The organism is Deltaproteobacteria bacterium, from assembly GCA_019309545.1.
Taxonomy (GTDB): domain Bacteria; phylum Desulfobacterota; class Desulfobaccia; order Desulfobaccales; family Desulfobaccaceae; genus Desulfobacca_B.
The window spans coordinates 1-57,018 of the sequence record JAFDGA010000004.1 but is presented as its reverse complement, the minus strand read 5'-3'; the positions used below and the strand labels follow the sequence as shown (position 1 = coordinate 57,018).

Annotated in this window: 59 protein-coding genes (1 of these 59 only partly in view); 26 read left to right on the top strand and 33 right to left on the bottom strand. The window is 53.2% G+C overall.

The window, feature by feature from the left end:
- The 4 genes from nagZ to JRG72_01930 all read left to right on the top strand — a co-directional run.
- Positions 1-744, top strand: partial view of a beta-N-acetylhexosaminidase gene (nagZ, locus tag JRG72_01945; protein MBW2133985.1) — the 3' portion only. The gene continues 306 nt to the left of window position 1, outside the view; the window shows 744 of its 1,050 coding nt (coding positions 307-1,050); the start codon falls outside the window, past its left edge; its stop codon occupies positions 742-744.
- Entirely contained in the window at positions 741-1,346 is a 606-nt protein-coding gene (locus tag JRG72_01940) for a hypothetical protein (protein MBW2133984.1), read from the top strand. The genes nagZ and JRG72_01940 overlap by 4 nt, the downstream gene beginning before the upstream one ends.
- The gene (gene hpt, locus JRG72_01935; protein ID MBW2133983.1) at positions 1,347-1,880 is read left to right on the top strand and encodes a hypoxanthine phosphoribosyltransferase; all 534 of its coding nucleotides are present in this window, start codon (positions 1,347-1,349) and stop codon (positions 1,878-1,880) included.
- A 449-nt stretch (positions 1,881-2,329) separates the two neighbouring features.
- Entirely contained in the window at positions 2,330-2,521 is a 192-nt protein-coding gene (locus JRG72_01930) for a hypothetical protein (GenBank protein ID MBW2133982.1), read from the top strand.
- Positions 2,522-2,550: 29 nt separating this feature from the next.
- Here JRG72_01930 and JRG72_01925 read toward each other — a convergent pair whose 3' ends face one another.
- Genes JRG72_01925 through JRG72_01915 form a run of 3 tightly spaced genes read right to left on the bottom strand, consistent with a single transcriptional unit; the run spans position 2,551 to position 5,119 of the window.
- Entirely contained in the window at positions 2,551-3,603 is a 1,053-nt protein-coding gene (locus JRG72_01925; GenBank protein MBW2133981.1) for a glycosyltransferase family 9 protein, read from the bottom strand.
- A gap of 48 nt (positions 3,604-3,651) precedes the next feature.
- The gene (locus JRG72_01920) at positions 3,652-3,933 is read right to left on the bottom strand and encodes a hypothetical protein (GenBank protein ID MBW2133980.1); all 282 of its coding nucleotides are present in this window, start codon (positions 3,931-3,933) and stop codon (positions 3,652-3,654) included.
- Positions 3,917-5,119 carry an ArsA family ATPase gene (locus tag JRG72_01915; GenBank protein ID MBW2133979.1) on the bottom strand — a complete coding sequence of 401 codons (1,203 nt, stop codon included), beginning with the start codon at positions 5,117-5,119 and terminating at the stop codon, positions 3,917-3,919. The genes JRG72_01920 and JRG72_01915 overlap by 17 nt, the downstream gene beginning before the upstream one ends.
- 424 nt (positions 5,120-5,543) lie before the next feature.
- On the opposite strand from JRG72_01915, the gene JRG72_01910 reads away from it, so the two are divergent.
- Positions 5,544-5,921 carry an SH3 domain-containing protein gene (locus JRG72_01910; protein MBW2133978.1) on the top strand — a complete coding sequence of 126 codons (378 nt, stop codon included), beginning with the start codon at positions 5,544-5,546 and terminating at the stop codon, positions 5,919-5,921.
- On the opposite strand, the gene tmk is transcribed toward JRG72_01910, so the two are convergent.
- On the bottom strand, positions 5,918-6,562 hold the full coding sequence (gene tmk, locus JRG72_01905; GenBank protein MBW2133977.1) for a dTMP kinase: 645 nt from the start codon (positions 6,560-6,562) through the stop codon (positions 5,918-5,920). The genes JRG72_01910 and tmk overlap by 4 nt on opposite strands.
- Before the next feature lie 240 nt (positions 6,563-6,802).
- Positions 6,803-7,249 (bottom strand): Hsp20/alpha crystallin family protein, encoded by a 447-nt coding sequence (locus JRG72_01900; protein ID MBW2133976.1) that lies wholly within the window; start codon positions 7,247-7,249, stop codon positions 6,803-6,805.
- A 316-nt stretch (positions 7,250-7,565) separates the two neighbouring features.
- Here JRG72_01900 and JRG72_01895 point away from each other — a divergent pair, with 316 nt between their 5' ends.
- The 4 genes from JRG72_01895 (at position 7,566) to JRG72_01880 (ending at position 11,472) form a co-directional block, all read left to right on the top strand.
- Positions 7,566-8,504, top strand: coding sequence for an aspartate carbamoyltransferase catalytic subunit (locus tag JRG72_01895; GenBank protein ID MBW2133975.1), 939 nt, complete (start codon positions 7,566-7,568; stop codon positions 8,502-8,504).
- Positions 8,488-9,774 (top strand): dihydroorotase, encoded by a 1,287-nt coding sequence (locus tag JRG72_01890; GenBank protein MBW2133974.1) that lies wholly within the window; start codon positions 8,488-8,490, stop codon positions 9,772-9,774. The genes JRG72_01895 and JRG72_01890 overlap by 17 nt, the downstream gene beginning before the upstream one ends.
- Positions 9,775-10,893: a DUF362 domain-containing protein gene (locus tag JRG72_01885; GenBank protein ID MBW2133973.1), complete on the top strand. Its 1,119-nt coding sequence runs from the start codon at positions 9,775-9,777 to the stop codon at positions 10,891-10,893. It abuts the gene before it with no gap.
- 189 nt (positions 10,894-11,082) lie between these two features.
- Positions 11,083-11,472: a DUF3192 domain-containing protein gene (locus tag JRG72_01880; protein ID MBW2133972.1), complete on the top strand. Its 390-nt coding sequence runs from the start codon at positions 11,083-11,085 to the stop codon at positions 11,470-11,472.
- Positions 11,473-11,541: 69 nt separating this feature from the next.
- Here the strand turns inward: JRG72_01880 and rlmN are convergent, their stop codons facing one another.
- The 12 genes from rlmN to JRG72_01820 all read right to left on the bottom strand — a co-directional run bounded on the left by rlmN (position 11,542) and on the right by JRG72_01820 (position 22,976).
- Positions 11,542-12,618: a 23S rRNA (adenine(2503)-C(2))-methyltransferase RlmN gene (gene rlmN / locus JRG72_01875; protein ID MBW2133971.1), complete on the bottom strand. Its 1,077-nt coding sequence runs from the start codon at positions 12,616-12,618 to the stop codon at positions 11,542-11,544.
- Between the two features lie 80 nt (positions 12,619-12,698).
- Positions 12,699-13,061: an RNA polymerase-binding protein DksA gene (gene dksA, locus JRG72_01870; protein ID MBW2133970.1), complete on the bottom strand. Its 363-nt coding sequence runs from the start codon at positions 13,059-13,061 to the stop codon at positions 12,699-12,701.
- A gap of 39 nt (positions 13,062-13,100) precedes the next feature.
- Positions 13,101-13,601 (bottom strand): cyclic pyranopterin monophosphate synthase MoaC, encoded by a 501-nt coding sequence (gene moaC / locus JRG72_01865; GenBank protein ID MBW2133969.1) that lies wholly within the window; start codon positions 13,599-13,601, stop codon positions 13,101-13,103.
- A complete protein-coding gene (locus JRG72_01860) occupies positions 13,598-14,671 on the bottom strand; it encodes a DnaJ domain-containing protein (protein MBW2133968.1) in 1,074 nt (357 codons plus the stop codon). The genes moaC and JRG72_01860 overlap by 4 nt, the downstream gene beginning before the upstream one ends.
- A gap of 327 nt (positions 14,672-14,998) precedes the next feature.
- On the bottom strand, positions 14,999-15,607 hold the full coding sequence (locus JRG72_01855; protein MBW2133967.1) for a YihA family ribosome biogenesis GTP-binding protein: 609 nt from the start codon (positions 15,605-15,607) through the stop codon (positions 14,999-15,001).
- A gap of 156 nt (positions 15,608-15,763) precedes the next feature.
- Positions 15,764-16,399, bottom strand: a complete 636-nt coding sequence (locus JRG72_01850) for a hypothetical protein (GenBank protein ID MBW2133966.1) — start codon at positions 16,397-16,399, stop codon at positions 15,764-15,766.
- A 133-nt stretch (positions 16,400-16,532) separates the two neighbouring features.
- Positions 16,533-16,781: a hypothetical protein gene (locus JRG72_01845; protein ID MBW2133965.1), complete on the bottom strand. Its 249-nt coding sequence runs from the start codon at positions 16,779-16,781 to the stop codon at positions 16,533-16,535.
- A 148-nt stretch (positions 16,782-16,929) separates the two neighbouring features.
- The gene (locus JRG72_01840; protein ID MBW2133964.1) at positions 16,930-18,165 is read right to left on the bottom strand and encodes a cation diffusion facilitator family transporter; all 1,236 of its coding nucleotides are present in this window, start codon (positions 18,163-18,165) and stop codon (positions 16,930-16,932) included.
- A 128-nt stretch (positions 18,166-18,293) separates the two neighbouring features.
- Positions 18,294-18,671 carry a MerR family transcriptional regulator gene (locus JRG72_01835; GenBank protein MBW2133963.1) on the bottom strand — a complete coding sequence of 126 codons (378 nt, stop codon included), beginning with the start codon at positions 18,669-18,671 and terminating at the stop codon, positions 18,294-18,296.
- Positions 18,672-18,693: 22 nt separating this feature from the next.
- Positions 18,694-21,096 (bottom strand): phenylalanine--tRNA ligase subunit beta, encoded by a 2,403-nt coding sequence (locus tag JRG72_01830; GenBank protein ID MBW2133962.1) that lies wholly within the window; start codon positions 21,094-21,096, stop codon positions 18,694-18,696.
- A gap of 151 nt (positions 21,097-21,247) precedes the next feature.
- On the bottom strand, positions 21,248-22,219 hold the full coding sequence (locus tag JRG72_01825) for a universal stress protein (protein ID MBW2133961.1): 972 nt from the start codon (positions 22,217-22,219) through the stop codon (positions 21,248-21,250).
- 313 nt (positions 22,220-22,532) lie between these two features.
- A complete protein-coding gene (locus JRG72_01820; GenBank protein ID MBW2133960.1) occupies positions 22,533-22,976 on the bottom strand; it encodes a MucR family transcriptional regulator in 444 nt (147 codons plus the stop codon).
- 842 nt (positions 22,977-23,818) lie between these two features.
- Here JRG72_01820 and cbiM point away from each other — a divergent pair.
- The 5 genes from cbiM to JRG72_01795 all read left to right on the top strand — a co-directional run bounded on the left by cbiM (position 23,819) and on the right by JRG72_01795 (position 27,451).
- Positions 23,819-24,424 (top strand): cobalt transporter CbiM, encoded by a 606-nt coding sequence (gene cbiM, locus JRG72_01815; protein MBW2133959.1) that lies wholly within the window; start codon positions 23,819-23,821, stop codon positions 24,422-24,424.
- Entirely contained in the window at positions 24,417-25,076 is a 660-nt protein-coding gene (locus tag JRG72_01810; GenBank protein ID MBW2133958.1) for a hypothetical protein, read from the top strand. Before cbiM ends, JRG72_01810 begins: the two co-directional genes overlap by 8 nt.
- Positions 25,073-25,837: a cobalt ECF transporter T component CbiQ gene (gene cbiQ, locus JRG72_01805; protein MBW2133957.1), complete on the top strand. Its 765-nt coding sequence runs from the start codon at positions 25,073-25,075 to the stop codon at positions 25,835-25,837. The genes JRG72_01810 and cbiQ overlap by 4 nt, the downstream gene beginning before the upstream one ends.
- Before the next feature lie 2 nt (positions 25,838-25,839).
- Positions 25,840-26,598 carry an ABC transporter ATP-binding protein gene (locus JRG72_01800; protein MBW2133956.1) on the top strand — a complete coding sequence of 253 codons (759 nt, stop codon included), beginning with the start codon at positions 25,840-25,842 and terminating at the stop codon, positions 26,596-26,598.
- Between the two features lie 73 nt (positions 26,599-26,671).
- Positions 26,672-27,451 carry a DUF4198 domain-containing protein gene (locus JRG72_01795; GenBank protein MBW2133955.1) on the top strand — a complete coding sequence of 260 codons (780 nt, stop codon included), beginning with the start codon at positions 26,672-26,674 and terminating at the stop codon, positions 27,449-27,451.
- A 90-nt stretch (positions 27,452-27,541) separates the two neighbouring features.
- Here the strand turns inward: JRG72_01795 and gpmA are convergent, their stop codons facing one another.
- On the bottom strand, positions 27,542-28,291 hold the full coding sequence (gene gpmA, locus JRG72_01790) for a 2,3-diphosphoglycerate-dependent phosphoglycerate mutase (protein ID MBW2133954.1): 750 nt from the start codon (positions 28,289-28,291) through the stop codon (positions 27,542-27,544).
- Positions 28,292-28,651: 360 nt separating this feature from the next.
- Between gpmA and JRG72_01785 the strand changes: the two genes are divergently transcribed.
- Complete coding sequence (locus JRG72_01785) at positions 28,652-29,380, top strand: (Fe-S)-binding protein (GenBank protein ID MBW2133953.1); 729 nt, start codon at positions 28,652-28,654, stop codon at positions 29,378-29,380.
- 224 nt (positions 29,381-29,604) lie between these two features.
- Here the strand turns inward: JRG72_01785 and JRG72_01780 are convergent, their stop codons facing one another.
- Entirely contained in the window at positions 29,605-29,877 is a 273-nt protein-coding gene (locus JRG72_01780) for a MerR family transcriptional regulator (protein MBW2133952.1), read from the bottom strand.
- Positions 29,878-30,575: 698 nt separating this feature from the next.
- Positions 30,576-30,767: an SUMF1/EgtB/PvdO family nonheme iron enzyme gene (locus JRG72_01775; protein ID MBW2133951.1), complete on the bottom strand. Its 192-nt coding sequence runs from the start codon at positions 30,765-30,767 to the stop codon at positions 30,576-30,578.
- Between the two features lie 515 nt (positions 30,768-31,282).
- Here JRG72_01775 and fusA point away from each other — a divergent pair.
- Genes fusA through JRG72_01760 form a run of 3 tightly spaced genes read left to right on the top strand, consistent with a single transcriptional unit; the run spans position 31,283 to position 34,329 of the window.
- Positions 31,283-33,361, top strand: a complete 2,079-nt coding sequence (fusA, locus tag JRG72_01770; GenBank protein ID MBW2133950.1) for an elongation factor G — start codon at positions 31,283-31,285, stop codon at positions 33,359-33,361.
- Between the two features lie 34 nt (positions 33,362-33,395).
- A complete protein-coding gene (locus JRG72_01765; protein MBW2133949.1) occupies positions 33,396-33,866 on the top strand; it encodes an MOSC domain-containing protein in 471 nt (156 codons plus the stop codon).
- Positions 33,838-34,329: a MogA/MoaB family molybdenum cofactor biosynthesis protein gene (locus JRG72_01760; GenBank protein ID MBW2133948.1), complete on the top strand. Its 492-nt coding sequence runs from the start codon at positions 33,838-33,840 to the stop codon at positions 34,327-34,329. The genes JRG72_01765 and JRG72_01760 overlap by 29 nt, the downstream gene beginning before the upstream one ends.
- A 3-nt stretch (positions 34,330-34,332) precedes the next feature.
- On the opposite strand, the gene JRG72_01755 is transcribed toward JRG72_01760, so the two are convergent.
- Positions 34,333-34,761: a tetratricopeptide repeat protein gene (locus JRG72_01755; GenBank protein ID MBW2133947.1), complete on the bottom strand. Its 429-nt coding sequence runs from the start codon at positions 34,759-34,761 to the stop codon at positions 34,333-34,335.
- Positions 34,762-35,139: 378 nt separating this feature from the next.
- Between JRG72_01755 and JRG72_01750 the strand changes: the two genes are divergently transcribed.
- Positions 35,140-35,643: a tetratricopeptide repeat protein gene (locus tag JRG72_01750; protein MBW2133946.1), complete on the top strand. Its 504-nt coding sequence runs from the start codon at positions 35,140-35,142 to the stop codon at positions 35,641-35,643.
- Positions 35,644-36,401: 758 nt separating this feature from the next.
- On the opposite strand, the gene JRG72_01745 is transcribed toward JRG72_01750, so the two are convergent.
- The gene (locus JRG72_01745; protein MBW2133945.1) at positions 36,402-36,716 is read right to left on the bottom strand and encodes a hypothetical protein; all 315 of its coding nucleotides are present in this window, start codon (positions 36,714-36,716) and stop codon (positions 36,402-36,404) included.
- 773 nt (positions 36,717-37,489) lie between these two features.
- Between JRG72_01745 and JRG72_01740 the strand changes: the two genes are divergently transcribed.
- The 4 genes from JRG72_01740 to JRG72_01725 all read left to right on the top strand — a co-directional run bounded on the left by JRG72_01740 (position 37,490) and on the right by JRG72_01725 (position 40,449).
- A complete protein-coding gene (locus JRG72_01740) occupies positions 37,490-37,984 on the top strand; it encodes an SH3 domain-containing protein (protein ID MBW2133944.1) in 495 nt (164 codons plus the stop codon).
- Complete coding sequence (locus tag JRG72_01735) at positions 37,981-38,883, top strand: M48 family metalloprotease (protein ID MBW2133943.1); 903 nt, start codon at positions 37,981-37,983, stop codon at positions 38,881-38,883. The genes JRG72_01740 and JRG72_01735 overlap by 4 nt, the downstream gene beginning before the upstream one ends.
- 67 nt (positions 38,884-38,950) lie before the next feature.
- A complete protein-coding gene (locus JRG72_01730; GenBank protein ID MBW2133942.1) occupies positions 38,951-40,201 on the top strand; it encodes an AI-2E family transporter in 1,251 nt (416 codons plus the stop codon).
- A 77-nt stretch (positions 40,202-40,278) separates the two neighbouring features.
- On the top strand, positions 40,279-40,449 hold the full coding sequence (locus JRG72_01725) for a hypothetical protein (GenBank protein ID MBW2133941.1): 171 nt from the start codon (positions 40,279-40,281) through the stop codon (positions 40,447-40,449).
- A gap of 156 nt (positions 40,450-40,605) precedes the next feature.
- Here the strand turns inward: JRG72_01725 and JRG72_01720 are convergent, their stop codons facing one another.
- From JRG72_01720 to JRG72_01675, 10 genes are all read right to left on the bottom strand, one after another.
- Positions 40,606-41,196 (bottom strand): C40 family peptidase, encoded by a 591-nt coding sequence (locus JRG72_01720; GenBank protein ID MBW2133940.1) that lies wholly within the window; start codon positions 41,194-41,196, stop codon positions 40,606-40,608.
- Positions 41,138-43,048, bottom strand: a complete 1,911-nt coding sequence (gene metG, locus JRG72_01715; GenBank protein ID MBW2133939.1) for a methionine--tRNA ligase — start codon at positions 43,046-43,048, stop codon at positions 41,138-41,140. The genes JRG72_01720 and metG overlap by 59 nt, the downstream gene beginning before the upstream one ends.
- Before the next feature lie 117 nt (positions 43,049-43,165).
- Entirely contained in the window at positions 43,166-43,432 is a 267-nt protein-coding gene (locus JRG72_01710) for a type II toxin-antitoxin system RelE/ParE family toxin (protein ID MBW2133938.1), read from the bottom strand.
- Complete coding sequence (locus tag JRG72_01705) at positions 43,429-43,659, bottom strand: hypothetical protein (GenBank protein ID MBW2133937.1); 231 nt, start codon at positions 43,657-43,659, stop codon at positions 43,429-43,431. Before JRG72_01705 ends, JRG72_01710 begins: the two co-directional genes overlap by 4 nt.
- Positions 43,660-43,670: 11 nt before the next feature.
- Positions 43,671-44,120: a YkgJ family cysteine cluster protein gene (locus tag JRG72_01700; GenBank protein MBW2133936.1), complete on the bottom strand. Its 450-nt coding sequence runs from the start codon at positions 44,118-44,120 to the stop codon at positions 43,671-43,673.
- Positions 44,117-45,481, bottom strand: coding sequence for an ATP-dependent 6-phosphofructokinase (locus JRG72_01695; GenBank protein MBW2133935.1), 1,365 nt, complete (start codon positions 45,479-45,481; stop codon positions 44,117-44,119). Before JRG72_01695 ends, JRG72_01700 begins: the two co-directional genes overlap by 4 nt.
- Positions 45,482-45,707: 226 nt before the next feature.
- Positions 45,708-46,736 carry an NAD(P)-dependent glycerol-3-phosphate dehydrogenase gene (locus tag JRG72_01690; protein ID MBW2133934.1) on the bottom strand — a complete coding sequence of 343 codons (1,029 nt, stop codon included), beginning with the start codon at positions 46,734-46,736 and terminating at the stop codon, positions 45,708-45,710.
- Positions 46,720-49,170, bottom strand: coding sequence for a DNA gyrase subunit A (gene gyrA, locus JRG72_01685; protein ID MBW2133933.1), 2,451 nt, complete (start codon positions 49,168-49,170; stop codon positions 46,720-46,722). The genes JRG72_01690 and gyrA overlap by 17 nt, the downstream gene beginning before the upstream one ends.
- Before the next feature lie 141 nt (positions 49,171-49,311).
- Positions 49,312-50,439: an ABC transporter substrate-binding protein gene (locus tag JRG72_01680; GenBank protein ID MBW2133932.1), complete on the bottom strand. Its 1,128-nt coding sequence runs from the start codon at positions 50,437-50,439 to the stop codon at positions 49,312-49,314.
- Positions 50,440-50,868 (bottom strand): hypothetical protein, encoded by a 429-nt coding sequence (locus JRG72_01675; protein ID MBW2133931.1) that lies wholly within the window; start codon positions 50,866-50,868, stop codon positions 50,440-50,442.
- Positions 50,869-51,080: 212 nt separating this feature from the next.
- On the opposite strand from JRG72_01675, the gene JRG72_01670 reads away from it, so the two are divergent.
- From JRG72_01670 to JRG72_01660, 3 genes are read left to right on the top strand one after another with little or no spacing between them, the layout of a single operon-like run.
- A complete protein-coding gene (locus tag JRG72_01670) occupies positions 51,081-51,563 on the top strand; it encodes an adenosine-specific kinase (protein ID MBW2133930.1) in 483 nt (160 codons plus the stop codon).
- Positions 51,560-52,510, top strand: coding sequence for an NDP-sugar synthase (locus tag JRG72_01665; GenBank protein MBW2133929.1), 951 nt, complete (start codon positions 51,560-51,562; stop codon positions 52,508-52,510). The genes JRG72_01670 and JRG72_01665 overlap by 4 nt, the downstream gene beginning before the upstream one ends.
- Before the next feature lie 57 nt (positions 52,511-52,567).
- On the top strand, positions 52,568-53,590 hold the full coding sequence (locus JRG72_01660; GenBank protein MBW2133928.1) for a phosphotransferase: 1,023 nt from the start codon (positions 52,568-52,570) through the stop codon (positions 53,588-53,590).
- A 117-nt stretch (positions 53,591-53,707) separates the two neighbouring features.
- Here the strand turns inward: JRG72_01660 and JRG72_01655 are convergent.
- A partial coding sequence (locus JRG72_01655; protein MBW2133927.1) for a translocation/assembly module TamB domain-containing protein occupies positions 53,708-57,018 on the bottom strand: 3,311 nt, incomplete at its 5' end.

Below are 57,018 nucleotides of genomic sequence, written 5' to 3'. Positions count from 1 at the left end.
CAGCAGGATGACCCTTCGGTCGTTGAGAGCCTGGCCACCCGCCTGGCTGGCGAGCTGCGGCTGGTAGGCATCAATATGAACCTGGCCCCGGTGCTGGATGTAGCCCGCAGCCCCAACAGCCCGCTATGGGAACGTTCCTATGGGGCAGAGCCGGACAAGGTGGCCAGACTGGGTCTGGCCGCGGTACGTGGCTTTTTGGCCGGGGGAGTGATTCCGGTGGCCAAGCATTTCCCCGGTCTGGGTAACACCACCTTGGACTCGCATCATGATACGCCCACTGTCCCGGGTGAAGCCCGGGATCGGGAACAGGATCTTTTCCCCTTTCGCCAGGCAGTGGCGGCCGGCGTTCCGGCCATTATGAGCGCCCATGTGTTGGTTCCCGACTGGGATGAGCAACCGGCCACTTTATCGCAGAAAATTCTGATTGGGCAGTTGCGCCGGCAATTAGGTTTTCAAGGTCTGATTATCACTGACGACCTGGAGATGGGCGGAATTTCCCGGCATTACGCCATAGCCCAGGCAGCCCCGCAAGCATTAGCGGCGGGCGCAGACTTGCTTCTGATCTGTGAACATCAGGAGGCTATAGTTCAGGCCCATGAAGCGTTAGCATCGAGTATTGGCCTGGAATTTCGTCTCCGAGAATCTCTACAGCGGATCCAGCTTTTAAAGCAAAGCCTTCCATATGTTCCGATTGACCCGGCGAGAGTGCGGGCATATTTCGGTTCTTTCGGAGACCAGAATTGACTGATTCTGAAACTGAACTGATTCATCGCTTTGCGGTCAGCGAGCAACGGGAATTGCTGATCACTTTGCGTCGTCAGGATAAAACCTCCTGGGTGGAATTGCAATCCGTCAGCCAGGGAGGGCCTCTGCAGGAAGCCGTGCCGCTGGTCCGAATGCCGCTGGCCCAGTTACCGGAACTGAAACGGGCCTTGAACCGCCTTGAAGCCAAACTCTCGGCCGAGGGTTTGCTGGAGGATTATGAGAGTCAGGAAGATTATCAGCTGGCTCAGGCCCAGCGGTTTGCCAATGACAGTGAAGTCGAATTTGCCCGGCTACTCGATTTTTATCGGATTAAGTGGCTGTATGAACCCCATACCTTTCCCATCGCCTGGGATGAGGAGGGTAATGTGGTGGAAAGTTTCACCCCGGATTTCTATCTGGTGGACTATCATCTGTATATTGAGTTAACCACCATGAGGCAGAGCCTGGTCACCAAAAAGAATCGCAAGGTGCGGTTGTTTCGGGAGATTTATCCGCAGCACCCCATCCGTCTTTTTTATGGCAAAGATTACCAATGGCTGTTAGAAAAATATGGCCTGGCCCCGGCCGCTAACTCTGGATAAATGAAGCCGCCGGGGACCTTGTTACAAGTGTTGCTGCCGCCGGAGGCCATTCATGCCCGGGTGGTGGAATTGGGGACGGCTATCTCACAGGACTACCGCGATCAGGACCTGACCCTGGTTGGCATTCTGAAAGGGTCGGTGCTTTTTCTGGCTGATCTGCTGCGCTGTCTGACTATCCCGGTGACCGTGGATTTCCTGGCTATCACCAGCTATCAGGCCGGTGAACGCCAAAAAGGGGCAGTGCGCCTGGTTAAAGATCTGGATGAAGAGTTGACCGGCCGCCACCTGCTGATTGTTGAGGATATTGTTGATACTGGCCTCACCCTGGGTTATCTGGTCCGCACCCTGGCGGCCCGGGGCCCGGCCAGCGTCCGCATCTGCACCCTGCTAGACCGTCCCCAACGCCGGATTGTGCCCCTGCCCCTGGCTTATCGGGGCTTTGAGATCGCCGATGATTTTGTGGTGGGCTACGGCCTGGATTATCAACAATATTACCGCTACCTGACCGGAGTATATCTTTTCCGCCCCGATTGATCGGAGCCTAACTCTTTTTTGGGGGAAATAAAAAAGGTCGGGAGGGGGAAGCCCGACCTTAGGAGAAAGGAGAAAATGGTATATGAGCTTTGATTAAGGGGGAATCTCGCTCTTTTATTACTTTTTATGCAGTAATTGTGCCAACCTCCGGTTGGAAATCATAAATCTCTAAATCATAATCAGTTCAGCCGGGCCTTTTACCGGTTAGCGGTCGCCCACCGACCTCGATCGCCAGTTCAAATTTTTAAACCAGAAAAAGCGAAGAACCCTGTGATTATGTTTATCGTGTTAAAAAAACAGAGAATTTTATGATACAAAATCCTGGTCAGGCCGCAATAAAATTCAAATAATGAAACCCGACAGAAGCCCCGAAGTTGTCAAACCGCACACCAGGATCTAGAGCAGAATAGATTGGGTAAGGGCCAGATGTTATTATCGGAGAAAATATTATGACCGATTCCCGGCCCCGTCTGGGAGAGACTCAAAAAAGAATTTTTTGGTTTGTGCTGCTGGCTGCCCTGGTTTTTCTAGGGGTAGGCGTCTATCAAGGAAATATTACTTACTATGGTTTGGGTCTGTTGGGGATTGGCATAATCCTGGGCGGCCTGATCCGTTGGTGGCTAGAGCGGTTTCGCTCCTGAGGGGACAGCCTGATCGATCCCCTCTCGATTTACCCATGATTCAGGGCGGTGCGGGCCGCAGCCAAAACCTGGCCGATGGTTAGATCTCGGAGACAGAGGGCATCCGAACACAATATTTCCCGGCCCTTTGTACAGGGGGCGCAATCCCGCGATGAAGTTATAACTTTAACCTGGTTCCCGGGAGGGGCCCAAATTACGGGATCGGTAGGGCCAAACAGGGCCAGCACCGCTGGTCGCCGGACAGCTGTGGCCAGATGGGTGATGCCACTGTCGCCGCCGATATACAATTGGCAAAGGCTCAGGTAGGCGGCCAGGCTTGGCAAAGGCAGGTCGTTGAGCAGATAATGTCCGGCGGCCTGGGCCAGGGTCTTAATTTCGCCCAGAAATTCCGCCTCAGCCGCCCCGGTTATCCACAGCACCCGGGCCTTGAAAGTTGCTTGTAGTTGGCAGGCCAGTCCCCGATAATTTTCCAAAGGCCAGTTTTTCCGTCGATGGCCGCTGCCGGGGGCCAGGGCGACCCAGGGCGACAGACCCGGCCCTTGGCCACCCTGGGATTCATAATGAGCCTGGGCCACCAGTTGTTCCTTGGGAGAGATGAGCAATTGGAAAGGGCCGGAAGGGGGTTTTATCCCCCTTAATGCTAGGTGCCGGGCCTGCAAGCAGGGCACCGGGATGCGATCCTGAAGGGGAAAACTAGGAATCCAGAGGCTGTCTTTGATCCCCCCTTGCCCCAGGCGTTCGGTAATCTGGGGATGGGGTCGAGGGCTAAAAATCACCGCCAGGTCAAAGTCGGCCAGCAAGCCGCGCAGGCGCTCAGGCAGGGGCGTGTCCGGCAGGAACAGGTAGGCCCAATCCGCCCGCTGACTGTCCCAGATGGCGTCAACCGGTAAAGTAGCGGCCAACAGGGCCAGGCGGGCTGGCGAACCCAGGAGGGTGAAGCGGGCTTTAGGGTAATGGGCAGCCAACGCTTGGAGGGCAGGCCCGGACAGGAGAAGATCTCCCAGCGCGCCCTGGTGCCAGATCAGAATTTTTTCCAGGTGAGGAGGTCCAGCCATAGTGGCAGGAAAAGGACTGCCGGTCATGGCAGCGCCAAATGATAAAAATATTTATCGGGTCTCCCTGTGAGCGCTTTAATCCTCTTCCACCTTGATCTTTTGAAAGCCCTTTTTAGTCCCGGTCTGGGCCGTCTTTTCCAGCACCTCAAGCCGCTGATCGATCAGAGATCGAACGGCTTTGTACACCTCTACCCGGGCTTTCTGTAGATGACGGCAAAACTCACTCTGGGGACCGGCCAGACGCAGCAGGGCATTGTATAACTGACAGAGAGGACACCCCATTTCAGCCTCACGACCAGCCTCTGGCCCCGCGGTTTCCCGGCGGCCTTCTTGGTTTTCCTCAGGCGGGACGGTCATCACCAACACCTCCGAATCGGATGTTCAGATAATCCCCCTCAAATTTGGCCCCCTGGGGTTCCAAGGCGGCCATATTACGGGGTAACAGCACATGCCTTTTAAAGCCCCCCACCCGGATGACGAGTTCCTCTCCGGTCTTCCCCAGGGACACATCCTCAGCCCCGATAAACGGCAAGCGAATGGCAAGAGTGTAGACGCCGTCAGATTTCTCAAACCGGTAAGGACTTTCCCGATAGAGAATGTCCTCCGGTTGCCGATCGCCATAGATGGCCTGGGACAGGCGGGTCAGAGACTCCAACCCCACCACTTCCCGATCGAAAAATTCCACCGGAAAGATCGGCACTGGAGCAAAGCGGGTGTGGGCCAATTCCAAATATTCTTCCTGGTTCTGTTTCCAATAGTGGAAAAAATGATCGGCCAGGGCGGTTGGAAAAATGCGATTAATGATTACCCCGTCAACCACCATCTGGTAGAGGCAGAAATACATAAAGGCCCGTTGGGATTCTTTGAGCACCACTTTTTCCGGATTGGTGACCAACCGCACAGTAGTGACGTTCGGGTCCGCCAGCAGGCGGTCTACCCCTTCCAGACGGTCAAACAGACGCTGCAACGCGGCAAAATACTCGTCTTCGGGGAGCGGTATAGTAGTCATCCGCCGTGCTACCGGCCGCACCACCTTGAAAATCTGCCGTTCCAGGTGGAAGATCTTTTTAATATACCATTCCAGGGCAGTGGGAATCGAGATAAACCTGAGTGATTCACCGGTGGGAGCGCAGTCTAGGATGATTACCTGATAAGACTGTTCCCGGATGTATTTATTGATATAGAGGAGGGCGCTGACTTCATCCATTCCGGGCAGGATGGCCAATTCTTCCGCCAGGATTTCGTCAAACCCGGAAACGTTGAGCAGAATTGCCAGGTAACGATAGACCTCACCCCAGTTCTGCTTGATTTCCTCCTGCACATCCAGTTCCTGAATCCATAAATCGTTGTCTACGGCAACCGGCTTACCGCGGTTTTTATCCATCAGGCCGCGGTTTAGATCAAAAATGTCGGCCAGACTGTGGGCGGGATCGAGACTCATGACCAGGGTTTTTTGCCCCCGACGGGCTATATTGACGCCGGTGGCGGCGGCCATGGAGGTCTTGCCCACCCCGCCTTTCCCGGCAAAGAGGATGATGCGCATCGGCTTCCCTCCAATATTTTTATAATCTAATTACTTGAACAATTACCAGTCAACACTTTGTTATATTTTAACACAACCCGAGGTTACCGGCGACCGTTGAATGAGTTTGTGGTTACCGATTTGTCTTGACAAGCTCGCTGTGGTTTTTATAGGCTGATAAAAAATTAACCAGGGGGTGATTGTAGCCTCTCGATCATGATCGCCTGCATGGCCGGTTTTTGCAGATTATCTGCTTCACTCCCTGCCCCCCAAAAATTATAGCCATTAATTACCTAAGAAAATAGACCAGCCCGAAATCTGGCAAATAATTTGCCCGGCACCGGGGCAACGGGAAAATTCCTATAATAGGAGGGAGCCTATGAAAAAAATCGGATTTTTAGCGTTAATATCAGTTATTTGTTGGGTAGCGCCGGCGGGAGCTAAAATGATGAGCGTCGGCAAAGAAAAAGTCAACGTGCGATCCGGCCCCAGCCTCCAATCCGGAGTGCTTTATCAGGCACCCTTGGGATACCCCCTGCAGGTAGTAGAAAATCAGGGCAAATGGGCCCGATTCAAAGATTGGGAAGGCAATTCGGGCTGGGTTTACCGACCTCTGTTGTCCGAAATTCACACGGTAGTGGTCAGCGCCAACAACCCTAATATTCGTCAGGGACCGGGACTGCGGAATAAAGTGGTAATGCAAGCCAACCGGGGTGATATATTTAAGGTTCTGGGAAAACGGGGCAACTGGGTTAAGCTGGGCTATTATTATAGCGGCGATGTCGTGGGCTGGATTCGTAATGATCTGGTCTGGGGAGATTAATTGCTAAAGGTCGCTCCCGCTCCTTTCCTCTGCGGGAGCCGGGGCCAGACCAGGGACATAATGTTCTGATGAACCGTTTCGGGCGGGGCCTGGGTGTCAAGGCGCACGAGATGAGGACCGCTCATCCGGGCGTAAATTTCCGCAACTTTTACTAAATAATCGGCCTGTTCAAAGGCATCCCAGATCTGGGGACGGCGGCGGGCCAATCTTTCCAAAATCTGGGTCAGGGGTAGGGTGAGGATGATAACCAGGTCCGGGATCGGGGCGAAGGATTCATTCTGCTGCTGGATTTCAACTACCTCTAGACCCCTGGCCCCCTGATAAGCCATGGAAGAATAATAATAGCGGTCGGTGATCACTACCGCCCCCGAGGTCAGGGCCGGGAGAATGATGCCGGATACGTGTTCCCGCCGGTCAGCGGTAAACAGGTCTAATTCCCGGGCGGGAGACAGGACCCGATGCCCCTGGGCGAGTAATCTGCGTAGTTCTTGGCCATAACGGCCCTCGGTGGGTTCGTGGGTGAGCACCACCCTGCGGCCGCAATTTTTTAGGGCAGTAGTTAATAAGTGAGCCTGGGTAGTCTTCCCTGCGCCATCCAGGCCCTCCAGAGCAATTAGAAATCCCGGAAATTCTTGACCCATGCAGCTCTCTGGATCATTTGAGACTTTGCCCCGGCCATAGGAGCTACGGCTGATTTACCAAGGAAGGTTAACCAGGGGCCAGAGAATAACCTCGTCCCCCCTAAGGTTCCAGCCCCTGGTTTATAAAAAAGTAAGGTTCAGCCGTCAGTTGGCAGTTAAAAGGCTAATATTTGAGATCCTGCCAGACTTTTTATTAAACTTCGTGCCAACTGACGGCTGACTCCTAACCACCCAGATTAATTATTCGGCCTTAATCTGGATGGGTTTGGCCTTGACTTCCTCTTTTTTGGGACAGGTGATGGTCAGAACCCCTTGTTTATAAGAAGCCTCGATCTTATCGGCTTCCACCCCTACGGGTAACCGTAAGGTGCGACTGAAAGAGCCGTAACTGCGCTCAATCAGGTGGTAATTTTCTTCCTTTTCTTCCCGTTCGGACTTTTTCTCGCCTTTGATGGTCAACAAATCCCCCGACAGGGAGATGTCGATGTCTTTGGGCTCCATGCCCGGAATTTCGGCCTTGACCGTCACCTTGTCAGCGCTCTCGGAAACATCTACCGACGGGGCCCATTCGGCCTCTAAGGGTCTTAAGGCCCTGCGGCTGGGACCGAAATATTCTTCCCACAAACGATCCATCTCTTGACGTAAGCGAGATACTTCGCGAAAGGGTTTCCATTCTGTGAGTTCCATATAAAGTACCTCCCTCATAATTCTAACATTTTTGCAAATAAGATAAGTCTGGTTCCTTCTCTTGTCAACGGGGTTATTGAACTGGCCCATCTTATCCCGTAATCTAAACTTTCCGGCCAGGAAAAAGTCCTTGAATTAGATCAGCAAGGATGATAAAAAAGGAGCGAAAAGCATTAACCGTTCTGAAGCAATGGCTGAGATAATTAACCTATGAGTGTAAGCCAACCATTCCATAATCCGCTCAACCTCCTTTGTTCGCAAAGGAGGTTTTTTTTTGCCCCGGCCGGCAACCCTGGCAGTCAAGAGGATTATATCAATGAGGTTTAGGCTTAAGGATCTTTTAGGAATCGCCGATCTTGCCCCGGAAGAAATTCAGCTCATTTTGGATACCGCGGTTTCCTTCAAAGAGGTGTCTACTCGGGAGATCAAAAAGGTTCCAACTTTGCGCGGCAAGACGGTGGTTACCCTGTTCTATGAGCCCAGCACCCGGACGCGCACTTCTTTTGAAATTGCCGCCAAGCGTCTCAGCGCCGATACCGTTAATCTGACCATTGGGGCCAGTAGTGTGGTGAAAGGGGAGACCCTGGCGGATACCGCCGACAATCTGGAAGCTATGCGGCCGGATATCATTATCATTCGCCACTCGGCCAGCGGTGCTCCCCATTTCCTGGCCAAGCGACTCAAAAGCAGCATCATTAACGCCGGCGACGGACTTCACGAGCATCCCACCCAGGCCCTGCTCGATCTATTGACCGTGCGGGAAGCAAAAGGGCGGCTGGATGGCCTCAAGATTGCCATCATTGGCGATATTGCCCATTCCCGGGTAGCGCGCTCAAATATTCAGGCTTTTACCAAGATGGGCTCCCAGGTGACGGTATGCGGGCCGGTGACCATGCTGCCGCCTTACCTGGAGGAGTTGGGGGTTGAAGTCAGTCATTCCTTGCCAGCAGCGGTACGCGGGGCCGATGTGGTGATGATGCTGCGCCTGCAGTTAGAACGCCAGGAGCAGATGTATCTCTCTACCTTAAGAGAATATGCCCGGTTTTTTGGGTTAAGCATGCAGCACCTGGAGCTGGCGCAGAAAGATGCCCTGGTCATGCATCCGGGGCCGCTAAATCGGGGAGTGGAAATCGCCCCCGAGGTGGCCGACAGCGCACAATCTGTTATCCTGGAACAGGTCACCAACGGGGTGGCGGTCAGGATGGCAATTCTTTATCTGTTAACCGGAGGAGAACCGAGTGGGACTGGTAATTAAAGGCGGGCTGGTAGTCGATCCCTCCCAGAACCTGGAGGCCCCCCGAGACCTATTAATCGATGCCGGTAAGGTGGCGGCTCTGGAACTTCCTGGGGTTATCCCCGCCGAGGGCCACCAGCTAATCGAGGCCCAAAATCTGGTGGTCAGCCCCGGTTTAATTGATATGCACGTCCATTTCCGGGAGCCGGGGGAAGAATACAAGGAAACTATTGCCAGCGGGGGGCAGGCCGCGGCCCGTGGCGGCTTTACCGCGGTGGCGACCATGCCCAATACCCAACCGGTGAATGATTGTTCTGCGGTAACCAGTTATATCCTGGCCCAAGCCCGACGGGCGGCGGGCCCTCGGGTCTATCCAGTGGCTGCCATCTCCCAGGGTTCCCGGGGTGAGAAGCTGGCCGAGTATGGCGACTTGCAAGAGGCCGGGGCTGTGGCTCTCTCCGATGACGGGCGGCCGGTGATGAACCCCCAGCTCATGCGCCGGGCCTTGGAATACGCTCGCACCTTTGGGATGTTGATTATTGCTCACTGCGAGGATTTGCATCTGAGTGGCTCAGGAGTGATGCATGAAGGTCTGGTCTCCCTGCAGATGGGATTACTGGGTATCCCGGCGGCCGCTGAGGAGGTCATGGTGTTTCGGGACCTGACCCTGGCCCGGCTCACCGGCGGGCGCTTGCATGTTGCCCATGTCAGCACGGCTGGCTCCGTAGCCCTGATTCGCCAGGCCAAGAAACAGGGCCTGGCAGTTACCGCCGAGACCGCGCCGCACTATTTTTCCCTGACCGATGAGGCGGTGCGGGGGTTTAACACCAACGCCAAGATGTACCCCCCCTTGCGCCAGGCCGAGGATGTCGCGGCGATCGTGGAAGGCCTGGCAGACGGCACCATTGATTGCATCGCCTCCGACCATGCTCCCCACAGCAGCCTGGAAAAGGAGGTAGAATTCGCCCTGGCCGCCAAAGGCATAATTGGATTGGAGACCAGCCTGGGGCTGACCCTGAGACTTGTACAGGAGGGCGCCATCAGCCTGATGACCGCCATCGAACGCCTCAGTACCGCCCCGGCCCGCATCCTGGGAATACCTGGTGGCAGTCTGGCGCCGGGAGGACCAGCTGATGTTACCCTGATTGACCCTAATCGGGCCTGGCTGGTGGATATCCATAAATTTAAATCCAAGAGCCGTAATTCCCCTTTCCACGGCTGGCAATTGCCCGGCCAGGCGGTGATGACCATGGTGGGTGGCAAGATCATCTATTCCGAAGGAGTGTGTTAAATGGCTAGCCAGGTATTCTATGAAGATTTACGGGGAACTCCCAAAGATCCAAACTTTAAAAGATTTGCCCGTCTGCTCGACGCCGTAGACCTGAAGAGCACCATCGCCCGCAAGAAAAAACGCCCCCTGGTGGCTATCAAGCTGCATTTTGGAGAACGCGGCAATACCGCTTATATCCGCCCGATTTACTTGCGGCAGGTGGTGGATAAGGTCTGGGATTATGGCGGCCGCCCTTTTCTTACCGACACCAATACCCTATATGTGGGGACTCGGGCCGAGGCGGTCAGCCATCTGACCACCGCCATCCAGAACGGCTTTGCCTATGCGGTGGTCAATGCTCCGCTGGTCATCGCCGATGGTCTGAAAGGGACGGCCGAGGTTGAGGTCCAGATCAACCAGGAGATGTTTATCTCCGTCTATCTGGGTGAGGCCGTGGTCTTGGCTGATACCTTCATCAGTCTGGCCCATTTCAAGGGTCACGAACTCTCCGGGTTCGGTGGCACTATCAAAAATGTCGGTATGGGAGGCGCCTCCCGCAAGGGCAAACTGGCGCAACATTCTAATATCTCCCCCAAGATCAATCAGAAAAAATGCACCGGCTGCGGCGACTGCGTGGCCCACTGTGCCCAAGAGGCCATCAAGATCAATCCCGAGACCGAGAAAGCGGAAATTGACCCCAAAAAATGCGTCGGCTGTGCCGAATGCATTCTGATCTGCCCCTACGGCAACATTGACATTCAGTGGAACGAATCCATTCCCATTTTCCTGAAGAAGATGGTGGAATACGCTTATGGGCTGTTAAAGGGCAAACAGGAGCGGGCCGTCTTTTTCAACTTCATTACCCAAGTGTCTCCGGCCTGCGACTGCTATCCCCACAATGACGCACCGATCGTGGCGGACTTGGGCATCCTGGCCTCCCGGGATCCGGTAGCTATTGATCAGGCGTCCGCGGATCTGGTCAATCAGAGTGCCGGCCTGGCCGGTTCTCGTCTGAAAGACCCCACTCCCGGGAGCGACAAATTCCGGGACCTCTATCCGAAAGTTGACTGGGAGATCCAGCTAGAGTACGCGGAACAGATAGGGCTAGGAACGCGGCAGTATGAATTGGTTAAAATCTAAGTATCGGAACCGGCCGCTTTATTGTGTCATCAAGGTACAATTTCCCGGTAGCGGGGACGACGGTAATCTAAGCACCGGATGGCAATATTAATTTTTTTAGATTATTGACTATCATCGCCTGATAAAGATATAGTTACAGACAGCACCGAGTTCGGTATTGGTAAGAGACCTTTAATCCAGGAGAATTCTATGCCCCGGTGGCCGCTGTTGCTAGTCCTGTTGTGCCTGCTCCCGGCTTGTGAATCCATCCTTTACCCGCGGGTTGAGCGTCAGATGTGGTCCAACTATGTCCGACTACAAGATTTAAAGCGGGGCATGAACATTGATGAAGTCGTCGGCATCATGGGTAAACCAAAGGTGGTCGAAAAGGCCACCTATCGGGGTGGCGAATTTACTTTTTATTTTTATCAGACCCATTCCATGGACTACGAGGGCAGTGAAACCGTGCGGGGCGGCTATACTCCTTTAGTCTTTCAAGATGACCGCCTAATGGGTATCGGCAAACGGGCCTATTTACAAGCGGTGGAACGCCCCGCTCCGGACGGGGTGCCGATCTTTCCCTGGCAAAAGACGCAGTAAGATAGCCTCCGCCAGAAGACCACGCAAACGTCAAACCTGCTTTTGACCAGCCAGGAAATATTTCCGGTTTTAGAGGGTAGCTGGGTTTGCCCTCAGGGGGGATAAGTTTTGCTTCGAAACCGGTGCCGTCCCGGCCAATTGGCCGCAAGCCGCGACAATATCTAAACCGCGGGTTTTCCGGATCAGGGTGGTATAGTGGGCGGAGAGCAAAATTTCCTGAAAGGCCAGGATGGCAGCCTCGGATGGGCGCTCAAAAGGAAGACTGGGATGGGGATTGAAGGGAATCAGATTGATTTTCGCCCGCAGGCCCCGGAGGAGGCGGGCCAACTGCCGCGCTTGGGTGGGGGAGTCATTAATCCCCTTTAAGAGCACATAAGTAAAGGTAATGCGGCGATGCCCGGGAAGCGGAAAGGCCCGACAGGCATCCAGAAGTACGGCCAAGGGGTAGCAGCGGTTAACCGGCATCAGCCGACTGCGGGTCGGATCATCAGGGGCGTTGAGAGATACTGCCAGATTCACCCGGATGGCGTTGCCCAACTGAATTATTTGCGGTGCCAGGCCCACGGTCGACACCGTAACCCGGCGGGCCGAAAAATCCAGCCCCCAGGAAGCCGTAAGAATGGTTAAGGCCTTGAGAGTATTATTAAAATTGGCCAATGGTTCTCCCATCCCCATGAAGACCAAGTTACTGAGTTTCTGATCCTGGCGCAACCGGGCCCTCACTTCCAGGACCTGGTTGACGATCTCGGCGGCGGTCAGGTTTCGGGTCAAGCCCTGTTGCGCGGTGAGGCAGAAATGGCAGCCCTGGGCACAGCCGACCTGGGTGGAGAGACACAGGGTGAGATGATCGTCTTCCGGGATGAGCACACTTTCGATGCGACGGCCATCGGCCAGGGCGAAGCCAAATTTCTCGCTGCCGTCTTCAGAGTGCTGCTGATCGGCCAAGGTTAACCGGCTGATCATCGCTTTTCGGGCCAGTTGATGCCGGAAATCCTTGCTGAGGTCGGTCATCTGCTCGAAGTCAAAGATACCTTTATACAGCCATTTCTGCAACTGGCGGGCGCGATAAGGGGGCTGACCCCAGGAGGCCACCAGGCGTTCTAATTCATCCTGGGTAAATTCTTTCAGATCGACCAGGGAAGTCATGTCAGACCAGCAATTACGAACCTGTAAAATAACCGAATTTCTGTTGGGCCGGGCAGAGGAAACCGAGACTGCCGATCTTATTAAAGCCCCCGGAGTCTCTCCTGCTCTTCCTGTTTGGCCTTACACTTGATACACAGGGTAGTAACTGGGCGGGCGAGCAGGCGTTTTTCGGAGATCGGTTCCCCACAAGCCTCGCAGAACCCATAGCTCCCATCCTCAATGCGATCCAGGGCTTCCTTGATCTTGCTGATCAATTTGCGTTCCCGGTCCCGGATTCGCAAGGTAAAGTTGCGGTCCGTTTCCAGCGTCGCCCGGTCGGTGGGATCAGGGAACATATCTATGGGATTGGTCATCCCGCTGACCGTCTTTTCGGCCTCTTTCAGCAGTTCCTCGAGCCGACTATGCAGTAAATCTCGGAAGTATTCCAGACGTTCGGGTTCCATCACCAACGCGCCTCAATTTTAGTCTAATTCTAATGCAACCTACCTCAAAACGGGGCGATGATAAGCTCCACTTTTACCGCCACTCTTTTCAATTAGCATAATATGCTCGATGACCATGTTACGGTCAATAGCCTTGCACATGTCATAAATAGTTAAAGCCGCCACAGCTACTCCGACCAAGGCCTCCATTTCTACCCCGGTCTGGGCCTGGGTCCGGACCTGAGCCTTAATGGCAAGCGATTTCCGATCCGGATCGGGGGTAAAATCAATTGCAATGCCGGTAAGCGGCAGCGGATGACACAAAGGGATCAGCTCAGCGGTTTTTTTAACCGCCATAATACCGGCCAAGCGGGCGGCGGCGAACGCATCCCCCTTTTCCAGCTGGTCAGACATCAGCAGCGGATAGACCTTTTCCCCTAAATAAATCGATCCTATTGCCGTGGCCTGCCGCTGAGTCACCGGTTTACCGCCGACGTCAACCAGGCGCGCCTGGCCCCGATCATCCAGATGGGTAAAGTTGGACGGTTTCTCAGTCTTCATGGCGGATTGCCAGCCTGGTTGAATTCATCCAATCTGCAAAATTCGTGTAATAGTTCCCGTTGGCGATAATTGAGCTCAGTAGGGGTGGTAATAATCACCTCAATCAGTAGGTCCCCGGGTTCCTGGTCGCCGCGGCGGGGAACGCCACACCCTGGAAATCGGAAGATGCGGCCGGATTGCGTGCCCCGAGGCAGTTCCAGGAATTGGCTGCCTGACAGAGTGGGAACTTCGATCGTATCTCCCAACGCCGCTTGTGCAAATGAAACCTCGATGCGACAGCAAAGATCATTGCCGAAGCGGGTAAAAAAATTATCAGGTTGCACATGGATAACCACAAACAGGTGTCCGGGTGGACCATTTTGGAATCCGTCCCCGCCTTCCCAGGGGATTTGCAGCCGGGTTCCGTCCTCCACTCCGGGAGGGATTTTGATCCGATAGCGCTGCAGCTGTTCCATATTCCCGCTACCATGGCAGTGGGAACAGGGATGAGCAATGATGCAGCCCCGACCCTTGCAACGTTTACAAAGGGGACCGAAACGGAGGAGTCCCGGACTATGGAACAGCCGCCCCTGGCCCTGACAGTCAGGGCAGGTCTGGTAGTCGCTGCCCGGTTCCAGACCGGTAGCATTGCAGAAGATGCAGCTCCGGAGCCGGCGAATTTCGATATCGGTTTCCATGCCCATTATAGCGGCCATAAAGGGAATCTGCAGATCATAACGGAAATCCGGCCCAGACCGCTCTTTGAAAATGGACTTGCCGTTTTCGATTCCGAAAAATTCTGCCAGCCAGTCTTCCGTCTGGAAAAACAGATCATCAACTCTGTAAAAATTATCGTCGGAGGGATGCTTCCCCGAGGGGCTGTCATAATGGTCAAAAGGTGTGCAGCGATGCGCCTCACGGAGAGTGTTATAGGCCTCGGCCACTTCCCGAAAGCGAGCCGCGGCCCCGGGATCGCCAGGATTGCGGTCAGGATGATAGCGCAAAGCCAAATGGCGGTATTGGCGCCTGATCTCTTCAAAGCTGGCGCTGGGTGATACACCTAAGATGTGATAGCAATAAGTGATGGCCATCAGGGTCAAGATCTCAATATGGGCTTAAACGTGTAATATTGCCATTTTATCAAATTTTAAGGGATTATCCAGCTGCCGGTTTATTAACTGGTCTACCTGTTTTACAACTTTGGTATTTAACCTTGCTGATATCTTTTTCGAGCTAAAGCATTTTTAACTTTAACAGGGGCAGTGATTCAATCTGAAACAGTCTGGTTCAAATCATTCGCTCCACAGGCTAGATTTTTATAAATTTTTATAATAAACCAAGCATAGCTGATTGTAAATCACTTTTCAAAGTCAGAAACCGCAATGGATGGGGTTTGGGCAGAAATTGGTCAGGCCGGGCTAGCGGCCAGGGTTAATCAAGGTTAAGAGCCGGGTCCAGAGTTCTTGGCGTCCCTCCCGGGTGATGGCAGAGAACCAGATGAGTTCGGCTGGATCGATCTTTAGGCCTTGCAACCGTGCCACGTGGTTTCTCAATTGACGGGCCCGCTGGCTGGTCTTGAGTTTGTCGGCTTTGGTGAGGACCACAATTACAGGGCGCTGCAATCGTTCCAACTTTTGTAATAACTCCATTTCTTCAGCCCCAGGCAGACGGCGACAATCCATTAAAAACACCACCGCCACTAACTGACGGCGTTGCTCCAGATAGATCTGAACCAGTCGCAGCCACCTGGCCTTTACTGCTAATGGCACTTGGGCATAACCATAGCCGGGGAGATCAACAAAGGACCAGCAGCGATTGATCAGAAAAAAATTAATCGATTGAGTGCAACCCGGCCGAGAACTGGTCCGGACCAGACGTTTCCGGTGTAACAGGGTATTGAGGAGGGATGATTTGCCAACATTTGAGCGGCCCAGAAAGGCGACCTCAGGATAATCCTCGGCGGGAAATTGCCTTGGCGTATGGGCACTGAGGCGGAATTGGGCGGAGGTGATTTTGGGTATGGCCATGACCGGATGGATGACACCTTGTCAGGAGATGTTGGTCTATCTTACAAAAAAATACGCAATAGTGCCAGAAATGCCGAACAGGCCCAGAGGCCCACAATATATTACTCAGGTCGTAAAATAAATGAATTAGGGTTAGAAAAAAACAGCTCTCCCAACCTACTCCCCCAACCCCTTATACCAAGTTGCGATCAAAGGGCTAAAATGCCCCCTCACCCTCGCCCTCTCCCCCGCCAGCGAGGGAGAGGGGATAAAGGATAAAATTACTCGTTTGAAAGCTAATCGGTAATACGGGTGGTTGGGAGAGGAGCTGGAGGGGAGGGCGGGGGGCCAGCGGTCCCTCGGCTCTTCCCTAGCCGGGAGCCGGGCTCGCAGCAGAGCCAGCACGTCGCCGGTATAGAGTTGACGGTGGCGGCTAATAGGGTTAAGCCGGGTTTTAAGGGACTGCTGAGCCACGGCCAAGGCAGGTAGGACATGCACCGGCAAGACAAAGTAAGCGGCGGCAAAGTCCTTTAAGCTCTCCAGATCAGGGCTTTGGCCAGGAGGGAATTCACCCAGGGGTTGTAAGTAGATTTTGCCGCGCTTTGGGTCGGGCCGGTTACCGTGAGCCTGGACGAATTCCTCGTAGGTTTGACCGGCCTCGGGATGGACTGCTAGCCAGTCTGAAGGTCCCGGCCAGGGCAGGGGCTCGAAATCGTCGCCCGGATCCAAAGCCTTGGCCAATGCTTGGGGAAGTCCCTGGGTAGCGCCAATGGCTCGCAGTCGGTCTGATGGTCCGGGTATGGTAAATTGCATCTACACGGCTAACTGCGGTAGAATAGTGTAAGGCTCAGTCTCGGCCAGAAGCTTTTTCCCCTCCCCAATGGCCGGGGAGGGGAAATTCTGCTCTCGGAACCGCTATGGTTAAGCTTTGCTTCGCTGGCAGGTATTATTTTTCGAAATTTTTGACAAATTGTCCGATCTGCACCCCAAGATAAACACATTTATTACCTTCCATACACGCATCCGCATCCTTTTTTTCAAGATGCGTGGTTAGTTCATGTTGGTCCTTTTTTAACTTAATAATAAAAGCGTTTTTCTCCTCGTTGAACTCAAGGCTGAGGTCAATATTATGTTGCAGGATTTCGGGATACATCTCGGCAATCTTGGACTGCAGGGTTGCATTTGTATAAGCCATGGAGATTCCTCCTTTTTGGTAAGGCCAAGAACTGCCTGTCAACGCGGCCAGGGTGCCTTGGAGGGAAAGCCATCCCTTTTCAGCAAATGAGATATTTTTTTATTAAGCATCATTTTCCTATTGGTCAAGGTGGTCTATCCGGAATCTGCTAAGGGGTGGAAGAACCGGAGGGCGATGCTTCGATTACTTCGGCCTCCGTGGCCTGGCCATTTAAATTGGCCTTGATCTCTTCAACGGACCGGAGATGGGTCTGAATCATTTCCACATTAGCCCCCGAAAAGACATAAAACGGCCCCCTACCACTGAAACTTTTGGCGCTGATAACCTCATCCACCCCCAGGCTGAGCAACCATTCCGCCACTTTGATGCCCTTACCGGTAGGCACCTCGATAAAGGGGTTGGCCAGCAGCCGCTCCCGCAGGAGTCGGCGGTCCTGAGTCCGTCGGGTCAACAACAGAAAAAAAGGGGCCTCCCCGAAATGCTCGGAAAGATGATGATAATCTTCGGTAAGCGGCAGGGCCTGGACGATGGTCTCTTTTCTGATCGGCTCATAATGGATGATCACGTGGTCAACATTGGAAACTCTGGCCTTGATGCGGGCCTCGATCTGTTTGGCCAAGGCATGGGCTTTTTCTAAGTCCTTAACTTTCAATGATAAATCCACTTCAATGAATTTAAACCGGCCTGAATTCCTGCCGGTTAGGGAAATAATCTGTCCCACCTGAGGAGTCTCCATAATCAATTCGCGAATCGTATTCAGGGTGCCGAAATCTAAGGACGCGTCCAGTAACACCCGGATGGCGTCAATAGCGATCTTAAGCCCGGCCCAAACTATCAATCCAGCAATGATCAGGGCGGCCCATTTGTCTAAGGGATATTTTATCTGAAAATAGCCGCCGATTAATCCGATCAGAATAATTAGGGAGGAAAACAGGTCGGTAGTAATATGTTGGGCATCGGCCACCAGACTGGGGGAGCCCAACTCTTGGCCTTTTTTGAGTTCAAACCGGGAAAAGCCCCATAGAATGGCAATCACCAACCCTACCCCGCCTATGGCATAGGGTAGGCGATGAGGCTGGAGCTTTTCGGCTTCACCAAAGGCAGTCTGAACGATCTCATAGCCGGCCCAAAATATCAGCCCGGCGGTCAACAGGGCCACCAGATTTTCCACTTTGTACAGGCCATAGGGAAAATGCTTGCTTTTGCGGCGGGAAATCTTGATCCCGGCCCAGATTGAGGCCGAAGAAATCACATCCGCCGAGGAGTGAATGGCATCGGCCACCAGAGCCAGGCTGCCGGAAAACACCGCCAAGGCATACTTAAGACCAACCAGGAAAATATTTACTCCAGTGGAATAAACCGCCACTCGCTCACTGGCATCCATGCGCCACTCCTTATGAATCTGAAGGTTAACCGTTCGAGCCCTGCCGTTACTTTAACATAAATTCTGGAGGAATGGCATGGACAGAGGAGAAGACCTCGGTTTGGCCTTTCTACCACAGGCACCGGCGGCTAACGGAGAATCTCTTGAATAGCCTTGAGTTCAGCGCAAACCAGGCGTAAAAGTTCGGTCAGTTGGACTTCAGGGAAATCCGGTTTTAAATCTCGATAATGGCAGGCTGATGAGGCGCAGTTGGTCTGAGGAGGGCCTTGGCTCAGATATTGTTTAACCCCTGATAAGGTGTATTTCTCGTCGTGCAGCAGGCGCTTGATTTCCAGAATCAGATCAACATCCGATTGCCGATACCAGCGCTGCTTAGACAGTCGCCGGTTGGGTCGGAGAATGCCAAACACTGATTCCCAATAACGCAACACATGGGGTTCCACTCCGGTCAACTGGCTCACTTCGCCGATGCGATAGAGTTTTTTGTTACGGCGGTGTGGGGCCACCTCCATCTCCTCGTAACTCAATCTAGACGCGCAATCTGGCCTTTAGCTCCTGCTGAAGGTTCTGGATCAAAGCCTCGTGTTGCTGATTTACTTCGATGTCAGTGAGCGTGCGCTCCGGATCCAGATAACAGAGATGAAAGGCCAGACTGCGTTCACCCTCCGGGATGGGCGGGCCGCTATAGACATCAAAAAGGTTCGCCTCCACCACCCAGGGCTGCCCATAACGATAGATGGCAGACAATACTTGAGCTGTAGCAATAGAGTTGTCCACCACCAAGGCCAGATCGCGATAGACGGCCGGATAGCGGGGTAAGGGGGTGAAGGTGGCAAATTCCCGAGCCACTTCGGTTAAACGGTCGAATTGCAAATTAAAAATCCAGGCCGGGGCCTTCAGGTCAAACTGTCTCCCCACCTCGGGGTGGAGTTCGCCTAAAAACCCCAGTTCCAGATCAGCAGAAAAAACCCGCGCCCCCTCCTGAAGAAATGGCAGGCCGGGAACAGGCTGAAAGCTGACCTCAGGCACCAGCAGCCCGGAGAGCAAAGTTTCCACTGCGCCCTTCAAGTCGAAAAAGTCAAGTTCTTCCTCCGGGACGTTCCATCCCGGGGGCTGACGAACGCCGCTCATCAGCCCGGCTAGCATCGGCTTTTCTTCCGGCAACTGCTCTAGGGAGCGTGGAATAAAGACTTTGGAAAGTTCAAAGATCTTTAAGTCATAAATGGAATGAGCGGCGTTTTTCCGCATGGTCTCCAATAATCCCGGGATCAGATCGAGCCGCATAACTGCCTGCTCTTCGCTCAACGGGTTGGCCAGTTGCACAAACTGCGAGGGGTCAGAGCTCCCGGCCACCAGGAAGCTGGATAATCTTTCGGCCTGAAAGGCATAAGTGATAACCTCAAAAAAACCCATCCCCAACAGGATGGCCTTGGCCGCGCTCCTCATTACGGCCGCCTTCGGTGGACGATGGGCGGCCATAGCCACCTGCGGCAGGGACACCGGGATATGTTCGAAACCATGCAGTCGAGCTACCTCCTCAATAAGATCAACCTCCCGGGTAAGGTCCCCCCGATAGGGTGGCACCTGAACTTCCAGGGTATCGGCATCGAGTCTTTGGGGGGGCATATTTAACCGCCGCAGGAGTTCCGCTAGACGCTGCAGGGATAGATCGGTACCCAGGATAGCATTGGTCCGAGCCGCCCGCAGTTGAAGCTGTGGTCTAATTACCGGCTGAGGATAAACATCAATTCTCCCCTGGCATACCTGACCTTCCCCTAGGGCCGCCATTAGCTGGGTGGCCCGCTCCAAGGCGTTGATGACGCCTTCAGGGTCGACCCCTCGTTCAAAGCGGTAAGAAGCCTCGGTGGACAGCCCCAGACGTTTGGAGGTGCGGCGAATGGAGCGAGGGTTGAAATAAGCGCTTTCAATCAATACCTGACAGGTGGCCGGGGTTACCTCAGAGGCCAGGCCGCCCATCACCCCAGCCACTGCCACCGGGGCGCGGGCATCGCAGATCAACAGGGTTTCGGGGTGCAGATAGCGCGCTTGACCATCTAAAGTGGTAAAGCTCTTTTCCTGGGGCTGGGGCAAACGCACGACGATCCGCCCGCCCTCCAAGCGGTCAAAATCAAAGGCATGCAGCGGTTGGCCATATTCCAGCAGCACATAGTTGGTTACATCTACCAGATTGTTAATAGCCCGCAGACCGCAGGCCTGCAGCCGTTGCCGCATCCAGAAAGGCGAAGGTTTAACCACCAAATTTCGGATGAGGCGGGCGGCATAGCGGGGACAGTGGTCAGGAGCCTCGATGCTCACCCCCGCCCAGTCCTCGATGTTATCCAAGCCTTCCGGGACGCTGATATGGGGCAATTGCAGCGGCTGATCCAACAGGGCGGAGATTTCTCGGGCCAATCCCAAAATACTCAGGCAATCCGGGCGGTTAGGGGTAATGGCCACCTCTAATACCACATCCCGCAACGCCAAGGCTTCGCCCAGATCAGCCCCGACCTCCAGGTCTTGGGGGATTTCCATCAGTCCCAGATGATCTTCGGAGAGTCCGAGTTCATCCTCAGCCAATAACATGCCTTCCGAGACAACGCCTCGCAGTTTGGCGGCCTTGATATTTTGTCCGCCAGCGATCACGGCCCCGACTGGGGCAAAAGGGTAGAGCCGCCCGGACTGTAGATTAGGAGCACCGCAAACTACCTGATAGACATGGCAGCCATCGTCCACCCCGGCCACTTGCAGCCGATCAGCCCGGGGATGGGGCTCTACGGTTTTGACCCGGCCCACCACCACGCCGGAGAAAGCCGGCTGAAGGGTCTCAATAACCTCGACTTCCAGCCCCACCAGGGTTAGTCGGTCAGCCAGTTCGGCCGGAGATATGGTAAGATCAAGATAGTCTTTAAGCCAATTGATACTGAGTCGCATGGTGGTATAATTTCCTGGGAATACTTGTGGTTGTTAATCAACCTCCGGACAGACCTGGCTTTCCCGGTGCGGACGCCCAGGTATTTGCTCCGGACCTAGGGTAAAAGATTAACTCAAAAAACCAAATTTGGGAAGTCATCTAGACCAAATATCAGCGACAGACCAAGGCTACAGTGGGGCGGGAGACACGGTGCAAGACGCTGCTAGCCACACTGCCGATCAGCAGTGATTCCAGGGCGGAGCGGCCTTTTTTACCCATCATAATCATCGCATATTGACCAACTTCAGCTTCCTGAGCAATAACCTGGGGTGGATTGCCAGTAAGCAGTTTTTCTTCCCAGAGGCCATTTAATCCGCTCTGACGGAGAATTTTCCGGCCTTCCTCCAGAAATTCCTGCTCCTGTTTATCCAGGAGATCGGTAAGCTGGGCAGGAGTGGTTTCTCCAGAAATTCTTTGTCCTAAAACAGCCAAATCCACCACATGTAAAAGCGTCAAGTGCGGCTTATAGTTCTGGAAAGCCTGAGTCAGGGCTACCGCCTGGCGAACTGCCTCCAGACTGGGTTCCGAACCGTCAATGGGGACCAATAGTGGGGCAATCGGACAATTGGGGTCTGGACCCAGTTGTTGCCCCATTACATAGACGGTCATGCCCTGCGCGTAGGATAAAACCTTTTGGGTAGCACTGCCCAGAAGCAATTCTTTTATCGGGGAAAGCCCCCGCCGTCCCATAATGATGGTGGAAAATGCCTCTTCCGTCGCCAGGCGGATGATTTCGTCGCCGACCTTTCCCTCCCCCACCCGCTGGGTTATCGGTCTAGTCACCCCCAAATCCCGGAGAATCTGTTCGGCTTCGGCCAACAGCGGGTAGATCTCTTCATCCAGGTAATGCTTCTTAATGCGCTGCCATTCTTTCACCTGATCCATATGGGTAACGCGCAGATCAACATTCTGAATGTGTCGGCTCAGGTAACTACCCCCAATCACCCGCAGTAAAGTCAGATTTTCCACTGCTTCCCCACCGGCCCTAACCAAAGTGGCGGCCAACTCCAGGGCTAAGCGGGCTGCTGGACTACCGTCGAAAGGAATCAATATGCGGGTTAGAGGATAAGTGAGAATGGTCATTGTATTAGTCTTTCTCTAAAAATTTTAGTTTGAAATGGGCAAATATAGCAACCCAAATGCTGTCTAAAATAAGGCTTAGTCCTACGGTTGGCAAGGGCAAGAGCTGTCATCCCCTCCAAACATTGCACCATAGGCAATCAAAATCTGGCATATGGATATTAATGGCCTGGAGAAAAGAGATTAAACGATTTCCTTATAGAGACATTCTTACCCGCCTCTTGGTAACGATCAAGAGAATATGCCCGTTCTTAAGAACTAAAGGTCCAAACGACAATCCTGGGGTGGATGGTTCATCGGCAGCAAGCACGCGCGTTCAGGTTTTTTTGCGTCGGCGAAGTTCGCCCAGTCCCATTTTTTTAGCCAGGCTTTTGCGTTGTTCGGAATAATTTCGGGATACCAATGGGTATCTTTTCGGATCAAGCCCATAAGCCTTATAGTAATCTGCCGGGCTCAGCTGATGCGCTCGCCGTAAATGGGCCTTGAGGGTCCGAAAATTCTTGCCACAGACCAAACAAGTAATATGATCGTCCTTTACTGATTCTTCTATGGGGACGGCGGGTTCGAGAGGAGGAGCTTCCTTGGTTTCGGGAGCTTCTTCTGGGGCTGCGGCCTCGATCTGACCAGCCTCCAAGCCGGCAATGGTTTGATAGACCGCCTTGATTTCTTCCACTAACTCGGCGGAGGTTAGTTCGCTAATAGAGGCATGGGAAGACACCAATTGAACGGTTAATTTAACCAATTCTGAAGCCATAATCATCTTTCCTTTCCTTTAACCCATTCTGCCTTCTGGTAATTAAGGCCTAATGTTGCACAGCCAACTAAGCCAGACCAGGAAATTTTAGTTTTACCAGCGTAACCCCTTTGACCAGTTATTGTTATCCATATATAGAACTACTTATTTGCTGTCAAGCTAATTTTTTAAAAAAGCTAACAGCATTGTTAATTTAACTAGTATATTACCTTACCTCAAGTATTTCAAGGGACTGCGCTTCCTGTCATAAGTGATACCCAGTTGCCCGAAAGATGGAGTTGGGAAGGTTTTTAAGAGGTCGGCCTGACTATCGGCGGGCTACGATTTAAAGGAATAGGACTATAAACTAGTATCTTAACACTATAAAAGATCAAGGAAAGGAATAATAATTACTGAATTTTATAGATGATAAAAAAGCCGGAAGCAATAACTCGGGCGATAAATCCGGGTCGCCCCCGGCTAATTAATCATCACTTAAGGTGAGGAGGTCAGAGGCGGTTAAATATGGTAATTACAAGATTTATACTGGATGGGAGGGGTGGTCCAGACTAGCGAGGGTTAAGGCACGGGGGCATTTGATTCAGACATTTTTAGTAACCAAGCAGCGGCTTCTATTCGGAAAAAAACCTTGACAGTGGCCAGACAATAATTTATAAATTATTTTACCGTCGGGCAGAAGCCGCGGTATAAAAGAACAGGATAATTCTTTTAGCCAAGCCACGAAGGCCTGATTGGACCTGCTGGTCCCGAAAAAAGGCGCGTGGCTTTTTTTATCAGACTGTCGGCGCCAGGCGGCAGATCCGGGAATGTTCTCCGGGCCGAGGCCTTGGTTTAATTTTGGAGCTCTAATGCATATTTCGGAAGGGGTCCTGAGCCCCCCGGTATTGCTGGCGGGGGCCGGATTGGCAGTGTTGGGGACGGCCACCGGCCTCAAAAAAATGGATTATGAGAGCATTCCCCGGGTGGCCATCCTGTCTTCGGCCTTCTTTGTGGCTTCGCTGATCCATGTTCCCGTGGGGCCTTCCAGCGTCCATCTGGTGCTAAATGGCCTTTTAGGTCTGTTGCTTGGTTGGGCAGCGATACCGGCGATATTAGTTGCCCTCTTTTTGCAGGCCCTGCTGTTCCAGTTCGGGGGCCTAACGGTTCTGGGAGTTAACACCGTGATCATGGCCTTGCCGGCACTGATGAGCTATTATCTCTGTCGCCCTTTGGTGCGTCGGAAAGGGGTTGTAGCCCTTGTCGGGGCTTTTACGGCTGGGGCTTCGGCGGTATTGTTAGGCGCGCTGTTGGTGGGCGTGGCCCTGGTGACTACCGGCCAGGCATTCCTAAAGGCAGCTCAGTTGGTAGTCCTGGCCCATATTCCGATCATGATTATCGAAGGCCTGGTCACGGTCTTTATATTTGTCTTTTTACAAAAAGTAAAGCCGGAGGTCCTTAAGGGAATCTATGCATAAAGATCTAGTACTCAGGGGTTCCCCGATAATAATGTCCCGGGTGCTGGCCGGACTGACATTTCTTTTTTTTCTGTTCAACGCCACCCCTGGTTGGAGCCATCGGGTCCTCATCTATGCCTGGCCGGAAGGCAATACCATTCATACGGAAAGCAAGTTTGTGCCTGGCGGGGCCGTGCGTAACGGAGAGGTGAAGGTATTGGACAATAAAACCGATCAGCTTCTGGTAACCGGTAAAACCGATGCTCAGGGAAAATTTTCCTTCGCGATCCCGCCTCAGGCTTTGGCTCAAAAAATGGATTTGCGGATCGTGCTCGAGGCTGCCATGGGACATAAGGCCGAATGGCTGCTGAAAGCGCAAAACTACCTGCCCGGGACCGGGGATTCCAAGCCATCAGCGGCTCCCGCGGGGCCCTCGACCGATTCCCAAGTTGCGGCGCCTTCTGGGTCCTCCCCGGCACCCCTGGACCGGCAAACCCTGGAACAGATAGTGGATCAGGCCCTGGATCGGAAACTGGCCCCGATCATGGAGATGCTTGCCCAATCCCAGACTCATAAACCCTCTTTACCCGAGATTATTGGCGGCATCGGCTATATCTTGGGGATTTGGGGCGTCGCCGCCTACTTTAAAAGCAAAAGGAATAAAGTCAGTTGACTACCATCAAAGAAGATTTCTCTGAGGGAACTTCGGTAATCCACCGGTTGGATCCCCGGGTCAAGCTGGTAGTCGCCGGGCTTTTTTCTGCGGTAGTGGCTATGGCGCGCAGCCCGGTTGCGGTGTGGCTGTCACTTTTGCTGGCAGTCCTCTGGCTGGGCCTGGCCCATTTAAATCTGAAAAAAGTCGGGACCCGGTTGTTAATGGTAAACGGGTTCATCTTTTTCCTCTGGCTCATTTTACCCTTTACTTTTCCTGGCCAACCTGCCTTTATGGTAGGGCCTTTGACCGCCAGCCGTCAGGGATTAGAGCTGGCCGGCCTGCTTACCTTAAAATCGAATACCATTCTCCTGGCCCTGATTTCCTTGGTGACCACCATCTCTATCCCCACCCTGGGCCAGGCTCTGCATCACCTGCGCCTGCCCCATAAGCTCTGTTATCTGATGTTATTTACCTACCGCTACCTTTATGTGTTTGAGCAGGAATATCACCGTCTCCGGCAGGCCATCAAAGTCCGCGGCTTTCGGCCCCGCACCAATCTGCATACCTATCGGACCTATGCCTATCTGGTGGCCATGTTGCTGGTGCGCAGTCATGACCGGGCGGAACGGGTCTTCCAAGCCATGCGCTGTCGGGGTTTCAAAGGTAAATTTTACAGTCTTCACCAGTTTTCCTGGCACCGGCGTGATCTGGTTTTTCTGGTGAGCATGCTGCCCTGTATCATGACTTTGCTGTGGTTAGATTATTGTTTTCCGAGGTAGTCATGCGCCTGCCGCTGATCGAACTGCAAAATATCTCTTTTGCCTACCCCGGGCACCGGGAAGTCCTCCAGAATTGCAACTTTCAGCTCTTCCCGGGAGAACGGTTGGGCCTGGTCGGCGCCAATGGCAGCGGTAAGACCACTCTGCTGCATATTATCATGGGTCTGTTGCCTCCCCAGGAGGGCAAGGTGCTGATCTTCGGCCAGGAAGTTCGGCAGGAAAAGGACTTTGCTCGGGTCCGAAAAAATATTGGTCTGGTTTTTCAAAACGCCGACGACCAATTATTCTGTCCCACGGTCCTGGAAGACGTTGCCTTCGGCCCTCTGAATCAGGGTAAATCCCCCCAGGAAGCGATCCAAATCGCCTTGGCGACCTTGGACCAGCTGCACTTAAGCGGGTTTGAAAATCGAGTTACTTATAAGCTTTCCGGAGGAGAAAAGAAGTTGGTTTCGCTGGCCACGGTATTGGCCATGCGGCCCCAGGTGCTGTTGCTCGACGAACCCTCGAATGGCCTGGATGAAAGGACCAAAAATTGGATCGTTCATGTCCTGAGCGAGTTGGAGATGTCTTACGTGATAGTCTCGCACGACTCAGATTTTCTCCAGCGGACCACTGAGAAGCTTTATACTATGGCTCAGGGCCGGATATTGGCGGAGGGCGAAAGCCTCCCGACCGAAACCGGTCCGCCGGAAGAATTCCAACAGGGGCATACCCATGGGGGAGAAAAATCTATTGGTGGTAAAAGGCTCGCCAAGATCTAGTTTCAAGGCGAGCAGCTCGGCTTTTACTATTTTTTGGAAAATCCCTTTTTAGGACTTTATCGGGAGGTTAAAAATGCTTAAGCTTAGTAGTGTGCTCTTGGTCGTGGGTTTAGTTCTGGGGTGGACAATAATTTGCCAGGCCCATTTCGGCGTGGTGTTGCCGTCGCCAGCCTTGGTGGTCCAGGGAGACGGCCAAACCGTGAAAGTGCAACTCGGCTTTTGCCATCCCTTTGAACAAGAAGGCATGAATCTGGCCCGTCCGCAGGTTTTTGGAGTCATGATTGAGGGCAAAAAGACGGATTTGCTGAAGAGCCTGAAAGAGACCAAGATTTTTGATCACCAGGCCTGGAAAGCGTCCTACGCCCTCAAGAAGCCTGGAGTTTACACCTTTTATATGGAGCCCCAGCCGTACTGGGAACCGGCCGAGGACAAATATATCATCCACTACACCAAGGCCTATGTCGCCGCCTTTGGGGAAGAAGAGGGCTGGGACCAGGAAGTGGGCCTGAAAACCGAGATTCTCCCGCTGACCCGGCCTTTTGGCCTTTATGCCGGCAATGTCTTTCGGGGCCTAGTGAAGCTCAATGGCCAGCCTAGGCCCAATACAGAAGTGGAAATCACTTATTGGAATGCTGGCGGCCAAGCCGTGGCCCCCAATGAGTATTTCCCTATCCAGGTAGTTAAAACAGATCAAAATGGAGTTTTTTCCTTTGCCGCGCCTCATCCCGGATGGTGGGGTTTTGCCGCTTTGAGCACTGAAAAGCAAGCCATTAAGAATAAAAAGGGCCAGAAGAAAGATGCTGAACTAGGGGCCGTGCTTTGGGTCCAGTTCTCCGCGTGGCAAACCAAATAGGCCAGTGGATCTTACCCAGGGTATTAACCTGGGTCTGACCATTAATGGGGACTCCTGGCCCATTGGTAAAACCCGGCAACAAAAATTTTATCAGCTCTTTTTCCTGAGCTGGTCCGCCACCGATTGGATGGCGGCCTTAATTTTTTCCGGATCCCCCAGGTAATAATGGCGGATAGGCGTCAGGTCGTCATTGAGTTCATAGACCAACGGGATGCCGGTGGGGATGTTCAGCCCCACAATCTCCTGGTCTGAGACCTGGTCAAGATATTTCACTAGGGCCCGGAGGCTGTTGCCATGGGCGGCGATGATCACCCGTTGGCCGCTCTGGACGGCTGGGGCGATAATTTCGTGCCAGTAAGGGAGAAACCTGGCTACTACATCTTTCAGGCACTCAGTCAGGGGCAGCTCCTGGGGCGGGACGTTGGCATAGCGCGGGTCTTTACCAGGATAATAAGGATCCTCGGGAGTGAGAGGCGGCGGGGGGATGTCATAGCTGCGCCGCCAGATTTTCACCTGCTCCAGACCGTGCTGTTCGACAGTCTCGGTCTTGTTCAATCCTTGCAAGGCCCCGTAATGTCGTTCATTCAAACGCCAGCTATGGTGTATCGGAATCCACATCAGGTCCATCTCCTCCAGGGCCAGCCAGAGGGTCTTGATGGCCCGTTTGAGGACAGAGGTATAAGCAACATCGAAGACAAAACCTTCCTTAGCCAGAACCTGGCCAGACTCGACCGCCTCGGCCATACCCTTTTCGGAGAGCCCGACGTCGATCCAGCCGGTAAACCGATTTTCCTTATTCCAGAGACTTTCGCCATGGCGGAGCAGGACGAGCTTCTTCATGAGAATATTCCGTTTCTGATCGTTAAAAGTTTATAAATTTTGGGGGGCGAGGCCACCTGACGCAATCAACTTTATTATTACTCCGAGCATTTAACAGGTTAATTTGAGGGGAGGGCCGGGTGACCGCCGGCCTCCCGCCCTCCCCGCAAGCTCCCCTCCCCACTCCCCTTAAGGGGTTGGGGATAGCCGTTTTTTTCTAACTTCAAGTCATTTAGTTTATGACCTGAGTAATAATTGACATAAATCTACCAATATCGTCAAGGTTTAAAGTCCGCTGGAAAAGATGTCCGACCTAATCAATTATAGAAAATTATTATTTTTTTTGATAGATTAGACAAAATTCTTTAAAGGTCCTCGTCTTTGGCCGTTCAGCTCTTCATCCCCTGTTATATTGATCAGGGCGCTCCAGCCGTTGTCCAGGCCCTTACCCACTCCCTGGATGCCTTAGGAGTCGGCTGGGAGTATCCCATGGACCAAACTTGCTGCGGCCAGTTTGCTTTTAATGCCGGGGAATGGCCGGCGGCGCGCAAATTAATGCGCCATTTTCTCCGGGTCTTTGGAGCAGCAGAAACGATTCTCTGTCCCAGCGCTTCTTGTGTGCTGACCGTGCGGCAGCATTATCAGCAACTGGTCACGGGCTATCATGAGTCGGAACGCCTGGCCCAGGTGCAATATCACTTATGGGAATGGAGCGAATGGCTGATCCAGCAGTTGCCCTTACCTTGGTCCCTAAATTTTTCCGGAACTCTGCTGTTCCACCACTCCTGCGCGGCTCGCCAATTAGGTGTGACAGATTACCTGTCTACCCTGCTTAGCCAGGTAAGCGGTCTGACTCTGCGGGAAGTGTCCCCCTATTACTCCTGCTGTGGTTTTGGCGGTCTTTTTTCGGTAAAATGCCCTGAACTTTCTATAGCTATCGGAGAAACCTATTTACAGGCAGTGTTGGACACGGGAGTGGATGGTTTGGTATCCCATGATCTGAGCTGTCTGATGCATTTGGAAGGAATTATTCGGGCGCGCCGGTTTCCTCTAAAATTATATCACCTGGCCGAAATCCTGGCACCGGGAAACCGATCGGAACAGAGATGAGTTCTGCCGATCTTTCCGGGGCGTCACCCCGGTTTGGTTAGAAACCGAAACGACCTCTTGACCTATCTATTCGTTTCAGGCGTATAAGGCCGTTTCGGTCGATTGAGTCTGTTAGTTGGGATCATAAGATTGGTCACCTTTTTTCATTTGCCCTTAAGATCCCAAAGATGTCAGAAGCATGGTGGCATGCCTCTGCTTTTTCGGCCTGGCTGATTCTCGATTTATCAATTACCCTTAGTCTCGTCTGAGAATTGATCAAGCCGCAGCCGGACTCCCAAAGTGGTCAGGTGTTCTTCATCGATCAATCTTTTGATCGTATTTACCTTTTCCACATCCGACAGGCTATACTCCCGCCGATTGGATTCGGTCCGTTTAGGTTTTAAGAATTCCTCAAAGGTCTTTTCCCAATACCGCAGGGTAGATTTCCTAACCCCGGTTAATTTAGAAACCTGATCTATGTTCAGCTTAATTTTGGAATCAAAATCTATTGTTGGCATAACTTTTTCCTCCTTTGGGCTCGGCCTCTGATGATCTCAACCCCCAATTACTGCACGGCCAGAGATGGTGTGAATTAGGATTGACCACCTTGACCACCACCGAATTAACCGGGAGCTCTGATGATAGCCCTGGAACGGAGCAGGACAACCGGCCATAAGTCAAACTTAGGTTCCCAGGCCGCATTCATGCCCATAAGATGGCGGTTAATTAGCAATGACATGATCTTCACCTCCTTGTTGGACTTATTAACCTCCATGTCGGATTCATGATACCTTTGTTCTTATTATCGAACATTTTATTTAAGAACTTTAAACATTTTATAAAAAACGGGCAAAATTTCCGAAAAATTATACTTTATGTAAAGATAATTATACAACAAAAATTTAATTTTTTATCAAAAACGATTTATAACAATTTAATTATTTAAATATTTTAAAATACTTAAACATAATGGCAGCAAAGATCCGGTCTGAGGTGCTTCCCGAAGGTGATCCTGTTATGATAAAAGTTCTCAGTAGCTCTGGACTTGCCCCTTTTCCTGAGGCTTAGCCAAGGAATCCGTTGCAGAAAAGGCTGGACCTAAACTGTCTCACCGGACTGGACAGAGACAAGGAAGGTGGGGGGTGGTAGGGTTCTATCCCACAGGTTGCGGTTGCAGCGGGCTGAAACCGATCGGATTACTACCCTCTGGTTGAGGTCAGGCTATTTTCACCTGACAGAATCCTACTATGTGGGGTCGATTCCGGGAGATCGGCGGGACGTGAAAGCGGGCCGCGGCCCGGCAGGAGTAATCCCACTCGGCTTCGGTGGGCAAACGGTGAGTTGCTTCCGCTAAGGCCTGAAATTTCTTAATAAACTCCTGGCAGACCTGCCAGCTCACGCCTATCACCGGTAAATCCGCGCCAGGGAGTTAACCACCCTTCAATAACCGGCGGCGGAGATAATTCCTTGGCGGCTGCAGTTGTCTTAGCCGCGGCGATTTCCCCGGAGACGTAGCTTGAACTGAGCCGGGGTCTCCTGGAGATCCGATGGCGGTTTGGGTTTGGTTGCGAGTATAACTGAAATGGAATTTTCACGGACAGCCCGGTATTAATCGAGGTTGAAAAATTAAAAACCTTGTTGTCAGGGTCAGATCATCGGGAGGTAGTAGTGCATTTACCGTGTTCCATTAGATATAGACAAATTATAGCAGATTCTCTCTGGCCCGCCAGTATGCGATTAGGCAAGTTCCAAAAAATTAAGCCCTTAGGAGATAAACTACCTTGGCCGGCAGGCGAGATTTCCCTTACTAATGGATATTGAAAGATCATTATTAATCTGATAGATATTAAGATCTATTTATAAACTAGCAAGAATTCACCCGTCAGCTTTTGGGGAGGAATAAAACCGGGAAGGGAGATTTGCATGGCTGGCAAACTGGATAATTTCCGTGACTTAGCCCTGATTGGCCACAGTGGCTCGGGTAAGACTTCATTGGCCGAGGCCCTGTTGTTTATGGCTGGGGCCACCACCCGGCTGGGAAAAGTAGATGATGGCAGTTCCATCCTGGACTATGAGCCCGAAGAGATTAAACGTCAAATTTCCATTTCTTCGGCCAGTCACCATTACGAGTACAAGAAACATTCGGTTTACCTGATCGATACCCCTGGAGACGATAACTTTCTATCTGATACTCAGGCGGCGCTACAAGTCGTTGACGGGGCCTTGGTGATTGTCGATGCCGTTGATGGTGTCAAGGTAGGTACGGAAAAAGTCTGGAATTTTGCCAACCAGCACCATTTACCCCGATTAATCTTTATCAACAAGATGGACCGGGAATTGGCCGATTATCGCCGGGTGCTGGCAGATATCAAGGACATTTTGCAGGCCCAGCCCGTGCCGATTCAGCTCCCCATCGGTCAAGAAGCCGATTTTAGAGGGGTGGTGGATCTGATCGGACTCAAAGCCTATACCTTTAAGAGCGATGGCAGCGGGAAGCTGGACGAAGGGGAGATTCCGCCCGAGATGGCCGACGAAGTCGAGAGCCAGCGCCTGGACTTGCTCAACTTCGCTGCCGAAAGCGATGACGCCCTGATCGAAAAATTCCTGGAAGAAGAGCAGCTCAGCCCTGAAGAAATCTTTCAGGGCCTGAGGGCCGGAACTCTAACGGGTAATATTGTGCCGGTGCTTTTTGGCGCGGCGTTGAAGAATCAGGGCACCCGCCTGTTAATGGATGCGGTGAATTTATTTCTGCCCTCTCCGTCCGACCGCGGGGCAATAACCGGGCAGAACCCCAAAACCAAAGCCGAAATCAACCTAGCACCAGATGCCGACGGCCCCCTGGCTGCCTATGTTTTTAAGACCATAGCCGATCCTTATGCCGGCCGCTTATCAATTTTTCGGATCTACTCCGGCACCATGAAACCTGATTCGACGGTGTGGAATGCCAATAAAGAGGTTAGCGAACGTCTGGGCCAGCTTTTTCAATTGGAAGGCAAAGGTCAGAAGCCGGTGGAGAGCGCAGGGCCAGGATGCATTGCTGCCGTCGCCAAACTCAAAGAAACAGTTACCGGCGATACGCTTTGTGAAGAGAGCCAGCCGATTATCCTTCCGGCTTTTCAACTGCCCAAACCCGTGATCACCTTTGCGGTGGAACCTAAGAGCCGGGGCGATGAGGAAAAAGTTTTCTCCTCCATTGCCCGTCTGTTAGAGGAGGATCCCTCCCTGAAAGTCACTCGAAATCCAGAGACCAAAGAGATCCTGTTGTCAGGCATGGGTCAGGTCCATATCGAAGCTACGGTTGAAAAAATGAAACGCAAATTCGGGGTGGAGGTCAACCTCAAAACTCCCAAGGTGCCTTATCGAGAGACCATCAAAGGGACTACCAAGGTTCAGGGCAAATACAAACGACAATCCGGCGGCCGGGGACAATACGGAGATACCTGGTTGGAACTGCAACCCCTGCCTCGGGGCGGCGGATTTGAATTCGTGGATAAAATCGTCGGCGGGGTCATCCCCAAACAGTATATTCCAGCCGTAGAAAAAGGCATTGTTGAGGCCATGGCGGAGGGGGTGCTGGCCGGCTACCCGGTAGTTGATCTTAAGGTTACCCTCTATGATGGGTCCTTCCACGAAGTTGACTCCTCGGACATGGCTTTCAAGATCGCCGGCTCAATGGGTTTTAAAAAAGGAGTGGAAGCCGCCCATCCCATACTACTGGAACCGATCATGAAGATGACCATCACCGTCCCGGAGGAATACCTGGGTGATATTCTGGGGGATCTCAATGCTCGCCGAGGTCGGGTGCTGGGCATGGATAGCGAGGGCAACCTGCAGATCATCACTGCCCAGGTGCCGATGGCTGAGGTCCAGTTTTATGCCCTTGATCTTACTTCCAAAACTGGCGGACGGGGAACCTTTGAAATGGAATTTTCCCACTATGAAGAGATGCCCCAACCCCTGGCTGAAAAGGTGATCGCTGCGGCCAAAGCCGAAGCATCATAAAATTAAATCTACACTTATCAATGCCGTCAAACTGATGGATGAGCCATACCCCCGGATTGTGGCCGTTTCCCGCAGCCGCAGCAGAGGAGTTCAGAAAGAAAACCTTCCCCAGGCCCACCTGATCGCCGGCTATGGCTTGGAAGGGGATGCCCATGCCGGTGACTGGCCTCGACAGATCAGTCTTTTGGGTCAGGAGAGTATCGCTCGGCTCCGACAGCAAGGTCTGGATGTCGGCCCCGGGGATTTTGCCGAAAATCTTACCACCGCGGGGCTGGAGCTCACCTCCCTGCCGCTCGGTACCCGGCTGCGTATCGGCTCCCAGGTCGAACTGGAGGTTACCCAGATCGGCAAGGAAGACCACCCGGATTCTCCCATCCGAAAAATGGTAGGAGCATCCCTGATCCCCGATGAGGGGATCTTTGCCCGGGTAATAGTCGGGGGTGAAGTGCATCCCGGCGACTCTATCGAGGTAGTAGATGTTTCGGGTCGGAATCCTGACCGTTAGCGACAAAGGGGCCCAAGGGGTACGGCAGGACCTAAGCGCTGCGGAAATAAGACAACAGCTGCCGGCTACCCGTTATCGGGTAGAAGCCTATGCCCTAGTGCCCGATGAACTGGAGGCCATCGTCGTCCGGCTGGTAGAATGGAGCGATCAGCAGCATTTGGATCTGATCCTGACTACGGGCGGGACCGGGGTAAGCCCCCGGGATCTGACCCCGGAAGCGACCCAGGCGGTGGTTGACCGGTCGGTGCCGGGTTTGGCCGAGGCGATGCGGGCCGCCAGCCTGGACTTCACCCCCCATGCCATGCTCTCCCGGGCCCAAGCCGGGATACGCGGCCAGACCCTGATCATCAATCTGCCCGGCAGCCCCCGCGCGGTGCGGGAAAATCTGGCCGTGGTGTTGCCGGCCTTGCCGCATGCTTTGGAAAAGATTCAAGGCAGGGCCGCCGAATGCGGCAGTCCTTGAAATTTAGTACTTTTGCTTGCCGATTTTGATCTTGAGCAGATTGATATTGCCATGCACCAGAGGGGCGATGCTGCTTTCTCCGCCCGATAGCCTGGAGGGCTTTATGGCCATGCAGATGCCACCGATGTCGCAGATCTCATCAGGCTTTTGCAGATAGTCCCCGGCATGGGTTTCGGCCTGCAGCAGATAGGCCATGGCTTCCTTGAACTTTCCCTGCCGTTCCAGAATCACCGCCAGGTTGTTGAGGGCATAAGGGTTATCCGGGTCGCCTTTTAATACTTTTTCAAATTGATACTGGGCCACCTCAGTATTACCAGCTTTCAGTTCGTCGTACCCAAGGGACAGGGGGGTGACAATATCCTCCGTCAGCGGGCGGGGTTGGGCCATGGCCAGGGAGAAGATTGTCAAGACTAGGGCGGTCAGCCCCAGCATGGTCAATATCCGGATTCGTGGTTTACAGCTCATTAGCGTTAGCAATTTTTATCTCCTTTCAATCAGTTATCTGCGAAAACCGCTGTTACCTATTTTAACCATAAGAGTTTTTACTTATCAATGTCAATAAAACATTAAAATTGCAAGTAAGATTAAGCACTCGCACTCTAAAGCGGGTTGTTCCCTTAATACCTGTCTTGATTGTCGAAACAGGGGGGATAAGGGTAACTTGCCATGGGTAAGCAGCGAAAAAATGTAACCCGAGGTTATCACCCTTAGTTTGTTACTTGACATTATAAAAAATAACCTTTATTGTTTAACCGTGGGACGGGGCGGCTTTTTCCCAAGCTCTGAATAAGGAGGGAGAAAATGCGAAATATGCGTAAATGGGTGGGATTTTCAGTACTTGCAATTTTGGGAGCAATTTGCCTGTGTATGGCCCTGGCGGCACCCAGCATGGCGCAACCACGGCCGATGGCAGAGGATATTTTTACCCCCTTGATCAAAGGCTACGATTTCATGAAGGAAGGCAAATATGATGCTGCCCAGGAGCAATTCGAGAAGGTGATTAAAGCCGACGTCAACAATCCTTTTGCTAACAATAACTTGGCGGTAATCATGGAGCGTCAGGGCAAAATGCAGGAAGCCCTGTCATATCTGAAACAGGGGGCCACCCACGCTAAGGATTATTACGAGCAGCTTCAGCAGATCTGCTTCCCCGGCGGTCTTTGCTATGCGGTCCGGCCGGTGAAAAAGTTGGGCAAAGAGAGTGCCATCGCCCCGATCATTGCAGAAAACATTCAAAGACTGGAAGCCAAGATGGGTCCCAAGCCCAAAGACATCCCGGCCAAGATTCCTCCCATGGAAAAGAAGAGCAAATAATCCAAGGGAGAATATTGAGTTAAGCTAAACATTCGCTGGGCCTAAAACTATTAATCATCACCGCCCCGTAAAATTTTGAACCGAGCATCAGGCAACCAAACATTAATTCAAGATAAATAATTTTTTCTTGGCTAATGCGGGTAAGCTAAAGCTTATCCGCTTTAGCTTTTTAAACGACAATCAAATCTTTATACCAAACATTTATGCAGCTCTAGCCTATAGGTCAATGATATAAAAACCATTACCCAGTGTCATGTTCCGGAAATACCTTTATACAAAATATCTGCAACATAATACTTAGGATTAAGCAAAGCGCGATTTAGTCCATTAATTTCCAGCAGCCGTTGCAGGGAGAGTATGGAAATGCCGCTTTTCTGGCGCCCCCTCAGCCAGATCATCCCGAACCATTTTTAAGAGGGATCCTGGTCTGTGGAACACCGTTGATAGTAAATCAGCATTCTGCCAAGCCAGGACTTGCTCGTCAAACTAAATTTCCCCCTGGCACTACTTGGATTAAGGTTGCCTGGCTGCCAGTTTTTACTGGTGCCAGAGATCAGGATTTTATCGCGGTCCGTCTAACCGGCGGCCGACGCCCACCGAGGCGGGACTCTCTTGCCCAGGGGAAGGCGTGCTCCAGTACAACTTGGGTGCCAGAATAAGTTCAGGCGTGACCCAAGGCAACTGGAGCAGGAGGGTAAAAAAGGGCGACCATCTCTGATCGCCCTTTAAAACGTTTACGGAAGAACTGCGGCTGGATTTTATTCGTTGTATCCGCAACCGACAATCAGTCCGCTTTTGGTTTTCCGGGAATAGGTGCATTTGTTGGCGCCGCCCCATTCATACCTCACATAGGTGCCCTCCGGCGTTCCCTTGGCAACTTCCTCGTAGACCGGTCCAGCTTTTTCCTTCAGAGACTCTCCCACCAGGGTGGGGTGCACCAGCAGCTTGCCATCCGCTTCCATAATAAACACATAGGGATCTTTTTGGGCGGCATCGGCAAAATCTTCAGGTTTTTTCCCGGCATCCAGGGCCGCGACAATTTCATCTACCTGTTTTTTGACCACCTCTTTCATAAGACCTCCTTGTAATTGTTAAAACCGGTTAGAAAGTTTGGTTACCTTGCCTTACCTTAAGTCCGAGATTAGGCGGCCATTTGGGCCATTGGGGTTAAAAAAGTTGACACCTGCCACCGCGGGTTAGATTTTGAAAAAGTTCCTCCTCTTAAAAAATATTTTATATAAGTTAAAGAATATATCATAATTTTTCGCGGGTCAAAATGTTTTGGAGGGGTCACGGTTATTCATTAAACATATTGGCATTTCTGACCGATTGTGATATAGAATAACTAACCTAAGAAAGGGTTGGTGCATATTCAGGACTGAAGATGCCGTTCACCACCAACCAAGGAGGTGGTAAACTCCTGATTGGAAAGAGCGAGGATGAGGTTGCGCCTGAATCTGGTTTACCTGAGCGATGTTATCATTCCGCAGTAATCTGTCCCCGGTAGAAATAAAGGTTTTTTTAAAAACCATAGCTGACTACACGGATGATTTGCTCATCCTTTACTGTAATAAAAACTCGATCCCCTGCCCGAAATGCGGCCAGCCGCAGTTATGTCGCAGCGGCGCGGTCAGCTTATACAGCAGCAGTTTTGATAAGGTTACCCACGTTATTGTTGCCTGTTTGCATTGCGGGTATAAAAATATTTCAGTGGAATTAACCTGCGAAAGATTATAGGTTCCCCGCCCTCAGCTCCCTCTCTTTAGGGCTATGATAATATTACAGTTGTTGATAAATTTGCCGAACCTCTGTATAGTGGGACTATATGGATAAAGGAGGAACAGAGATGAGGAGCAGTATTCCTGGTTGGCGCTGGTTGCTGGGGCGAGCCGGGCTTTTGGCTCTGATGCTGGTGCTGTTACCAGCCCTGGCCTATGCCCAGACCCTTAAGGTGGTCAAGAACCAGGACTGTCTACGGGAGCAGGCTCAGTTCTTCGCCCGGCCAGTGGCGTCGGTAAAGCAGGGAGATCAGCTTAAGCAATTGGGTATTCAGGGGGACTGGTATCAGGTGGAGTTTAAGGGTAAACAGGGCTGGATTCACCAGAGCGCGGTCAGCACGCGCAGCGTGCGTTTTTCGACTTTTCTGGGTATGGGCCGGGCTCAGGCGGCCAGCGCCGAGGAAGTGGCCCTGGCTGGCAAGGGCTTCACCCCGGAGGTGGAGGCCGGTTACCGGGGAAAACATCCTGATATGAATTATGCTGCGGTCGACCGGGTGGAGAGTTTCCAGGTGCCGGACCAGGAATTTCAGAGGTTTCTGAAGGACGGAGGACTACGGCCATGACTCGACAACTAGCGGGCATCTTAGTCTTGTTGCTGGCCCTGGGTCTGGTCCTGTCCTGTGCCGAAGTAGTCAAGGTAGGCACCTCGATCGGCCAGGCCAGCGGTTATCTGAGCAGCACCGAGAAGGATTCGATTGATAAGGTGGCCGAAAAGACCGAAAAGGCAGCCCGCCCCATCACGGAATCCGAAGAATATTATATCGGTCGGGCCGTGGCCGCCCGGTTTTTGGGAAAATATCGGTTAAGGGATGACCCCCAGGCTACCTTGTATATCAATGAAATCGGGCAGACGGTAGCCCTGGCCTCGGATCGGCCCCAGACCTTCGGGGGCTACCATTTCGCCATTCTGGACACCGATGATATCAACGCCTTTGCCTGTCCGGGCGGGATTATTCTGGTGACCCGGGGCATGCTGAAGAAGGCCCAAAGTGAGGATGAAGTAGCGGCTATTCTGGCTCACGAAGTCGGCCACATCAATCATAAAGACGGCATTGCCTCGATCAGTCAGGCCCGCTGGGGCGAAGTTTTGGCTGCGGCCGGTACTGGCGCGGCGCAATCCTTTGCCGGGGTGAAGCTGGGCAGTCTGGTGTCCTTATTTGAAGATGCCGTCAACGATGTCTTCAAAACCCTGGTAGTAAAGGGCTACAGCCGGGTGCAGGAATCCAAAGCCGACCTAGCCGCCTTGAAATATACCCGGAGGGCTGGTTATAATCCCAGTGCTTTGGAGGCTTTTCTGGCCAGACTGGAGAAAACCGGCGCCAGCGGCGGATTCCGGACAACCCATCCAGGGATGGCCGAGCGACTCAAGAATGTTAAGGCGGAGCTGGCCAAATCAGGTCCGATGCCGGTGACCGCCGCCCAAAAGAAGCGTACCGCCAGATTTAAGTCCATTAAACTTTAGGGATACCGGCGTCCGGTCAGCGTTGAGCGGACGCCAGGCCAGAGGAAAAGGGAACTTTTAGTTAGAGGTGACCTCTCAGCATAAAGAACAGAAGCCGGAAGTCAAGAATTCTTCGGGTGACGCTGCCGGCCCGGAACTGCCGCCTTCGGGACCAAGCCTCAGGGCCTTCCCCACTCAATTTGCCAGGATCTTTTTTGGCGCCTTGACCCTACTGATCCTGTATTTCTCCTATCTGATCGTCAAGCCTTATCTTATCGAGATCTTCCTGGCCCTGGTGCTGTTTTTTACTACCAAGCCCATATATCTGGCCCTCAACCGACTTTTCCGAGGATGGCGCATGCTTAGTTCGGCAATCACCTGCCTGTTGCTGACTATCCTGATTATTTTACCCTTGCTCACCCTGACCGGAATCGTTGCCGGTCAGGCCTTGGAACTGTACAGCACGGTCAGTAAGGGCCTGCAGAGCGGCTATCTCTGGCAACAGCTCAGCGACAAGCTAGCATTTTTAGAAGAATATGTGGAGCATTTGAATCTGCCCATTCATCCTGATCAAATCAAGCCGGAAGAATTGGTCCGAGCTGCCCTGGCCAAGGCCAGCGGGTTTATCTACACCAACACGGTGGGACTGGTCAAAGGTTTTACCTCATTTTTCTTTAGCCTGACGATTATCATCTTCGTCACCTTCTTTTTATTTTTGGATGGCGATGTCTTTATTGAAGAAATCAAAAAATTATCCCCGCTCGATGCCGCCCACAATGAGGAAATTTTCGGAGACATCGAGGCTACCATTAAGGCTACCCTTAAAGGCACAGTGATTGTCGCCTTTATTCAGGGATTTTTAGGGGGATTCGGATTTTGGCTATTTGGGGTGCCCCAGTCCGCCTTCTGGGGAACGATAATGGTTCCGGCTTCAGTGATTCCGGTGGTGGGAACCGCGCTGATTTGGGTTCCGGCAAGTTTATATCTCTTTTTTTTGGGCCATCATAGCTCGGCTATAGGGCTAACGCTCTGGAGTGCTATTGTCATCGGCTCGGTCGACAATCTGGTTAGACCTTATTTTTCCAAGGGGGCTCGCCCCATCCCGACCGTACTTATTTTATTCAGCATCATGGGGGGGATCAGTTATTTCGGGATAGTGGGGTTTATCCTGGGGCCGCTGATTCTGTCCTTCCTGCTGTCGCTGTTGAGTATCTATCAGATTACCATCCTGAAGGTACCGCGGCAGTTAACCGAACCGCCTCCTCCAGCGCCGGAAGATTCCTCGCCCTCCGAAGCTTCAAAAGCAACCGAAAACCAGACCCCGGAATCCGAACTTTAGGCCCGAGCCAGCTAAAGCTTATACTGTTTTGGGTTCCCGGTTTCCTGTAAGATATTGTATCGGCCTGGGTCAAGACCGTGGAGGCGCCGGGGTTCCTGGACCTGGCCTTGCAGTATTTTTATCGCACCGTGGCTTTCCTGGCGGAGGTGCGGGAAGACCTGAAAAGCCAGCTCTTTCGCCGGGATCTGAACCTGTTCAACCAGACCCTGGACGGCAAGTTCGTCCTGGCTGCCAACACTACCTTCTAATAGAAAGTCGAGACGACTCACTCCGGAGGCCACCCTCGGCCTTTCGGAGTCAATGCTAACCACCGATTGTAATTTAATTTTGAAATTAATTTTTGCCCTGCCCTCTGCCACGCTAGTCCACCCCCCGTATATAGGTCAGGGGTCGGTGGCATTCTTTCAGTTGCTGGATGGCAGATAGCGGCGAGCGCCGATAAAAGATCGGCGCCAGGTCTCATGATTCAAGTTACTGATACAAACCCCACGGCTGGAAGAAGCGTGGATGAAGCGCCCGCCGCCGATGTAAATGCCGCTATGACAGGGACGGGACTTTTTCCGGGAAAAGAGGTCGGTAATGATGCTGGCCGAAAAATAGGAAGGCTGTTGCTGGCAATATTGATTGAAAAAGACCACGTCACCGTAACGCAAATCGTCGGTATCGACCTTTTCTCCGTTTTTGTACTGGTCCTTGGCCGTGCGGGGCACCCTGATGCCGGCCTGCTGATAGACTCCCATGACCAGCCCGGAACAATCGACTCCGGAGGGACTTGAGCCGCCATAACGATACGGGGCTCCCAGATAAGACCGGATGGCCTTTTTAATAGCCCTCTCAGAAGCCTTCCTTTTAACCGCGGGAGCCTGAACCCGCTTGCCGCCGCATCCGCCCAGCCCCAGGATCAGAACCAGGAGGATTACTCCCAGCCTCCGGTTCTTAAGACACCGGCCTCCCGGGGGGGACCTCCTTGTCAGTGGTGAGAAGATAGAGTCCATCGGCGCTCTCCGCGGCCAGCACCATCCCCTGGGATTCAACTCCCATGAGCCGGGCGGGCTTGAGATTGGCGACCAGGATGACGGTCCGGCCGATCAATTCCTCGGGCCGGTAGGACCGCCCGATACCGGCCACGACCTGACGCAGTTCGCCAATATCTACTTGTAATTTGAGGAGCTTATCCGATTTAGGAATCCTCTCCGCCGCAACGATCTGGCCCACCCGCAGATCCAATCGCTGGAACACGGACAAGTCGATCTCCTCTTTAAAGGGCGGAACCTGGGCCCGAGCCGGCTGAGCCGAAGCAGCAGGAGCGGGAATGGCCTCCAAACGGGGGAATAGGGGCGGCCCCTTTTGCAAAGTTCCCCCGGGCAATAGCTGCCCCCAGTCAATCAATTCCGTTGATGGCCGACTACACCAGGCCGGTCCCAATCCCAGTTGCTCGCTCATCTTTTCGGCGCTGCCGGGCATGATCGGTCTCAGCAACACGGTCACGAACCGCAGCACCTCCAGCAGGTGGTAGAGCACCGTATCCAGCCGCGGTTGCTGGTCGGGCTGTTTGAACAATTCCCAGGGTTCGCAGGTAACGATGTAGCGGTTGGTCAGACCGATCAATTCCCACAGCCGCATCAGGGCCTTGTGAAATTCCAGTCGGGGGATCAGTTCCAGGAAATCCCTGGCTACCTGGACGGCGTGATGTTGCAGTTCCAGTTCCGAAGGCTGAGCCGCGCCGGGTTGGGGGACTATCCCCTGGCGGTATTTAAAGGCCATGGCCAGGGTGCGGGCAAACAGGTTGCCCAGATCATTGGCCAGGTCGGCGTTGATCCGCCCCACCAGGGCCTCTTCGCTGAAGTGGGCGTCCAGGCCGAAGACCATCTCGCGCAGAAAGAAATAGCGCACCTGGTCCAGACCATAGCGGTTCACCAGGTCCAGGGGTTCCACCACGTTGCCCAGGCTCTTGGACATCTTGCCCTGGCCCATCTGCCAGTAGCCGTGGACGTGGAGATGTTGGTAGGGTTCAATTCCGGCGGCCTTGAGCATGGTCGGCCAGTAGATGCCATGGGGCTTCAAAATGTCCTTGGCAATCAGATGCTGACACCCCGGCCAAAATTTCCGGTATAAGGTGTCGTCCGGATAGCCCAGGCCGCTGACGTAGTTGATCAGGGCGTCAAACCAGACGTAGGTCACATAGCGATCATCAAAAGGCAGGGGAATACCCCAGTTCAGGCGGGCCTGGGGCCGCGAAATACACAGGTCTTCCAGCGGCTCCTTTAAAAAGGCCAGTACTTCATTGCGATAGCGTTCCGGGCGGATGAAATCCGGGTGCTGATCAATATAATTGACCAGCCAGTCCTGGTATTTGCTCATGCGGAAAAAGTAATTGGCCTCCTTGATAAAGGTGGGCGCGACTTTATGATCCGGGCATTTGCCCTCCACCAGCTCCCGTTCCAGGATAAAGCGTTCGCAGCCATAACAATACAAGCCGCTGTATTCACTGAAATAGATGTCCCCGGCGTCATTGACCCGCTTAAGAATTTCCTGGACTACCCGAATATGTTCGGGGGAGGTAGTGCGCAGGAAATGGTCATAACTGAGCTGCATCTGATCCCAGGTGTGGCGAAACATGTCGCTGATCCGATCCACAAAATCCCTAACCGACAGCCCCGCGGCCTTGGCAGCCTCTACCACCTTTTCGCCGTGTTCATCGGTGCCGGTCTGGAAGCGGGTGTCATGCCCCATCAGCCGGTGAAACCGGGCCAGGGTATCGGCGACAATGGTGGTATAGGCGTGGCCGATATGGGGTTCGGCATTGACATAATAGATCGGGGTGGTGATATAAAAAGAATCTGTCATCGTTGATTTTTATCCAATTTTTTGAATACCAGATACCGAATAATTCCTACCTTAATGATATTCCCCTGGAGTCTTGAAGTTGAAAATACTGGATGGGACCTGTCCTTTCTTAAATGCTCATATCTCCCCGGAAAGTCGGGTCCGGGGTTGGATGGTGGCGATCAATATGGTCAGATCGTCTTCGCGGACTTCATAGATAATGCGCCAGTCGCCCACCCAGGAGTAGCGTTGCTCGCGGTCATGGGCCAGCGGTTTGGAAATCAACGTCGAATAGGGGTTAAAGGCCAGTGCTTCGATCCGCTCCTGCATCAGCCGCAAGGGGACCGGGTCTAACCATTCTAATTGGGAGCCGGTTTTGACCGACAGCCGGATGGTGTATTTCATAGCTGGTGGTCCCGCTTAAAATCTTCCCAGTCCAGGTAATCGCCCTGTCTGATCTGATCAAAGCCCTCCTGAAAGTCGAGCAGGTCCTCCGGGGTAAAATATTCATCCCGCGGTCCGCCCCGCTGGTAGAAGGCCTCCAGAATCTGAATAAACAGGGGGCCATCCGGACCGGCCAATACCGCCCGGAATTTTTCGATCAAAAGCTCATCATCGTGGCTGAAGGACAAAACTTTCCTCCTCAGGTTAACGCCTTAGAAGATTTCTCCGAAAACTGCTCCCCCGAGACCAAGGATTCTGACCTAGCCACTCTTTCCTGCCACCACTGGACGAACTCCGCATGAGTGCAATAGGCGGCAATCCCGGGACAGGCCTCTTTAGCCAGTGCCAGTTCCTCGGGGTCGGCCAGAATGGCCGGCAGAAAGGGCCAATCCTGGCAGATCCGCGGCTTTACCGGATGCACACGGCAGCGTCCCTCCTGGTTCAGGATGCACATGCCATCGGCCTTGGTGCGCAGGGTAAGCCCCAGAGATGAAGACTCCAGGTAATGTTGGCGGAACTCTGCCTCCGAAAGACCTAAAAATTCCGCCAACTTGCCAATTTCTGCCTTGCTTACCAAGATCCCCCCTTTTCCCCGGCAGCATTCGCCGCATTGTTGACATTGGAACACTGGCCGCGGCGGCTCACTCATCGCGGCTCCACTAAATTGCTGGAGACCGAATTTTTCATCGGGGGCTGGCCGGTGGATTCGAGCACACTGCGCCACAATGGTTCATCCAGACGCACCTGTCGACGTTTGCCTACTGCGGCCTTGATTGGGATATGGACATAGCGATCATGCCAGAGACTGACCAGCATCCCGGTTTTGCCTGCCATCCCGGCATGGACAGCGTTCTGGGCCAGATAGCCGCAATAGATGCGGTCATTATAATTGGCCGGCATACTACGAATAATATAACTGGGATCAATGAATTTCAGGTTGATCTCGATATGCCGCTGTTTAAAGTAGTCATTAATCTTATCGACCAGGAAGCTGGCGATATCTCCCGGTTTAATGTTGCCAGAGGGATCCCGCGGCAGCTCCTCTTCTTTAAAGAATTTCTGTCCCGCACCTTCAGCCACAATAATCACTGCATGACGCCGGTCAGCCAGCCTTTTTTCCAGGGCGCTTAAAAACCCTTGCTCGCCTTCGAGATCAAAATCCGTTTCAGGAATCAGCACAAAATTGACCTCGCGCAGCGCCAGGGTGGCGTTAGCGGCGATAAACCCGGAATAGCGCCCCATCAATTTTACTAAGCCGATGCCATTGGGGGCGCCTAAAGCCTCAGTGTGAGCACTGCGAATGGCTTCGGTGGCCATTTCCACCGCGGTGTCAAAGCCAAAGGAGCGGGAAACCAGGGCGATATCATTATCAATGGTCTTGGGAATGGCAATCACACAGATGCGCAACTGCCGCCGGGTAATCTCGTCGCAGATAAGATCCGCCGCTTTTAAGGTGCCGTCTCCGCCGATGGCAAACAGGATGCTGACATTAAGACGTTCCAGGGCATCGACAATTTCTCCGATGTCCTGCGGCCCTCGGGAAGAAGAGAGAACCGTACCGCCAAAGTTATGGATATTGGCCACAAACTCCGGGGTCATCTGAACTATATCATGGCCATACTTGGGGATAAAGCCCTGCAGACCGTAACGGATACCGTAAATATGCCGGACCTTATATAAATAGTGGAGCTCCAGAACCAGGGCCCGAATGACATCATTGGTGCCCGGGCATAAGCCCCCACAAGTTACAATGGCGCAATGGATCTTATTAGGGTCAAAATAAATTTTGGCCCGGGGCCCGGCCATTTCGAAGGATAAGGGCTTTTCTTCACCGCAGTAATTTTCTAGATATTCTATTGTATCATATACGAGCAGCCGGTCCTGGTCACTGATAAATTTAGGGGCAACAATATCACCGCCCTGAGAGACAACATTCATATAATTAATCGGCGAATCTACTTTGGTAACTCCGATGCTCGGAATCGAGGTATCAAAATGTTCGTACTTCATAAGCCGCTTCCTTTTGGGGTTTCAAGTTCCAAGTTTTTGGTTTAGAAATTTATACCTTAGTGAGCATTAAGCTGTTGGATCATATGAAGATTAGGAACCTTGTGCCTTCCAACTGCCCAGCTCCCAGTTCAGCATGAATAATCTGTAATCGGCATCATCCGTCAACAAAAGCCTTCTGCTGCTCAGCAAAATTCAAAACCTGGAACTCGAAACTTAAAACGAAGGTTTACCAGGTCTGAGACATCGCATCAATTTCGTCTTTTAGTTCCCGGCTCATCAGTTTCTGAATGGCCTCCAGGGGCGAATGATCCTCGTAAAGGATACGATAAACCTGCTCAACGATGGGCATGTCGATCGACAGCTTCTGAGCCAGGTGATAAGCCGCCCGGGCGGTTTTAACGCCTTCGGCCACCATCTGCATGTCTCTTAAAATGTCGTCTAACTTTTTCCCCTGCCCCAGTTGCAGGCCGACCTGATAATTGCGACTCTGGCAGCTGGTGCAGGTTAACACCAGGTCTCCCAAACCGGCTAGCCCGGCCAGGGTCATAGGGTTGGCTCCAAGGCGAACACCCAATCGGGAAATTTCGGCCAGACCCCGGGTGATCAGTGCCGCCCGAGGGTTAGCTCCCAAACCCAGGCCTTCCAGGATCCCTGCTCCTAAGGCCATGACATTTTTCAAGGCTCCCCCCAGTTCCACGCCGGTAACATCATAGCTGGCATAGACCCGCAGATTAGGAGAAGAGAACAGCTGCTGGATGCGGGTGGCAATGGGCCGCTGACGGCTGGCCACAGTGACCGCGGTGGGCTGCCGGCGGGCCACTTCAGTGGCAAAACTGGGACCGGAGAGAACCGCGTAAGCGGTCTCCGGACCCATTATCTCCCGGACCAGACCTTCCATGGTCAGCAGGGTGTCGCCTTCGATGCCTTTGGTGGCACTGACCAGAATTACGCCGGGGAGCAGATGCGGACTCAATTGGGTTAACGTGTGGCGATACACATGGGAAGGGACCGCCATAATGACTATAGGCTGATCCTGAACCGCTTCTGCCAGGTCGCCGGCAAAGCTAATACGACGGGATAGTTTTATCCCTGGTAGGAAGACCGGGTTTTCGCGGCGGTCCTGGAGGATGGCCAACAATTCTGGCTCGAACACCCACAGACAGGTCAAGACTCCTTTGCCGCCCAGGTGATGGGCCAGAGCCGTCCCCCAACTGCCGGCGCCGATCATGGCGACCGTTTTATCCTTCCAGGTCATCGGAATTATCTTCCCCTTTATCCCCTTTTTCCGCCAACCGGGCCAGGCTTACCACCCGTTCCTCGGGCTCGGTATCGATCAACTTCACTCCCTGAGTGATCCGGCCGATCACCGAGATATCCTTGGCCGCCATTCTGATGATCTTGCCCCGGTCAGTGATCAGCATGATCTCATCTTCTTCGGTGACCTGGAGAATCCTGACCACCGGACCGTTGCGCTCGGTGATGCGCAGGGCCAACAGCCCCAGACCCCCTCGTTTCTGTGGGCGATACTCTTCAGTGTGAGTCCGCTTGCCATAGCCTTTTTCGGTTACGGTCAGGATAGTCCCTTCCTCTCTGAGAATTTCCATGCCCACTACTTCATCGTTTTCGGCCACCGTCATGCCTTTGACCCCGCGGGCGGTGCGCCCCATATCCCGGACTTCTTCTTCAGAGAATCGGATGATCTTTCCCTGACGGGTTCCCAGAATTATCTCGCGGCTGCCGTCAGTATAACCCACACTTACCAACTCATCGTCCGGGTCAACCGAGAGGGCGATCAGTCCACCGGGGCGCGGCCGGCTAAAGCTCATCAGATCGGTCTTTTTAACCAGGCCTTTTTTGGTGACCATTACTAGAAAATGCTGGGGGATAAATTCCCGGATGGGCATGATGGTGGTCAGCTTTTCCTCCGGCCCGAAGTTGAGCAGATTGACAATCGCCTTACCCCGGGAACTGGGGCTGCCCACCGGAATTTCATGGACTTTCAGCCAATAGATGCGCCCCCAATTGCTGAATATCAGAAAATAGCTGTGCATGGAAGCCACATAGAGGTGAGAGACAAAATCCTCGTCCCGCATCGCCATCCCCATCCGGCCCTTGCCCCCCCGTCGCTGGCTCCGATAAATGCTCAAGGGGTTACGCTTGATATATCCCAGATGGGAAATGGTAACCACCATATCTTCGTCGGCAATCAGGTCCTCCAGGGTTATTTCGGCGGCCTCGGGAATGATCTCGGTCCGGCGATTATCTCCGTAGCGCTCCTGAATTTCAGTCAATTCCTCCTCGATCAACTGATAAACCAGACGTTCATCGGCCAGGATTTGCCGATAGCGGACAATATCGGCCAGCACCTTTTCATATTCGTCGACGATTTTCTGGCGCTCCAGGCCGGTTAACCTCTGCAAGCGCATATCCAGAATCGCCTGGGCCTGGGTCTCGGTCAATTCTAAACTAGCAATCAACTGCTCACGGGCTACCGCGGGACTAGCGGCGGCCCGGATCAGGGCGATTACCTGATCGAGGTGGTCCAGGGCTATCTTGAGTCCGGCCAGAATATGAGCCCGTTCCTCAGCTTTACGCAGTTCATAGCGCGTCCGCCGCAGGATGACCTCGCGGCGGTGCTTGAGGAACTCTCCCAACAAATCTTTGAGGGTTAGGATTTCCGGACGGTTGTTGACAATGGCGACCAGATTGATTCCAAAGGTAACTTGCATCTGGGTATGCAGAAAAAGCTGGTTCAGGATGGTCTGAGGAATCTCATCTTTTTTGAGCTGAATCACCACCCGCATACCTTCCCGGTCAGACTCATCCCTTATATCGGCGATGCCCTCGATTTTCTTGTCCTTGACCAATTCGGCAATGCGCTCAATCAGCCGGGCTTTATTAACCTGATAGGGCAGTTCCTTGATGACCAGACTTTCCCGTCCGCCCCGCTGCTCACTAAAGGTGCGGGCCCGCAGCCGGATAATCCCTTTGCCGGTGCGGTAGGCCTCAGCAATGCCACTGGCTCCGTAAATAAAGCCCCCGGAAGGAAAATCCGGTCCCGGCAGGATTTCCAGCAACTCTTCCAGACTGATGGCCGGATTGTGGATGGTGGCCAACAGCGCCGCGCAGACCTCCTCCAGGTTGTGGGGCGGGATATTGGTCGCCATGCCCACGGCAATCCCCGAGGAGCCATTGATCAACAGATTGGGGACCCGGGATGGCAGGACCAGCGGTTCGTCCAGGGAGCCGTCATAATTAGGGACAAAATCTACCGTCTCCTTGTCCAGATCCTGGAGCAATTCCTGGGCCAACCGGGTCATCCGGACCTCGGTGTAACGCATCGCCGCCGGGGCATCGCCATCGATGGAGCCAAAGTTGCCCTGACCATCGACCAGCAGATAACGCAGCGAAAAATCCTGAGCCATCCGCACAATGGCATCGTAAACCGCGGCATCGCCGTGGGGGTGATATTTACCGATCACATCACCGACGATGCGGGCCGACTTCTTGTAGGGCTTGTTATAATCATTGCCCATTTCGGCCATGGCAAACAGGATGCGGCGGTGCACCGGCTTCAAGCCGTCCCGGACATCCGGCAAGGCCCGGCCGATGATGACACTTAATGCGTATTCCAGGTAGGACTTCCGGATTTCATCTTCGATATTGACTTGTACCAGTCGTTTTTCCATATTCTGAGTTAAATATTTGTCTGTAAGCTCATTATGATATTAAACCAAAACCTATCTTAATGCTTAGAAATTAATACTTCCGTAGGCATTATTATCTCTGATTTGCCAAATAGTATACCAAAGTTGCCACTTATAAATAAATTAATAAGCTTTAATAGTCGTAACATAAACAAATCTACCATTCTTTACTTTATTGATAACCATTTCCTTAATTGGATTATTATCCGGCCCTATGGTAATAGTCCCGGAAACGGCCGGAAAATCTTTAATGGTAGTTAGAGCTTGGCGAATCTGGGGGCCGTGGGTAGATTGGGCGGTTTCAATGGCATGGTGCAGGAGAAAATAACAATCCGCGCCTAGGGCCGCAAAGGCGTCCAATTCTTTCCGGTTAGTCGACTCATAAGCCTGGATAAATTGTCGGGCCAGAGGGGTAGCCGCGGCCTCCCGGTGAAAATGGGCGGTAAAATACATGCCTTCCACGGCATTGCCGCCAATGGTCAGCAACTCCGGCACCTGGGCCCCGTCCCCGGTCAGTATGGGTATCCGTAAGCCCAAGTCTTGAACCTGTTTGGCCAAGAGGGCGTCTTCGGCATAGTAGTTGGGGGCATAGATGAGGTCAGGCCGGCTGCCTTTTAAGGCCGAAATCTGGGCGGTAAAATCCTGGTCGCCGGTTTGGATATAGGTGATGGAGACGATCTGACCGCCCAAGTTCTTGAATTCTCGCATGAAAAAGCTGGCCAGGCCGACACAGTAATCCTGGGCCTGATCAATAATTACCGCCACTCGGCGGGCCTTAAGGTTCTCCCAGGCAAACCGGGCTCCCACCCGCCCCTGGAAATTATCTACAAAACAGGCCCGGAAGGTATAGCGGCGGTTCTGGGTCACCAGGGGATTGGTGGCCGTAGGAGTAATATTGGGAACCTGGGCCCGCTCGGCGATCGGCGCCCCGGCTAAAGTGTCGCCGCTGATCACCTCACCGATGATGGCCACCACCTTTTCCTTTTCCAGCAGGCGGCTGACCGCATTGGCCGCCTCGATCTTGTCGCTTTTGGTGTCCACCAGGGCTAGGGTGATTTTGCGCCCCAAAACCGAGGGTTGCATCTGGTGGGCGATCTGGACTCCCTCCCAAACCATTTCCCCCATCGCTGCCGCAGCGCCGGTCATGGGCAGATATAACCCCAATTTAACCGGTTCGGCCCGTCCGACCGCCGCACTCAACCATAGCCCGGCCACCAGGATCAGCAAGCTCTTAAAAAACCACGCTCGCAATCAGTTTCCTCCTATTTTGCAGCCACTGAGCAGAAATTGTGGTCCCAGAAACAGGCTGATCTGTTCGCTGGATAATTTAGCATCGCCATGCATCATGCGGGTCAGGATAAACAGGAACGTGTCGTAATCCTCGACCTTGGTAAGGGCGCGGCCTTCGGCCACATCTTCCAGGGCCAGCGGGTGTAACTGCAAAAGATGGCCCAGCTCCTGTAAAAGTTCAAAGTTACCAAGCCCTTCGAGATGTACCCATAGGACACCCCCGCGCTCCGTCAGGCTCTGACAGTCAGCTACCGTGGCCTCGGAAAGCTCTTCTAGTTCGGTGGGGTCGTACCTGATAACCCTGAGCCGCGAAGGCACCACGGCCCTCTCCGGGGCCCTCACCAGGGTGCCGGGCGGGGTTCCAGGCGGCGGATAAGCTTTATAGGGCATCAATGATGTTTAGTCTTTAAAATCGGGCCATGGGACAACCGGCTTTGACTCATCATAAATTCCAGCAACCGGGATAACTTCAACCGATTATCGCTTGTCAGGGGCGATTTGACAATATTATAATACCACTTATTGGCTAAGGTGTCAAAAATCAGAACCCGGCAGAATCGTCCCTAAGACTGAACTTAACCTTGGCTCTGGAGGGGGAAAAGATGGAACTTAAAGTTGAACGTCTGAATATCCCGGAGGGCGCCAATCTTATTCTGGGTCAGTCCCATTTTATTAAAACTGTTGAAGATCTCTATGAAATTTTGGTAGGCGCGGTCCCCGGCATCCAGTTCGGCCTGGCCTTTTGCGAATCCTCCGGCGATTGCCTGATCCGCTTCGAGGGCAATGACCAGGAGCTGATGGAAGCCGCTACCGAAAATGCCCGACGCCTGGCGGCTGGACACACCTTTAATGTGCTGCTGCGCAATGCCTTTCCGATTAATGTGCTGAACGCCATCAAGCAGTGCCAGGAAGTCTGTAACATTTATTGTGCCACCGCTAACCCGGTGGAAGTCATCCTGGCCCAGACCGATCAGGGCCGGGGCATTCTGGGGGTTATCGACGGGCTGTCGCCCCGGGGGGTCGAAGGTCCAGAAGGCAAAAGCTGGCGTCAGGAAATCTTACGCAAGCTAGCCTATAAAAAATGAAGGCAGTAATTCTGGCTGCCGGCCTGGGAACCCGCCTGCGGCCTCTCAGCGACCGGGTTCCCAAGCCCTTGTTTCCAATTCTCAACCGGCCGCTGTTAGCACTGATAATCGCGCAACTCCAGGAGGCCGGGTTTTATCAGATCGGCATCAATATCCATCACCGGGCTCCAGAGATGCGAGCCTTTGTGGAACAACACCTCCCGGCTGGAGTGCAATCGCATCTCAGCTATGAGCCAGAGATCTTGGGAACCGGCGGCGGCCTTAAAAAGCTGGCCGACTTTTTGGGAGACCAGCCGTTTCTGGTAATTAACTGCGACATTGTTACGGATCTAAATCTGACCGAAATTTATCAGGCGCACCAGGAGCAGGCCCTGGCCACTCTGGGGCTGCATCATTGCCCTCGCTTTAATCAAGTCTGGAGAAATGCTGCCGGCCATATTGCCGGTTTTGGCCAACCCTGCCCCCCAGAGGCAGTCGGACCGCCCTTGGCCTTTACCGGGGTGCAGGTAGTTTCGCCTCGACTGTTGGAGCGGATGCCGCCGGGCAAGGTCATCAACATCATCGATCAATACCAGGAAGCTATCGCTGCGGGTGGGAAAATCGCTGCCCAGGTGGTAGAGGGCCATTACTGGCAAGACATTGGCACTCCGGAGGCTTATCTGGAGGTCCATCGGCGACTGTTAGCCGGGGAAATCTCCGGCGTGGCCCGATTTTTTCCACCCCTTACTGACCCCTGCCTGGGGGAGGGGGTCGTTTTGGGAGACGGGGTCCGCACTGCCGGAGGCGTCTGTATCGGGCCCGGGGTTCGGATCGGAGCCAGAGTCAGTCTAAAAAATACCGTGATCTGGGCCGACGCCAGAATCGATGCGGATGTTAACCTGAGCGATTGCATTGTCGGCCAGAAAGCCTGGGTCCGGCACTCGGCCCAGGGACAATGTTTGCTTTAGCTTATACTGATGCTGAAGGTTATATTGCCGGAGTTGGTCGAATAAAGAATGCGGCCCATGGACAAAATCCTCATTACCGAGCAACTACAGAGGGCGGTAGCCGCCCTGGGCGGACAGCTCCTGGGACTGTCGCCCCTTTCCGGGGACGGCTCAGACCGCCGGTTTTTTCGGCTCCACGCTGAGGAGCGGCCCCTGGTCTTGCTTTATCAGGGCCAACCACCAGGAGCAGCGGTAACCGAAAATGATTCCTATTTTTTTATCGGTCGCCATCTGTGGCATCAAGGCCTGCCGGTGCCGGAAATCTACCATTATTGTCGGGAAGAAGACTGGTTTTTACTTGAGGACCTGGGAGACTGGAACCTGCAAGACGAGGTTCAGGCCCGGCCCCACTCCGAATCAATTCTGGACTGGTACCGACAGGCCCTGGAACTGCTGGTTCGTTTACAGATCAAGGGCTACCAGGGCTTCAACCCGGCCTGGTGTTTTGATACCCCGGTTTACGACGACCAACTGGTGCGGAGACGGGAGTGCCATTATTTTGTCCAGGCGTTTTTGCAAAACTTCTTAGGCATGGCGGTTGCGCCGGGTGAGCTGGAGGCCGATTTTTCACAGCTATTGGCCCGGGCCCTGACCCCCGGTGAACAATATTTGTTACACCGTGATTTCCAGTCCCGTAATCTGATGATTAAAGATGGCTGTTTGCGCCTGATCGATTTTCAGGGCAGTCGGTTGGGACCTTTGCCTTACGATCTGGCTGCCCTCCTCCTCGACCCCTATGTCGCCCTGCCCCCGGACTGGCAAGACCGGCTCCGGCAATATTATCTGGAAATTTTGAAAGGCTATCTTCCGGTCAAAGACCAGGCCTTTGAAGAACAGTTCTATTATCTGGCGCTGTGCCGTAATTTGCAGATTTTGGGAGCCTTTGGCTATCTCACCCGGGTCAAAGGCAAGCCCCAATTTGCCCAATATATCCCCTTGGCCCTGGCTCGCCTCCGGGAGCGGTTGAACCAGTCTCCCGGTCAGGTCTTCTCCCGCCTGCGGGAAGTGGTGGAACAGGCGCAGGAGATTATAACTTGCTAATTTTTAAGGTTATTTTTATCACCCTGGCAGCATAAAAGTTTAAAAGTGGCGGAATCTGACGCTTTTCTACAGCGTTAAAAACCGCAACGGGAAACCTGAAACCTCCCCAATCTTGGGTCAGAAATCAAAATTGAGAAAAATATCCCCGCCAGGATTGCGGCGGCCGAATTGACTTTCCAGGCTAAGATATTTATTGAGCTTGTATTCCACCCGGAATTGATTGACGTCCTCCGCACTTAAGGGATCGAGGTTGCGTTCGTAAGAAACGGTAATATCCTTGGTTAATTTTTTTCCTACTCCCACTGCACCGCCCCCGCCGTTAAGGCTCAGACTTTCCACCAAAGGTATGGCTCCGCCGAAAAAGTCTTTCATCTTTTCGGCGGTGATGCCTCCTAGAATGCTCATTGCGCCGTGTTCGCGGGTAATGGCGTTGGCCGGCCGATCAAACAGCAGATAAGACAAGACATCGGGCTGAGACAGCGGCGGCATGCTCTCCAGGTGGGTGCGAGGATTGGTTACCGGCCCCGAAGCCACGATGATTAGGGTTACATCATCCATCTCATGACGGGCCCGGGCATCCAACATTATCAATCCCCCCGGAGATCCCGGGAAGGTGACCAAGGCATGTTCGATGTCGAAGACCTTACGGTTGAGAATAATGCTGCCCTGCAAGGATTGAACTTTGCCAGCCAGGAACAGCGGTCGGGGGGGGATTTTGATTACCCTGATGCCGCCGGTCAGGTTGGCTTTCAGATCCTTCTCACGCACCCATACCTTGCCTGGGAGTTTTATATTTAATTTGATCAACAGATTTTTCCATAAAGCCGAATCTTCCGATTCTTTCTGGGCCGGGGTCTGGACCGGGGATGCTTTCTGGGGCTTGATTACCCGAATCTCCGGGTGGCCTGCGGCCTGGAAGAGGCTCAACTTAATCTGGGCTTCAGGTATGGTTACTTGACCGTGCACTTCCAGGTGGGGCCAGGTGCCGCTCAGGTTAATCTGGCCATTGGCCACGGCGCGCGATCCGGCCCGATTCAGGGCCAGGAAGTTAGTCGATTGCAAGCGGTAATCCACTGCGCGGGGCTCTAACCCGACCAGGGTCATGGTTCCGCTCAGAGAGGCCCGGCCCTCGCCGCTATGTAAAACCAGACAGGGCAAGGTTACCTTTTCCTGGTCCAGATGCAATTCCCCAGCAGCCAGATCATAGGGCACTCCGGCTTCCCGTAATTTGAGAAATCCTGATCCCCACTTGACTTTCCCCGCGATGTGAGGATTTTTTAGACTACCAGTTAATTGGGCCTGGACCTCAAGGCCGCTTTGGGCCGCCTCCACCGCCGGGATCAGGTCGGACACCATCGCCAGGTTGAGCTTTTCCCCTTGCAGCCGAATCTGCAACCCTTGTTCTCGAGCCTGGACTACCAGGGGGCAAAAAGACAGAGACAGGGGAATCTGCCCGTTTAGCAGCAAGCCGGGGCCGTCGGCCTTTTCCCGCAGTTGGCCGTCAATCTGGAGCTGGTCAGTGGCATAGGTCCAATCGAGTCGGAAAGTTTGGAATTCGAAGTCAGCTACCCGGCCTGGGCTTATAGTAAGCCGTCCGTCAATCATCGGCGACCTTAAGCTCCCTTTGGCCTTAGATTGAAGGTCTAGCGCTCCCTCAAGCAGCGGTACTGACGGCCATAGATTATTGAGCACAGCCACCGGAAACCGCTCCACGTCCACCCGGAAGGACAATGCCTGTTGATTAGCAATGCCGCCTAAATTGACGGTACAATCCCGATAACGGAAAGAGGCCGGGGAAAGCTCAAACCCCTCGGGGGCGAATCGCAGCTGAATGGGGGCCAGACTCACAACCTGATGCTTCTCCGTTCCCAACCGGCAGGTATCCACCGATAACAAATACGGACGGCTCTGCAGATTCAGAGTGCCGCCCACCAGGCCAACTGACTGTTTCGGCTGATCTAGCCGCAAATCAAAGGCCACTTGCCGCTGCTGGGCCTGGCTGGTTAACCGCACCTTGAAGAGGCTGAGCCAGGGAGACTTAAATTTTTTGCCGGTCAATTCCAGCCGGGCGACATCCGGCGGCCAACCCCTGGAGTCTCCGGAAATTTGTAAGCTCTCTACCGAGAGTTGATGCCAGGCTAGTCGTTGTCCCGAAGCGGTCAGACGCAAATGGGGAGACGCCCAGGAACCGCGAAAACTCCCCCTGGCTTTGACTTCGCCCTTCAGCCCGGCGGGGACCAATGGCCACTGAGCCTGAGGCGACAGTTCCAAGTTGAAATTGAGATCAGCTCCGGTCCGCTGGACCGATCCCTGCAGAGCGGCTTGCACTCCGGCCAGCCGCAGCCGGGCCTGGGGTAGTTTAAGGACGTTCTGCTGCCACTGGCCCTGGACCCGCAACTCCTGGACGGTATATCCCTGGAGAGTCCCTTTGGCGGTCAGGGTCCCTTGGGCCTCTAAAAGGGAGAGGTTGCCAGGCTCCGGCCAGGTAAATTGGCCGGTAAAGTTTCCCTCCACCCGGCCCGCAGGAGCTTTTTGACCTGCCAACAAAGCGGGGTTTAGCTGCTCCACCTTTGCCCCCAACTCACCCGCCAGACCCGGTTTGGGCCCCAAGCCGGGAACCAGCCGACCGGAGCCATGGGCGGCCAGGTGGCCGAAATTGCCCTTGACCTCTGCCTTGAGCTGTTGCTGGGAATCCTCACTGATATCAAAATTTATTTGAGTTTCAGTTACTTCGGCCTGATTATACTGAAAAGGTCTAATTTTTAGATTGCTCTGCAATCGCCCCCCGCTCCAGGGCAGACCGGTGCCGGCCAGACTGAGGGAGCCCCCCAGGGGCGACAGCTTTGCCTCCGCCGGAAACCGATTGACCGCTATAGCCCGAAGGATATCGGCGCTAAGCGAGTCCACCCGGACGTTCAACCAGTAGTCCAGGTTGGCGGAATTTTCGTAATTCAGGCCCCCATTCAGGGCAATATGACATTTCCCCAGACAGATTTTCCCGGTCCCCCTGATATGACGGATATCACCGGTTAATTTAAGATCCCCAGCCATCTTTTGGTCTAAGGGCCATTTCGGCCAAATGCCGCGGACCTGTTTGCCGCTTAACGGCAGCAGCCGAATATCCAGGATAAGCTCGGGGAGATGATCTAATCGGGTCAGACTACCGGTTATCAAACCGGCCGGTTGGTCATTCAGGGTAATATTCAAGGAATCAAGTTGGAGTTTCAGAGCGCTGACCGAAAGCTTGGACTGAAGGGTAATACGCGGGAGATTCGGCGGCGTAAAAGCAAGATGACCACTTCGGACCTGAATAACCTGGTCTAAACGTCCGGGGTTTTTAATGATCAGATCATCGAGTTTCAGATCAAGCCGGCGGATCAGCAATTCTTGCCCCGGACGGGTCAGTCGGACCTCTCCCTGAACGATGC

Coding starts and splice junctions, on each gene's coding strand:
- JRG72_01695 (MBW2133935.1), bottom strand. CDS start 45,481: ATGAAGTACGAACATTTTGATACCTCGATTCCGAGCATCGGAGTTACC.
- gyrA (MBW2133933.1), bottom strand. CDS start 49,170: ATGGAAAAACGACTGGTACAAGTCAATATCGAAGATGAAATCCGGAAG.
- dksA (MBW2133970.1), bottom strand. CDS start 13,061: ATGGAACCCGAACGTCTGGAATACTTCCGAGATTTACTGCATAGTCGG.
- JRG72_01760 (MBW2133948.1), top strand. CDS start 33,838: ATGTTTCGGGTCGGAATCCTGACCGTTAGCGACAAAGGGGCCCAAGGG.
- JRG72_01910 (MBW2133978.1), top strand. CDS start 5,544: ATGATGAGCGTCGGCAAAGAAAAAGTCAACGTGCGATCCGGCCCCAGC.
- JRG72_01710 (MBW2133938.1), bottom strand. CDS start 43,432: ATGAAATACACCATCCGGCTGTCGGTCAAAACCGGCTCCCAATTAGAA.
- JRG72_01850 (MBW2133966.1), bottom strand. CDS start 16,399: ATGCAATTTACCATACCCGGACCATCAGACCGACTGCGAGCCATTGGC.
- JRG72_01915 (MBW2133979.1), bottom strand. CDS start 5,119: ATGCGCATCATCCTCTTTGCCGGGAAAGGCGGGGTGGGCAAGACCTCC.
- JRG72_01740 (MBW2133944.1), top strand. CDS start 37,490: ATGAGGAGCAGTATTCCTGGTTGGCGCTGGTTGCTGGGGCGAGCCGGG.
- JRG72_01925 (MBW2133981.1), bottom strand. CDS start 3,603: ATGACCGGCAGTCCTTTTCCTGCCACTATGGCTGGACCTCCTCACCTG.
- moaC (MBW2133969.1), bottom strand. CDS start 13,601: ATGAAGACTGAGAAACCGTCCAACTTTACCCATCTGGATGATCGGGGC.
- JRG72_01885 (MBW2133973.1), top strand. CDS start 9,775: ATGGCTAGCCAGGTATTCTATGAAGATTTACGGGGAACTCCCAAAGAT.
- JRG72_01820 (MBW2133960.1), bottom strand. CDS start 22,976: ATGATTATGGCTTCAGAATTGGTTAAATTAACCGTTCAATTGGTGTCT.
- JRG72_01930 (MBW2133982.1), top strand. CDS start 2,330: ATGACCGATTCCCGGCCCCGTCTGGGAGAGACTCAAAAAAGAATTTTT.
- JRG72_01675 (MBW2133931.1), bottom strand. CDS start 50,868: ATGCCCTATAAAGCTTATCCGCCGCCTGGAACCCCGCCCGGCACCCTG.
- JRG72_01825 (MBW2133961.1), bottom strand. CDS start 22,219: ATGACCATTCTCACTTATCCTCTAACCCGCATATTGATTCCTTTCGAC.
- JRG72_01810 (MBW2133958.1), top strand. CDS start 24,417: ATGCATAAAGATCTAGTACTCAGGGGTTCCCCGATAATAATGTCCCGG.
- JRG72_01830 (MBW2133962.1), bottom strand. CDS start 21,096: ATGCGACTCAGTATCAATTGGCTTAAAGACTATCTTGATCTTACCATA.
- JRG72_01860 (MBW2133968.1), bottom strand. CDS start 14,671: ATGGCCATCACTTATTGCTATCACATCTTAGGTGTATCACCCAGCGCC.
- JRG72_01745 (MBW2133945.1), bottom strand. CDS start 36,716: ATGAAAGAGGTGGTCAAAAAACAGGTAGATGAAATTGTCGCGGCCCTG.
- fusA (MBW2133950.1), top strand. CDS start 31,283: ATGGCTGGCAAACTGGATAATTTCCGTGACTTAGCCCTGATTGGCCAC.
- hpt (MBW2133983.1), top strand. CDS start 1,347: ATGAAGCCGCCGGGGACCTTGTTACAAGTGTTGCTGCCGCCGGAGGCC.
- JRG72_01895 (MBW2133975.1), top strand. CDS start 7,566: ATGAGGTTTAGGCTTAAGGATCTTTTAGGAATCGCCGATCTTGCCCCG.
- JRG72_01720 (MBW2133940.1), bottom strand. CDS start 41,196: ATGGACTCTATCTTCTCACCACTGACAAGGAGGTCCCCCCCGGGAGGC.
- JRG72_01780 (MBW2133952.1), bottom strand. CDS start 29,877: ATGCCAACAATAGATTTTGATTCCAAAATTAAGCTGAACATAGATCAG.
- JRG72_01735 (MBW2133943.1), top strand. CDS start 37,981: ATGACTCGACAACTAGCGGGCATCTTAGTCTTGTTGCTGGCCCTGGGT.
- JRG72_01750 (MBW2133946.1), top strand. CDS start 35,140: ATGCGTAAATGGGTGGGATTTTCAGTACTTGCAATTTTGGGAGCAATT.
- JRG72_01900 (MBW2133976.1), bottom strand. CDS start 7,249: ATGGAACTCACAGAATGGAAACCCTTTCGCGAAGTATCTCGCTTACGT.
- JRG72_01765 (MBW2133949.1), top strand. CDS start 33,396: ATGGATGAGCCATACCCCCGGATTGTGGCCGTTTCCCGCAGCCGCAGC.
- JRG72_01700 (MBW2133936.1), bottom strand. CDS start 44,120: ATGAGTGAGCCGCCGCGGCCAGTGTTCCAATGTCAACAATGCGGCGAA.
- metG (MBW2133939.1), bottom strand. CDS start 43,048: ATGACAGATTCTTTTTATATCACCACCCCGATCTATTATGTCAATGCC.
- JRG72_01855 (MBW2133967.1), bottom strand. CDS start 15,607: ATGGCCATACCCAAAATCACCTCCGCCCAATTCCGCCTCAGTGCCCAT.
- gpmA (MBW2133954.1), bottom strand. CDS start 28,291: ATGAAGAAGCTCGTCCTGCTCCGCCATGGCGAAAGTCTCTGGAATAAG.
- JRG72_01840 (MBW2133964.1), bottom strand. CDS start 18,165: ATGGATGCCAGTGAGCGAGTGGCGGTTTATTCCACTGGAGTAAATATT.
- JRG72_01665 (MBW2133929.1), top strand. CDS start 51,560: ATGAAGGCAGTAATTCTGGCTGCCGGCCTGGGAACCCGCCTGCGGCCT.
- JRG72_01920 (MBW2133980.1), bottom strand. CDS start 3,933: ATGACCGTCCCGCCTGAGGAAAACCAAGAAGGCCGCCGGGAAACCGCG.
- rlmN (MBW2133971.1), bottom strand. CDS start 12,618: ATGACTTCCCTGGTCGATCTGAAAGAATTTACCCAGGATGAATTAGAA.
- JRG72_01845 (MBW2133965.1), bottom strand. CDS start 16,781: ATGGCTTATACAAATGCAACCCTGCAGTCCAAGATTGCCGAGATGTAT.
- JRG72_01670 (MBW2133930.1), top strand. CDS start 51,081: ATGGAACTTAAAGTTGAACGTCTGAATATCCCGGAGGGCGCCAATCTT.
- tmk (MBW2133977.1), bottom strand. CDS start 6,562: ATGGGTCAAGAATTTCCGGGATTTCTAATTGCTCTGGAGGGCCTGGAT.
- JRG72_01660 (MBW2133928.1), top strand. CDS start 52,568: ATGGACAAAATCCTCATTACCGAGCAACTACAGAGGGCGGTAGCCGCC.
- JRG72_01755 (MBW2133947.1), bottom strand. CDS start 34,761: ATGCTGGGGCTGACCGCCCTAGTCTTGACAATCTTCTCCCTGGCCATG.
- JRG72_01690 (MBW2133934.1), bottom strand. CDS start 46,736: ATGACCTGGAAGGATAAAACGGTCGCCATGATCGGCGCCGGCAGTTGG.
- JRG72_01800 (MBW2133956.1), top strand. CDS start 25,840: ATGCGCCTGCCGCTGATCGAACTGCAAAATATCTCTTTTGCCTACCCC.
- cbiM (MBW2133959.1), top strand. CDS start 23,819: ATGCATATTTCGGAAGGGGTCCTGAGCCCCCCGGTATTGCTGGCGGGG.
- JRG72_01795 (MBW2133955.1), top strand. CDS start 26,672: ATGCTTAAGCTTAGTAGTGTGCTCTTGGTCGTGGGTTTAGTTCTGGGG.
- JRG72_01880 (MBW2133972.1), top strand. CDS start 11,083: ATGCCCCGGTGGCCGCTGTTGCTAGTCCTGTTGTGCCTGCTCCCGGCT.